General features: G+C 71.3%; 53 protein-coding genes (1 of these 53 cut by a window edge). 26 read left to right on the forward strand and 27 right to left on the reverse strand.

The window, feature by feature from the left end; all coding sequences use genetic code 11:
- Both AB0E98_RS16635 and AB0E98_RS16640 read left to right on the forward strand, forming a co-directional pair.
- The coding region (locus tag AB0E98_RS16635; RefSeq protein ID WP_361702817.1) for a biotin/lipoyl-containing protein at nucleotides 1-512 on the forward strand (512 nt) is incomplete at its 5' end.
- 253 nt (nucleotides 513-765) lie between these two features.
- Nucleotides 766-1353, forward strand: coding sequence for a helix-turn-helix domain-containing protein (locus tag AB0E98_RS16640; RefSeq protein ID WP_361702819.1), 588 nt, complete (start codon nucleotides 766-768; stop codon nucleotides 1351-1353).
- 64 nt (nucleotides 1354-1417) lie between these two features.
- Here AB0E98_RS16640 and AB0E98_RS16645 read toward each other — a convergent pair whose 3' ends face one another.
- Together AB0E98_RS16645 and AB0E98_RS16650 are read right to left on the reverse strand one after the other, a co-directional pair.
- The gene (locus AB0E98_RS16645; RefSeq protein WP_361702821.1) at nucleotides 1418-2461 is read right to left on the reverse strand and encodes a DeoR/GlpR family DNA-binding transcription regulator; all 1044 of its coding nucleotides are present in this window, start codon (nucleotides 2459-2461) and stop codon (nucleotides 1418-1420) included.
- Between the two features lie 100 nt (nucleotides 2462-2561).
- On the reverse strand, nucleotides 2562-4010 hold the full coding sequence (locus AB0E98_RS16650; RefSeq protein ID WP_361702822.1) for an NAD(P)H-quinone dehydrogenase: 1449 nt from the start codon (nucleotides 4008-4010) through the stop codon (nucleotides 2562-2564).
- A gap of 165 nt (nucleotides 4011-4175) precedes the next feature.
- Between AB0E98_RS16650 and AB0E98_RS16655 the strand changes: the two genes are divergently transcribed.
- From AB0E98_RS16655 to AB0E98_RS16665, 3 genes are all read left to right on the forward strand, one after another.
- A complete protein-coding gene (locus AB0E98_RS16655) occupies nucleotides 4176-4613 on the forward strand; it encodes a gamma-glutamylcyclotransferase (protein WP_126915713.1) in 438 nt (145 codons plus the stop codon).
- Between the two features lie 122 nt (nucleotides 4614-4735).
- Complete coding sequence (locus tag AB0E98_RS16660) at nucleotides 4736-5557, forward strand: purine-nucleoside phosphorylase (RefSeq protein ID WP_361702824.1); 822 nt, start codon at nucleotides 4736-4738, stop codon at nucleotides 5555-5557.
- 343 nt (nucleotides 5558-5900) lie between these two features.
- The gene (locus AB0E98_RS16665) at nucleotides 5901-7586 is read left to right on the forward strand and encodes a phospho-sugar mutase (RefSeq protein ID WP_361702826.1); all 1686 of its coding nucleotides are present in this window, start codon (nucleotides 5901-5903) and stop codon (nucleotides 7584-7586) included.
- A 306-nt stretch (nucleotides 7587-7892) separates the two neighbouring features.
- Here AB0E98_RS16665 and AB0E98_RS16670 read toward each other — a convergent pair whose 3' ends face one another.
- The 3 genes from AB0E98_RS16670 to AB0E98_RS16680 form a co-directional block, all read right to left on the reverse strand.
- On the reverse strand, nucleotides 7893-8528 hold the full coding sequence (locus AB0E98_RS16670; protein ID WP_361702828.1) for a PH domain-containing protein: 636 nt from the start codon (nucleotides 8526-8528) through the stop codon (nucleotides 7893-7895).
- A gap of 28 nt (nucleotides 8529-8556) precedes the next feature.
- Nucleotides 8557-9204, reverse strand: coding sequence for a class F sortase (locus AB0E98_RS16675; protein WP_361702829.1), 648 nt, complete (start codon nucleotides 9202-9204; stop codon nucleotides 8557-8559).
- A gap of 86 nt (nucleotides 9205-9290) precedes the next feature.
- Complete coding sequence (locus tag AB0E98_RS16680) at nucleotides 9291-10628, reverse strand: hypothetical protein (protein ID WP_361702830.1); 1338 nt, start codon at nucleotides 10626-10628, stop codon at nucleotides 9291-9293.
- A 337-nt stretch (nucleotides 10629-10965) separates the two neighbouring features.
- Between AB0E98_RS16680 and deoC the strand changes: the two genes are divergently transcribed.
- From deoC to AB0E98_RS16695, 3 genes are read left to right on the forward strand one after another with little or no spacing between them, the layout of a single operon-like run.
- Nucleotides 10966-11907, forward strand: a complete 942-nt coding sequence (gene deoC / locus AB0E98_RS16685) for a deoxyribose-phosphate aldolase (protein ID WP_361703598.1) — start codon at nucleotides 10966-10968, stop codon at nucleotides 11905-11907.
- Between the two features lie 2 nt (nucleotides 11908-11909).
- Nucleotides 11910-13340, forward strand: coding sequence for an aldehyde dehydrogenase family protein (locus AB0E98_RS16690; RefSeq protein WP_361702831.1), 1431 nt, complete (start codon nucleotides 11910-11912; stop codon nucleotides 13338-13340).
- The gene (locus AB0E98_RS16695; RefSeq protein WP_361702832.1) at nucleotides 13333-14217 is read left to right on the forward strand and encodes an aldehyde dehydrogenase family protein; all 885 of its coding nucleotides are present in this window, start codon (nucleotides 13333-13335) and stop codon (nucleotides 14215-14217) included. Before AB0E98_RS16690 ends, AB0E98_RS16695 begins: the two co-directional genes overlap by 8 nt.
- Nucleotides 14218-14317: 100 nt before the next feature.
- Here AB0E98_RS16695 and AB0E98_RS16700 read toward each other — a convergent pair whose 3' ends face one another.
- Complete coding sequence (locus tag AB0E98_RS16700) at nucleotides 14318-14686, reverse strand: hypothetical protein (protein WP_361702833.1); 369 nt, start codon at nucleotides 14684-14686, stop codon at nucleotides 14318-14320.
- A gap of 152 nt (nucleotides 14687-14838) precedes the next feature.
- On the opposite strand from AB0E98_RS16700, the gene AB0E98_RS16705 reads away from it, so the two are divergent.
- The gene (locus tag AB0E98_RS16705) at nucleotides 14839-15495 is read left to right on the forward strand and encodes an ATP-binding protein (RefSeq protein WP_361702835.1); all 657 of its coding nucleotides are present in this window, start codon (nucleotides 14839-14841) and stop codon (nucleotides 15493-15495) included.
- A gap of 155 nt (nucleotides 15496-15650) precedes the next feature.
- On the opposite strand, the gene AB0E98_RS16710 is transcribed toward AB0E98_RS16705, so the two are convergent.
- Complete coding sequence (locus AB0E98_RS16710) at nucleotides 15651-16406, reverse strand: SigE family RNA polymerase sigma factor (protein ID WP_311611474.1); 756 nt, start codon at nucleotides 16404-16406, stop codon at nucleotides 15651-15653.
- Nucleotides 16407-16625: 219 nt separating this feature from the next.
- Here AB0E98_RS16710 and afsQ1 point away from each other — a divergent pair, with 219 nt between their 5' ends.
- The 5 genes from afsQ1 to AB0E98_RS16735 all read left to right on the forward strand — a co-directional run bounded on the left by afsQ1 (nucleotide 16626) and on the right by AB0E98_RS16735 (nucleotide 20491).
- The gene (gene afsQ1 / locus AB0E98_RS16715) at nucleotides 16626-17303 is read left to right on the forward strand and encodes a two-component system response regulator AfsQ1 (RefSeq protein WP_189453544.1); all 678 of its coding nucleotides are present in this window, start codon (nucleotides 16626-16628) and stop codon (nucleotides 17301-17303) included.
- A 63-nt stretch (nucleotides 17304-17366) separates the two neighbouring features.
- On the forward strand, nucleotides 17367-18923 hold the full coding sequence (locus tag AB0E98_RS16720) for a HAMP domain-containing sensor histidine kinase (RefSeq protein WP_361702837.1): 1557 nt from the start codon (nucleotides 17367-17369) through the stop codon (nucleotides 18921-18923).
- Nucleotides 18920-19585, forward strand: coding sequence for a hypothetical protein (locus AB0E98_RS16725; RefSeq protein ID WP_361702839.1), 666 nt, complete (start codon nucleotides 18920-18922; stop codon nucleotides 19583-19585). Before AB0E98_RS16720 ends, AB0E98_RS16725 begins: the two co-directional genes overlap by 4 nt.
- A 54-nt stretch (nucleotides 19586-19639) precedes the next feature.
- Nucleotides 19640-20194 (forward strand): VanZ family protein, encoded by a 555-nt coding sequence (locus tag AB0E98_RS16730; protein ID WP_361702841.1) that lies wholly within the window; start codon nucleotides 19640-19642, stop codon nucleotides 20192-20194.
- Nucleotides 20195-20278: 84 nt separating this feature from the next.
- Complete coding sequence (locus tag AB0E98_RS16735) at nucleotides 20279-20491, forward strand: PspC domain-containing protein (protein ID WP_311611481.1); 213 nt, start codon at nucleotides 20279-20281, stop codon at nucleotides 20489-20491.
- A gap of 123 nt (nucleotides 20492-20614) precedes the next feature.
- Here AB0E98_RS16735 and AB0E98_RS16740 read toward each other — a convergent pair whose 3' ends face one another.
- Both AB0E98_RS16740 and AB0E98_RS16745 read right to left on the reverse strand, forming a co-directional pair.
- The gene (locus AB0E98_RS16740; RefSeq protein WP_361702843.1) at nucleotides 20615-21097 is read right to left on the reverse strand and encodes a hypothetical protein; all 483 of its coding nucleotides are present in this window, start codon (nucleotides 21095-21097) and stop codon (nucleotides 20615-20617) included.
- A gap of 215 nt (nucleotides 21098-21312) precedes the next feature.
- On the reverse strand, nucleotides 21313-22473 hold the full coding sequence (locus tag AB0E98_RS16745) for an adenosine deaminase (RefSeq protein ID WP_361702845.1): 1161 nt from the start codon (nucleotides 22471-22473) through the stop codon (nucleotides 21313-21315).
- Between the two features lie 236 nt (nucleotides 22474-22709).
- On the opposite strand from AB0E98_RS16745, the gene AB0E98_RS16750 reads away from it, so the two are divergent.
- The gene (locus tag AB0E98_RS16750) at nucleotides 22710-23390 is read left to right on the forward strand and encodes an alpha/beta hydrolase (RefSeq protein ID WP_361703601.1); all 681 of its coding nucleotides are present in this window, start codon (nucleotides 22710-22712) and stop codon (nucleotides 23388-23390) included.
- A gap of 27 nt (nucleotides 23391-23417) precedes the next feature.
- Here AB0E98_RS16750 and AB0E98_RS16755 read toward each other — a convergent pair whose 3' ends face one another.
- Nucleotides 23418-24422, reverse strand: coding sequence for a LysR substrate-binding domain-containing protein (locus tag AB0E98_RS16755; protein WP_361702847.1), 1005 nt, complete (start codon nucleotides 24420-24422; stop codon nucleotides 23418-23420).
- Between the two features lie 63 nt (nucleotides 24423-24485).
- On the opposite strand from AB0E98_RS16755, the gene AB0E98_RS16760 reads away from it, so the two are divergent.
- Nucleotides 24486-25805 carry an MFS transporter gene (locus AB0E98_RS16760; protein WP_361702848.1) on the forward strand — a complete coding sequence of 440 codons (1320 nt, stop codon included), beginning with the start codon at nucleotides 24486-24488 and terminating at the stop codon, nucleotides 25803-25805.
- 709 nt (nucleotides 25806-26514) lie between these two features.
- Here the strand turns inward: AB0E98_RS16760 and AB0E98_RS16765 are convergent.
- On the reverse strand, nucleotides 26515-27432 hold the full coding sequence (locus tag AB0E98_RS16765; RefSeq protein WP_361702850.1) for an MBL fold metallo-hydrolase: 918 nt from the start codon (nucleotides 27430-27432) through the stop codon (nucleotides 26515-26517).
- A 96-nt stretch (nucleotides 27433-27528) separates the two neighbouring features.
- Between AB0E98_RS16765 and AB0E98_RS16770 the strand changes: the two genes are divergently transcribed.
- Nucleotides 27529-28407, forward strand: coding sequence for an AraC family transcriptional regulator (locus AB0E98_RS16770; protein ID WP_361702852.1), 879 nt, complete (start codon nucleotides 27529-27531; stop codon nucleotides 28405-28407).
- On the opposite strand, the gene AB0E98_RS16775 is transcribed toward AB0E98_RS16770, so the two are convergent.
- Nucleotides 28397-28609 (reverse strand): DUF397 domain-containing protein, encoded by a 213-nt coding sequence (locus AB0E98_RS16775; RefSeq protein WP_361702854.1) that lies wholly within the window; start codon nucleotides 28607-28609, stop codon nucleotides 28397-28399. The genes AB0E98_RS16770 and AB0E98_RS16775 overlap by 11 nt on opposite strands.
- Nucleotides 28610-28616: 7 nt before the next feature.
- Nucleotides 28617-29495, reverse strand: coding sequence for a helix-turn-helix transcriptional regulator (locus AB0E98_RS16780; RefSeq protein ID WP_361702855.1), 879 nt, complete (start codon nucleotides 29493-29495; stop codon nucleotides 28617-28619).
- Nucleotides 29496-29738: 243 nt separating this feature from the next.
- On the opposite strand from AB0E98_RS16780, the gene AB0E98_RS16785 reads away from it, so the two are divergent.
- From AB0E98_RS16785 to AB0E98_RS16800, 4 genes are read left to right on the forward strand one after another with little or no spacing between them, the layout of a single operon-like run.
- Entirely contained in the window at nucleotides 29739-30329 is a 591-nt protein-coding gene (locus AB0E98_RS16785) for an ATP-binding protein (RefSeq protein ID WP_361702857.1), read from the forward strand.
- Nucleotides 30326-30613: a DUF6255 family natural product biosynthesis protein gene (locus AB0E98_RS16790; RefSeq protein WP_361703603.1), complete on the forward strand. Its 288-nt coding sequence runs from the start codon at nucleotides 30326-30328 to the stop codon at nucleotides 30611-30613. The genes AB0E98_RS16785 and AB0E98_RS16790 overlap by 4 nt, the downstream gene beginning before the upstream one ends.
- Nucleotides 30552-31367 carry a class I SAM-dependent methyltransferase gene (locus tag AB0E98_RS16795; RefSeq protein WP_361702858.1) on the forward strand — a complete coding sequence of 272 codons (816 nt, stop codon included), beginning with the start codon at nucleotides 30552-30554 and terminating at the stop codon, nucleotides 31365-31367. Before AB0E98_RS16790 ends, AB0E98_RS16795 begins: the two co-directional genes overlap by 62 nt.
- A 46-nt stretch (nucleotides 31368-31413) precedes the next feature.
- Nucleotides 31414-31830, forward strand: a complete 417-nt coding sequence (locus tag AB0E98_RS16800) for a hypothetical protein (protein ID WP_361702859.1) — start codon at nucleotides 31414-31416, stop codon at nucleotides 31828-31830.
- Nucleotides 31831-31896: 66 nt separating this feature from the next.
- Here AB0E98_RS16800 and AB0E98_RS16805 read toward each other — a convergent pair whose 3' ends face one another.
- Nucleotides 31897-33012, reverse strand: a complete 1116-nt coding sequence (locus tag AB0E98_RS16805; protein WP_361702860.1) for a TerD family protein — start codon at nucleotides 33010-33012, stop codon at nucleotides 31897-31899.
- 144 nt (nucleotides 33013-33156) lie between these two features.
- Between AB0E98_RS16805 and AB0E98_RS16810 the strand changes: the two genes are divergently transcribed.
- Entirely contained in the window at nucleotides 33157-33516 is a 360-nt protein-coding gene (locus AB0E98_RS16810; RefSeq protein WP_361702861.1) for a zinc ribbon domain-containing protein YjdM, read from the forward strand.
- A 63-nt stretch (nucleotides 33517-33579) separates the two neighbouring features.
- Here AB0E98_RS16810 and AB0E98_RS16815 read toward each other — a convergent pair whose 3' ends face one another.
- The 11 genes from AB0E98_RS16815 to AB0E98_RS16865 form a co-directional block, all read right to left on the reverse strand.
- The gene (locus tag AB0E98_RS16815; protein ID WP_311611505.1) at nucleotides 33580-34863 is read right to left on the reverse strand and encodes a thymidine phosphorylase; all 1284 of its coding nucleotides are present in this window, start codon (nucleotides 34861-34863) and stop codon (nucleotides 33580-33582) included.
- A gap of 96 nt (nucleotides 34864-34959) precedes the next feature.
- Nucleotides 34960-35355, reverse strand: a complete 396-nt coding sequence (locus AB0E98_RS16820; protein ID WP_361702863.1) for a cytidine deaminase — start codon at nucleotides 35353-35355, stop codon at nucleotides 34960-34962.
- Nucleotides 35352-36620, reverse strand: a complete 1269-nt coding sequence (locus AB0E98_RS16825; protein WP_361703606.1) for an ABC transporter permease — start codon at nucleotides 36618-36620, stop codon at nucleotides 35352-35354. Before AB0E98_RS16825 ends, AB0E98_RS16820 begins: the two co-directional genes overlap by 4 nt.
- A gap of 20 nt (nucleotides 36621-36640) precedes the next feature.
- Entirely contained in the window at nucleotides 36641-37747 is a 1107-nt protein-coding gene (locus tag AB0E98_RS16830) for an ABC transporter permease (protein ID WP_361702865.1), read from the reverse strand.
- A complete protein-coding gene (locus AB0E98_RS16835; RefSeq protein WP_361703608.1) occupies nucleotides 37744-39516 on the reverse strand; it encodes an ATP-binding cassette domain-containing protein in 1773 nt (590 codons plus the stop codon). Before AB0E98_RS16835 ends, AB0E98_RS16830 begins: the two co-directional genes overlap by 4 nt.
- Before the next feature lie 296 nt (nucleotides 39517-39812).
- Nucleotides 39813-40841: a BMP family ABC transporter substrate-binding protein gene (locus AB0E98_RS16840; protein WP_361702866.1), complete on the reverse strand. Its 1029-nt coding sequence runs from the start codon at nucleotides 40839-40841 to the stop codon at nucleotides 39813-39815.
- 132 nt (nucleotides 40842-40973) lie between these two features.
- Nucleotides 40974-42212, reverse strand: a complete 1239-nt coding sequence (locus AB0E98_RS16845; protein WP_361703610.1) for an amidohydrolase — start codon at nucleotides 42210-42212, stop codon at nucleotides 40974-40976.
- A gap of 106 nt (nucleotides 42213-42318) precedes the next feature.
- Nucleotides 42319-43434, reverse strand: a complete 1116-nt coding sequence (locus AB0E98_RS16850; RefSeq protein ID WP_361703612.1) for a hypothetical protein — start codon at nucleotides 43432-43434, stop codon at nucleotides 42319-42321.
- Nucleotides 43435-43544: 110 nt separating this feature from the next.
- On the reverse strand, nucleotides 43545-44483 hold the full coding sequence (locus AB0E98_RS16855; protein ID WP_361702868.1) for an N-acetylneuraminate synthase family protein: 939 nt from the start codon (nucleotides 44481-44483) through the stop codon (nucleotides 43545-43547).
- A gap of 48 nt (nucleotides 44484-44531) precedes the next feature.
- Complete coding sequence (locus AB0E98_RS16860; protein ID WP_361703615.1) at nucleotides 44532-45929, reverse strand: acylneuraminate cytidylyltransferase; 1398 nt, start codon at nucleotides 45927-45929, stop codon at nucleotides 44532-44534.
- Between the two features lie 32 nt (nucleotides 45930-45961).
- Nucleotides 45962-47320 (reverse strand): DUF6716 putative glycosyltransferase, encoded by a 1359-nt coding sequence (locus AB0E98_RS16865; protein WP_361702870.1) that lies wholly within the window; start codon nucleotides 47318-47320, stop codon nucleotides 45962-45964.
- A gap of 187 nt (nucleotides 47321-47507) precedes the next feature.
- Here AB0E98_RS16865 and AB0E98_RS16870 point away from each other — a divergent pair, with 187 nt between their 5' ends.
- The 3 genes from AB0E98_RS16870 to AB0E98_RS16880 are packed head-to-tail and all read left to right on the forward strand — an operon-like array spanning nucleotide 47508 to nucleotide 50997.
- Complete coding sequence (locus tag AB0E98_RS16870; RefSeq protein WP_361702871.1) at nucleotides 47508-48500, forward strand: glycosyltransferase family 2 protein; 993 nt, start codon at nucleotides 47508-47510, stop codon at nucleotides 48498-48500.
- On the forward strand, nucleotides 48500-49867 hold the full coding sequence (locus AB0E98_RS16875) for a polysialyltransferase family glycosyltransferase (protein ID WP_361702872.1): 1368 nt from the start codon (nucleotides 48500-48502) through the stop codon (nucleotides 49865-49867). The genes AB0E98_RS16870 and AB0E98_RS16875 overlap by 1 nt, the downstream gene beginning before the upstream one ends.
- Entirely contained in the window at nucleotides 49864-50997 is a 1134-nt protein-coding gene (locus tag AB0E98_RS16880) for an acyltransferase (RefSeq protein ID WP_361702873.1), read from the forward strand. The genes AB0E98_RS16875 and AB0E98_RS16880 overlap by 4 nt, the downstream gene beginning before the upstream one ends.
- Here AB0E98_RS16880 and AB0E98_RS16885 read toward each other — a convergent pair.
- Entirely contained in the window at nucleotides 50983-51594 is a 612-nt protein-coding gene (locus tag AB0E98_RS16885; RefSeq protein WP_361702875.1) for a TetR/AcrR family transcriptional regulator C-terminal domain-containing protein, read from the reverse strand. The genes AB0E98_RS16880 and AB0E98_RS16885 overlap by 15 nt on opposite strands.
- A gap of 111 nt (nucleotides 51595-51705) precedes the next feature.
- Between AB0E98_RS16885 and AB0E98_RS16890 the strand changes: the two genes are divergently transcribed.
- Nucleotides 51706-53199, forward strand: a complete 1494-nt coding sequence (locus tag AB0E98_RS16890; protein WP_361702877.1) for an FAD-dependent monooxygenase — start codon at nucleotides 51706-51708, stop codon at nucleotides 53197-53199.
- 81 nt (nucleotides 53200-53280) lie between these two features.
- On the opposite strand, the gene AB0E98_RS16895 is transcribed toward AB0E98_RS16890, so the two are convergent.
- A protein-coding gene (locus AB0E98_RS16895; RefSeq protein ID WP_361702878.1) for an alpha/beta hydrolase crosses the window boundary here: on the reverse strand, nucleotides 53281-54700 show its 3' portion. The gene runs 68 nt beyond the window's last position; 1420 of the gene's 1488 nt are visible here — the last part of the coding sequence; its start codon lies off the right edge, out of view — the gene reads right to left on this strand; it ends in the stop codon at nucleotides 53281-53283.

Here is a 54700-nt window from a genome sequence, read left to right on the forward strand (position 1 = left end):
CCATCCCCTTCCACCGCGCGGTCGTCACCGACCCGGCCTTCACCAGCGACCCGTTCCACATCCACACCCGCTGGATCGAAACCGAATTCACCAACACCATCCCGCCCTTCTCCGGCACCGCCGCCGAGGAGGACGAGGAGGCCGAGGGCCGTGAGACGGTCGTCGTCGAGGTCGGCGGCAAGCGCCTTGAGGTCTCCCTGCCGTCCTCGCTCGGGATGACCCTGGCCCGTACCGCCGCCGCGGGCGGTGCCAAGCCCAAGCGCCGCGCGGCCAAGAAGTCCGGCTCCGCCGCCTCCGGCGACAGCCTGGCCTCCCCGATGCAGGGCACGATCGTCAAGGTCGCGGTCGAGGAGGGCCAGCAGGTCGACGAGGGCGACCTCGTCGTGGTCCTGGAGGCCATGAAGATGGAGCAGCCCATCAACGCCCACCGCTCCGGCACCATCAAGGGGATCACCGCCGAGGTCGGCGCGTCCGTCTCCTCCGGCGCCGTGATCTGCGAGATCAAGGACTGAACCAAGGACTGATCCGGGGCGTTCCCCGCTTCGTCGCCCACGGGCCCCGCCGCCTTCCCGGCCGGGGCCCGTGGGCATTCGTCGTCCGGGGCCCCCGGCGGCCTGGCATCCTTGACTGACGGGGGAACGAGGGACTGACGGGGACCGTGGCACCGGGCCGGAGCCCTGACCGGCACCACAACCCGGAACCGGCACCACCCCGGGCTCCGGCAGCCGGCACCGGCACGGCCATCGAATCGGGAGGACGGACGGAATGGCGACCGACGCGGCGCAGACGTCACCACGACCCATGCGCGCGGACGCACGGCGCAACTACGAGCGGCTGCTCACGGAGGCCCGTACGGCGTTCACCGAGCACGGCACGGACGCCTCGCTGGAGGACATCGCCCGGCGGGCCGGGGTGGGCATCGGCACGCTCTACCGGCACTTCCCCAATCGCACGGCGTTGATGAGCGCGGTCTTCCAGGGCGAGGTCGACGGCATCCTCGCCCGCTCCCGCGAGCTGCTGGCGGCCCCCGAGCCCTGCCGGGCGCTGGTCGCCTGGCTGCGGGCCATCGTGGCGCACGCCAGCACCTATCGCGGTCTCTCCCGGGCGCTGATGGCCGCGCAGACGGACGAGGGCTCCGCCATGTCGCGGTGCAGCCTGCCGCTGCGCGACGCGGGCCGAGCGCTGCTCGCCCGCGCCCAGCAGGCCGGCGCCATCAGCCCCGACGTGGACATCGTGGACCTGATGCAGCTGACGAACGCCATCGCGCTGGCGGTCGAACAGTGCCCGGACGACCCGGAATTGGCCGACCGCCTGCTCACGCTCACCCTGACCGGGCTAAAAGCCCGGCCGTAGCCTTCGCCGGGGACAGCTCGCGGATCCCCGGTGCTCCGGCGGCCATGGGGTTCATCGGACCTGCCTACCGTCGGCGGGGTGCCAGGTCCGCCACCCGGGCCGTGGCCTGCTCGCCCAGGGAGACCGCACTGCGCAGCTGGGCGCCCGGTGGTCCGCCCTGGACCGGTCCGGGCGGCTGGCCGTGGCCCAGCGGCAGGCTTCTGCGCTGGCCGGGCAGCGGGGGCACGTCCCGGCGGCGCGGGGAGGCCGTGGGGACGGCGTCCCCGTGGACGACGCCCGCGGCGGGGCCACTGCCCGCGCCCGGACCGGCCACCGAGATGTGGACGCCCTGGTCGGCCAGGGCCTGGAGCTCGGTGGCGGCCCGCTCGTCATGAGGGGGCGGCTCGTCGGTGACCAGCCGGGTGATCACATCGGTGGGCACGGTCTGGAACATGGTGTCCGTGCCCAGTTTGGTGTGGTCGGCGAGGACGACGACCTCCGCCGCCGCCTGCACCAGCGCCCGGTCCACGCTCGCGGAGAGCATGTTGGACGTGGACAGCCCGCGCTCGGCCGTCAGGCCGCTCCCGGACAGGAAGGCCCTGCTCACCCGGAGGCCCTGGAGGGACTGCTCCGCGCCGCTGCCGACCAGGGCGTAGTTGGAGCCTCTCAGGGTGCCGCCGGTCATGACGACCTCGACCCTGTTGGCGTGGGCCAGGGCCTGGGCGACGAGCAGGGAATTGGTGACCACGGTCAGACCCGGTACGCGGGCGAGCCGGCGGGCCAGCTCCTGGGTTGTCGTACCGGCGCCGACGACGACGGCCTCGCCTTCCTCGACGAAGCTCGCCGCGAGATCGGCGATGGCCGTCTTCTCGGCGGTCGCTAGATGGGATTTCTGCGGGAAGCCGGACTCCCTGGTGAAACCGCCCGGCAGCACCGCACCGCCGTGCCGGCGGTCGAGAAGTCCTTCGGCCTCCAGCGCCCGCACGTCCCGCCGTACGGTCACTTCTGAGGTCTGGACGACGCGGGCGAGCTCACGGAGCGAAACCGCCCCGTTGGCCCGCACCATTTCGAGGATCAATTGACGACGTTCTGCAGCGAACACGAAACCGACAGTAACGCCAACGTCCATCTGTTTTCAGCAGGTTGCAGCAATTAACGGAAGTTGTCCGTAGTGCGACCCAAGAGGTGGTATGGGGAACCGGAACAAACGACTCCCCCGCCACTCCTCCTTACGCCTCGCGCTGCGTCTTCCTCGTGTGCAACTGCCGTGCCACCTCGGCGACCGAGCCCGAGAGGGACGGGTAGACGGTGAACGCGTTGGCGATCTGCTCGACCGTCAGATTGTTGTCGACGGCGATCGCGATCGGATGAATGAGCTCACTGGCCCGCGGCGAGACGACCACACCACCGACGACGATGCCCGTGCCGGGACGGCAGAACATCTTCACGAAACCGTCGCGAATGCCCTGCATCTTCGCCCGCGGATTACGCAGCAGCGGAAGCTTGACGACCCGGGCGTCGATGAGACCGTTGTCGACATCGGCCTGGGTGTACCCGACCGTCGCAATCTCCGGATCCGTAAATACGTTCGCGGATACCGTCTTGAGATTGAGCGGCGCCACCGCGTCACCCAGGAAGTGGTACATCGCGATACGGCCCTGCATCGCCGCCACCGACGCCAGCGCGAACACACCGGTGCAGTCACCGGCCGCGTAGACGCCCGGCGCCGACGTCCGGGAGACCTTGTCCGTCCAGATGTGCCCGGACTCCTGGAGCCGGACCCCGGCCTCCTCCAGCCCGATCCCCGCCGTATTGGGAATCGAGCCCACGGCCATCAGGCAGTGGGTACCGGTGATCACGCGGCCGTCGGCCAGCGTCACCTCGACCCGGTCCCCCACCCGCTTGGCGGACTGGGCGCGCGAGCGCGCCATGACGTTCATGCCGCGGCGCCGGAAGACGTCCTCCAGCACGGCGGCCGCGTCCGGGTCCTCGCCCGGCAGCACCCGCTCGCGCGACGAGACCAGCGTCACCTTGGAGCCCAGCGCCTGGTAGGCGCCGGCGAACTCGGCACCGGTCACACCGGAGCCGACCACGATCAGCTCCTCGGGGAGCTCGTCGAGGTCGTAGACCTGCGTCCAGTTCAGGATGCGCTCGCCGTCGGGCAGCGCGTCCGGGATCTCACGGGGGTGGGCGCCGGTGGCGACCAGCACGGCGTCGGCGACCAGCGTCTCCTCGGCACCGTCGGCATCCGTCACGATCACCCGGCGCGACCCGTCCGGCGCCTGCTGCGGCTCCAGCCGCCCGCGCCCGCGCATCACACGGCCACCCGCGCGGGTCACCGAGGCGGTGATGTCATGCGACTGGGCCAGCGCGAGGCGCTTCACACGCCGGTTGACCTTGCCCAGGTCCACGCCCACCACACCGGCGGCCTTCTCCAGCGGCGGGGTGTCGTCCGCGACCATGATCCCCAGCTCCTCGTAGGAGGAGTCGAAGTTGGTCATCACTTCCGCTGTAGCGATAAGAGTCTTCGAGGGCACGCAGTCGGTCAGCACCGATGCCCCACCCAGACCGTCGCAGTCGACGACGGTCACCTCCGCGCCGAGCTGAGCGGCGACGAGCGCCGCCTCATAGCCGCCGGGTCCGCCACCGATGATCACGATCCGAGTCACGTACTCCATTGTCCCGCACCCATCAAAGCGACTCCTTCCGGGGCCTCCTTAGCGCGATCCCTACGCGAATCCTCTCCGAATCCCGAGCGAAACCCGCCAGAACGTTCCACATGAACCCCCTTCGAGATTGCCACCCCAAATGCCGTTCCGCCTCACTCCCGTACCCTCGGAACCATGTCGCTCTACGCCGCGTACGCCGGCAACCTCGACGCGCGGCTGATGTCACGCCGCGCCCCCCACTCACCGCTGCGCGGCACCGGCTGGCTCAACGGCTGGCGGCTGACCTTCGGCGGGGAGCAGATGGGCTGGGAGGGCGCGCTCGCCACGATCGTCGAAGCCCCCCGCTCCCAGGTCTTCGTCGCCCTCTACGACATCGCTCCGATGGACGAGGACTCGATGGACCGTTGGGAGGGTGTCGGGCTGGATGTCTACCGCCGGATGCGGGTCCGGGTGCACACTCTCGACGGAGAGGAGCCGGCCTGGGTCTACGTCCTCAACGGCTACGAGGGAGGGCTCCCCTCCGCCCGCTACCTCGGCGAGATCGCCGACGCCGCGGAATCCGCCGGCGCGCCCCATGACTACGTCATGGAACTGCGCAAGCGACCCTGCTGAGCCCTACCGGGCATGTGCGGAAAGTGACGATTCCGTCTCGTCGCAACGCACAAAGCAACAATCGGAACACCGTAACCAGCGACATCTACGCGCGTAGGCCAGGAACGGCTACCCTCGTCCGCGTGAACGCTTCTGTAACCCCCGACATCCAGGCCGACCCGTACGCCGCGGCCGACGCCGCCGCCGCCCGTCTCCGCGAGCTCACGGGCGCCGAGACCCACGACGTCGCCCTGGTCATGGGCTCCGGCTGGGTCCCCGCCACCGACGCCCTCGGCGCCCCCGAGGCCGAGTTCCCGGTGACCGAGCTCCCCGGCTTCTCCGCCGCGGCCGTCGCGGGCCACGCGGGCACGGTCCGCTCCTACAAGGTCAACGACAAGCGCGCGCTCGTCTTCCTCGGCCGTACGCACTACTACGAGGGCCGCGGTGTCGCCGCCGTCGTCCACGGCGTCCGCACGTCCGTGGCCGCCGGCTGCAAGACCGTCGTCCTCACCAACGGCTGCGGCGGTCTCCGCGACGGCATGCGCCCCGGCCAGCCGGTGCTGATCAGCGACCACATCAACATGACGGCGACCTCGCCGATCGTCGGCGCCAACTTCGTCGACCTCACCGACCTGTACTCCCCCCGTCTGCGCGCCCTGTGCAAGGAGGTGGACGCCACCCTGGAGGAGGGCGTCTACGTCCAGCTCCCCGGCCCGCACTACGAGACCCCCGCCGAGATCAAGATGGTCCGCACCCTCGGTGGCGACCTCGTCGGCATGTCCACCACCCTCGAGGCCATCGCGGCCCGCGAGGCGGGCGCGGAGGTCCTGGGCATCTCCCTGGTGACCAACCTCGCCGCCGGTATGACGGGCGAGCCCCTCAACCACGAAGAGGTCCTCGAGGCCGGCCGCGACGCCGCTTCGCGGATGGGCTCGCTGCTGGCCCAGGTCCTGCCCAAGCTCTGAGCTTGATCCCACCCGTGCCGGGGGCGCTCTCCAGCGCCTCCGGCACGGGTGTTTCCGCGCCTCCGGCGCGGTCCTCCCCCACCCGCCCGCCCGATTGCCCGGCATCGCCCGACGCCGACGCCGACGTCGGCCGGGGCGGCGGGTGGCGCCGTACGACGGGAGGGGCCGGGGTGGGACGGGCCCCGGCAGGGGCGTAAAGCGTTATTTGCGGCGACCTGCCGGGTTCGCTGTTCCGATGGCCCGAGGCCGTAAATAATGCAGCCCCAGAGGGGTCCGTTCCACCCCGGCCCCGGCCCACCCAGCACCGCAAGCGCACCCCCCGAACCCCTCCGGAGGAGAACCCGTGGAGCGAGACCTCATCGCACAGGCCCGGACCTGGCTCGCCGAGGACCCCGACCCCGAGACCCGCGACGAGCTCGCCAAGCTCATCGAGGCCGGCGACCTCGCCGAGCTGAGCACCCGCTTCGCCGGCACCCTGCAGTTCGGCACCGCCGGCCTCCGCGGTGAGCTCGGCGCCGGCCCCATGCGCATGAACCGCAACGTCGTCATCCGCGCCGCCGCCGGCCTCGCCGCGTACCTGAAGAAGCAGGGTCAGACCGGCGGTACCGTGGTCATCGGCTACGACGCCCGCCACAAGTCCGCCGACTTCGCGCTGGACACCGCCGCCGTCATGGTCGGCGCGGGCCTGAAGGCCGCGCTGCTGCCGCGGCCCCTGCCCACGCCCGTCCTCGCCTTCGCCATCCGCCACCTCGGCGCGGTCGCCGGCGTGGAGGTCACGGCCAGCCACAACCCGCCGCGCGACAACGGCTACAAGGTCTACCTGGGCGACGGCTCCCAGATCGTGCCGCCCGCCGACGCCGGCATCGCCGCCGAGATCGCCGCGATCGCCGGCCTGGACGAGGTCCCGCGCCCGTCCGAGGGCTGGGAGATCCTCCGCGAGGAGGACGTCGTCGGCGCCTACCTGGCGCGCACCGACGCCGTTCTCACCAACGGCTCCGCCCGTGACATCCGCGTCGTCTACACGCCGATGCACGGCGTGGGCCGCTCCGTGCTGACCGCCGCGTTCGAGCGCGCGGGCTTCCCGGAGCCGGTCGTCGTCGCCGAGCAGGCCGAGCCGGACCCGGACTTCCCGACGGTGGCCTTCCCCAACCCGGAGGAGCCGGGCGCGATGGACCTCGCCTTCGCGACGGCCCGCGCGGCCGCGGAGGCGGGCGGCGCGCCCGACATCATCATCGCCAACGACCCCGACGCGGACCGCTGCGCCGTGGCCGTGCCGGACCCCGACAACGTCGAGGGCTGGCGGATGCTGCGCGGCGACGAGGTGGGCGCGCTGCTGGCCGAGCACCTGGTGCACAAGAGCGCCCGTGGCGCGTTCGCGACGACGATCGTCTCGTCCTCCCTGCTGTCCCGCATCGCGGCGGGCGCGCCGGGCGCGTCGTACGAGGAGACGCTCACCGGCTTCAAGTGGCTCGCCCGCGTGGACGGCCTGCGCTACGCCTACGAGGAGGCGCTGGGCTACTGCGTCGACCCGGAGGGCGTGCGCGACAAGGACGGCATCACGGCGGCGCTGCTCGTCGCCGAGCTGGCGGCCGAGCTGAAGCAGTCGGACCGGACGCTGAGCGACCTCCTGGACGACCTGGCGGTCGAGCACGGGCTGCACGCCACGGACCAGCTGTCGGTGCGGGTGGAGGACCTGTCGCTGATCGCGTCGGCGATGCGCCGGCTGCGCGAGCAGCCGCCGGTGATCCTGGCGGGGCTGCACGTGACGTCGGCCGAGGACCTGTCGAAGGGCACCGAGTCGCTGCCGCCGACGGACGGCCTGCGGTACGCCCTGGCGGGCGACGAGGCGGGGACGGTGTCGGGGGCGCGGGTCATCGTGCGGCCGAGCGGTACGGAGCCGAAGCTGAAGTGCTACCTGGAGGTCGTGGTGCCGGTGGCGTCGGCGGCGGCGCTGACCGACGCGCGCCGGCACGCGGACGAGGTCCTGGCGGGCATCAAGACGGACCTGTCGCGGGCGGCGGGCATCTGACGCCTGCCGTCTGTGGGTCGGGGGCGGGGTGGGGTGGACGGACCCTTACGGGGCTGACCTCTTCGCGGTGCCTGGTACTGCGTAGCTGGTTACCCGGAATCTGGCACTAGCGGCGAAGAGCTCTTTACGCCCCTACCAGGGCCCATCCACCCCACCCCGCCCCCTTCCGCTACTACCCGGTGATGCCCCTCAACGCGCGCCCCCTACCTGGGCAATCCGTGCCGGGCAATCGGGCGGGCGGGTGGGCGAAACCCCGCGCCGCCAGGCGCGGGCAACCCCCACCGGCGGTGAGCCGAAACGCGGCGCTCAGCCAGCCACCGCAAGCCCCGCGAAGAGTGCGAGCCCCACAACGGAGGGCACGACCACCTCGTACGCCCACCGCACGGACGGCGAACCCTGCGCCCCCTCCCGCGAAGCGCCCCGCTCCGCGAGCTCGCGCAGGTCCTCGATCGCCTGGTCGGACGGGGCCCGCAAGGCCCCGGCGGCGGGCCGGGCGGCGGCCGTCACGGAGACGCGCCCCGTCACATCCTCCGCCGCATCCCGCGCCTGCCGCCGCGCCGCCCGCTTGCGCTGCTTGAGCGACACGGGGATCGCCCAGAGCTGGTACTTCTTCCCGCCCGCGAAGACCTCGCTGGAGTAGCCCGCCCGGACGCCCTCGACCGAGGCCCACGGCAGGGTGATCGTGCGGAAGGGGTTCCGTACGAGCAGCCGGTCCTCCCCGGCCCACACCGCGGGCCGGATCGTGAACGCGACGATCAGCGGCACCGCGAAGAGCAGCCCCGCCAGCGCGAGCCACGGCGCGTTGCCCGTGCCGCGCAGCATCGCGTCGCCGCCCAGCCACGCGGACAGGGCGAGCAGCAGTACGCCGCCGCCGATGCCGGCGGAGGAGCGGAAGCACCGCTCGGCGTATTCCTGGCCGGAGGCGTCAGGGGATCTCGTCATGGCGCCGATTCTGCACGACCGGGCGCGGCTACGGACGACCGGTGGCGGGAGTGCTCGACGTGAGGTCGGCGTAGACGACGATGTTGTCGGGGCGGTGGCCGTCGCGGAGGTCGCCGCCGCAGGTGATGAGGCGGAGCTCCGGGCGGTCGGTGTTCCCGTAGACCCGCTGGGTGGGGAAGTTCTTCTTGTCGGCCTGTTGCAGTTCGCGAACGGTGAAGGTCGCGGTGGAGCCGTCGGCGCGGGTGACGGTGACGCGGTCGCCGACGCGGACCTTGGCGATGTCCTTGAGGACGGCCGGGCCCTCGGCGGTGTCGTAGTGGCCGATGAGGACGGCGGGGCCGGTCTCACCGGGGGTGACGCCCTTGTCGTACCAGCCGATGCGGTCGGCCTGGGCGACGGAGGGCACCTCGACGGTGCCGTCGTCGGCGAGCCCGAGTTCGAGGACGGGTCCGGTGTCGACCGAGGCCGCCGGGATGCTGACGCGTACGGGCTTGGAGGCGGGCAGCGCGGGAGCGGCGGAGGGGCGTGGTGCCGAGGTCGCCGACACGTGGGCGCCGGCCTTGGCGGTGTGCGGGCCGGTGCCGCAGGCGAGCAGTCCGCCGCCGAGGGCGACGGCGAGCAGCGCGGCCGCCGCGGCCCGGCGGGCGCGGGCGGGGTCGCCGGAGGAGGGGGTCATGCGGAGCTCCTGGACGGGCGCTACGGCGCGAGGGCGGGCCGCCGGTGAGGTGGCGGCCCGCCCTCGCGAGCGGGTGGGGTCGTGGCTCAGGCGGCGGAGCCGACGACGCGGCGACGCAGCACGGCGAAGGCGATGCCCGCGGCGCTGACGGAGGCGAGGGCGCCACCGGCTGCGAGAAGGAGAGTGTCGTTGCCGTCGTCCACGCCCTCGGCACCGGCGGCCACGCCGCCCTCCGGGATCGCCTTGGTCTGGGCGAACTGGGCGGAGGCGTTGACGGCCTTGGCCTGGGTGGCGGCGGCGGTGACACCGGAACCGGTGGACGCGCCGCTCTTGCCGGCCGGCTGTCCCTTGGGGAGGGCGAAGGTCTTGGTGCCGCCGTCACCGCTCACCTCGAGCACGGGGGCGGAGCCGTCGGCGTCGACCAGGCGGAGCTGGAGGCCCTTGATCGTCGCGGACGTGTTGTCGCGGTCGAGCTTGCCGACGACCTTGACCATGTAGTTGTCGCCGGGCTTCCACTGCTCGCCGACGTGGCGGATCCACGCCTCGGGGCCGCCGGCCCCGGGGTCGTTGCGGAGCACGGCCACCATGCCGTTGCCGATGTAGATGGCGTTGCCCGCGTAGCGGACGGGGGTGACGTGGCCCTGGCCGGCGCCGCCCTTGTCGTTGAGGATCTCGCCGGTCAGGGCGGTGAGGGTGAGCGTCATGCCGTGGTACTCGAACGTCACGTTCCGGCCGTCGGCCTTGACGGACTTGACGACCTCACCGCCCGAGATGATGTCCACGCGGTGGGTCTCCGGGCCCGACTCGTAGACCTTCGCCAGGCTGCCGTCCGCGAGGGTCACCTTGTGGTCCAGCCACCAGCTGCCGAAGACCTTCTGGCCGCCGAGGACCTCACCGGTCAGGGCGGTGAGCGTGAGCTCCATGCCGTTGTACTCGAAGGTCTTGTCCCGGCCGTCGACCTTGACCGACTTGACGACCTCGCCGCCGGAGACGATGTCCACGCGGTGGGTCTCGGGGCCCGACTCGTAGACCTTCGCCACGCTGCCGTCGGAGAGGGTGAGGGTGCGGTGCAGCCACCAGGTGCCGACGACCTTCTCCTCGCCGCCCTTGCCGGTCTCGGCCTTCGCGCCCGTCTCGCTCTTGGTGCCCGTCCCGGCCTTGGTGCCCGCCTCGGCCTTGGTGCCGGCGTCCTGCTTGGTGCCGGTGGCGGTCTCGGTCTTCTTCTCCTCCGCCTTGGTGGTGGCGGGGGTGCCCGTGGTCGGCTCGGCCGTCTTGGCGGCGGGAGCCACGGGGGCGGCAGGAGCCGCGGGAGCCGTCGGCTCGGCCGCGAACGCGGCGGTGGCCGGGGCCAGAACGGCACCCGCGAGGGCGGCGGTGGTGATCGCGGCACGCAGTGCGGAGCGGCGCGGGGACAGAGCAGACATGCAGGGCTCCTAGTGGAGTCAGAGGTAGGGGATTCGCATGCCGCTTTCCTCGGTTCGGTTGAGGCCGGAGAGGGCGGGCGGTGTTGCTGAGAAGAATCTATGGATCTTGTGTGATCACGCCTTCGCGCATTTGTCACCAAACATCGACAGCAACCGGAAGATGGCCCATCGCTTGCCATTGAATCTGGATGAGTCACGACATATCCCCCGCCCCGGAAGAAGAGCCTCCGGAGGGGGTGACACGCGCTACGCGCGTAGATATGCTCATCCGGTGACCATGACCCCCTCCCCGAGGTTCTCCTCATCCGGCAACGAGGCCGCTGAGCGACTCGCTTCGATGGCGGACGTCACCGCCTCCGACGCCTCGCTGCGCCGCTTCCTGCACGGCCTCCCGGGCGTCGACCCGGTCGGGCTGGAGGCCCGCGCCGCGGCGCTGGGCACCCGATCGATCAAGACGACGGCGAAGGCGTACGCCATCGACCTGGCGATCTCCATGATCGACCTGACGACCCTGGAGGGCGCGGACACCCCGGGCAAGGTCCGGGCGCTGTGCGCCAAGGCCCTCAACCCGGACCCGACGGACCGCGGTACGCCGCGCACCGCCGCGATCTGCGTCTATCCCGACATGGTGGCGACCGCCGCCGAGGCCCTCGCGGGCTCGGAGGTCAAGGTCGCCTCCGTCGCGACGGCCTTCCCGGCCGGTCGCGCCGCCCTCCCCGTCAAGCTGGCCGACACGGCCGACGCCGTCGCCGCGGGCGCGGACGAGATCGACATGGTCATCGACCGCGGTGCCTTCCTGTCCGGCCGTTACCTCTCCGTCTTCGAGGAGATCAAGGCCGTCAAGGACGCCTGCCGCCGCCCCGACGGCAGCGCCGCCCGGCTGAAGGTCATCTTCGAGACCGGCGAGCTGTCGACGTACGACAACATCCGCCGCGCCTCCTGGCTGGGCATGCTCGCGGGCGCCGACTTCATCAAGACGTCCACCGGCAAGGTCGCCGTGAACGCCACCCCGGCGAACACGCTCCTGATGCTGGAGGCCGTGCGCGACTTCCACGCCGCGACCGGGGTACAGGTCGGAGTGAAGCCGGCCGGCGGCATCCGGACGACCAAGGACGCCATGAAGTTCCTGGTGCTGGTCAATGAGACCGTGGGCGAGGAGTGGCTGACCAACGAGTGGTTCCGCTTCGGCGCCTCCAGCCTGCTCAACGACCTGCTGATGCAGCGCCAGAAGCTCAGCACCGGGCGCTACTCCGGTCCCGACTATGTGACGGTGGACTGACCATGGCTTTTGAATACGCTCCGGCGCCCGAGTCGCGCTCGGTCGTCGACATCGCCCCGTCGTACGGGCTGTTCATCGACGGCGAGTTCCGCGAGGCGTCCGACGGGAAGGTCTTCAAGACCGTCTCGCCGTCGACGGAGGAAGTGCTGTCCGAGGTCGCGCAGGCCTCGGCCGAGGACGTCGACGCGGCGGTGAAGGCCGCCCGCAAGGCGTTCGAGAAGTGGTCCGCGCTGCCGGGTTCCGAGCGCGCGAAGTACCTCTTCCGCATCGCCCGGATCATCCAGGAGCGCTCGCGCGAGCTGGCCGTCCTGGAGACCCTGGACAACGGCAAGCCGATCAAGGAGACGCGCGACGCGGACCTTCCGCTGGTCGCCGCGCACTTCTTCTACTACGCGGGCTGGGCCGACAAGCTGGGCCACGCCGGTTTCGGGCCGGACCCGAAGCCGCTGGGTGTCGCCGGGCAGGTCATTCCCTGGAACTTCCCGCTGCTGATGCTGGCGTGGAAGATCGCCCCGGCGCTGGCCGCGGGCAACACCGTCGTGCTGAAGCCGGCCGAGACCACGCCGCTGTCGGCGCTGTTCTTCGCCGACATCTGCCGCCAGGCGGGCCTGCCGAAGGGTGTCGTCAACATCCTCACCGGTGACGGCACGACCGGCGCCGCGCTCGTCGCGCACGACGGGATCGACAAGGTCGCCTTCACCGGCTCCACCGGCGTCGGCAAGGCGATCGCCCGGACCGTCGCCGGTACGGACAAGAAGCTCACCCTGGAGCTGGGCGGCAAGGGCGCCAACATCGTCTTCGACGACGCGCCGATCGACCAGGCGGTCGAGGGGATCATCAACGGGATCTTCTTCAACCAGGGCCAGGTCTGCTGCGCCGGTTCGCGCCTGCTGGTGCAGGAGTCGATCCAGGACGAGCTGCTGGACGCCCTGAAGCGCCGGATGTCCACGCTCCGCGTGGGCGACCCGCTGGACAAGAACACCGACGTCGGCGCGATCAACTCCGCCGAGCAGCTGGCCCGTATCCGGGCGCTGGCCGACAGCGGCGAGGCCGAGGGCGCCGAGCGCTGGGCCCCGGCCTGCGAGCTGCCGGAGAACGGCTACTGGTTCGCCCCGACGCTGTTCACGGGCGTCTCACAGGCGCACCGGATCGCCCGCGAGGAGATCTTCGGCCCGGTGCTCTCCGTGCTGACCTTCCGCACCCCCGCCGAGGCCGTGGCCAAGGCCAACAACTCGGAGTACGGCCTGTCGGCCGGCATCTGGACCGAGAAGGGCTCGCGGATGCTGGCCGTGGCGAGCAAGCTGCGCGCCGGTGTGGTGTGGGCCAACACGTTCAACAAGTTCGATCCCACGTCGCCCTTCGGTGGTTACAAGGAGTCCGGTTTCGGGCGCGAGGGCGGTCGTCACGGTCTGGAGGCCTACCTCGATGTCTGATCGGCTCAGTGTCTTCAAGACCTACAAGCTGTTCGTCGGGGGCAAGTTCCCCCGGTCCGAGAGCGGGCGGGTGTACGAGGTGACCGACACAAAGGGCAAGTGGCTCGCCAACGCGCCGCTGTCGTCCCGCAAGGACGGCCGTGACGCCGTAGTCGCGGCCCGCAAGGCCTTCGGCACGTGGTCGGGCGCCACCGCGTACAACCGCGGTCAGGTGCTCTACCGCGTCGCCGAGATGCTGGAGGGCCGCCGGGACCAGTTCGTCGCCGAGGTGGCCGATGCCGAGGGGCTCTCGAAGTCCAAGGCCGCCGCCCAGGTGGATGCCGCGATCGACCGCTGGGTCTGGTACGCGGGCTGGACCGACAAGATCGCCCAGATCGCCGGGGGCACCAACCCGGTGGCGGGGCCGTTCTTCAACGTCTCCTCCCCCGAGCCGACCGGTGTCGTGGCCGTCGTGGCCCCGCAGGAGTCGTCGCTGCTGGGCCTGGTCTCCGTGATCGCCCCGGTGATCGCCGGCGGCAGCACGGTGGTCGTCGTCGCGTCCGAGAAGGCGCCGCTGCCCGCGCTGTCGCTGGGCGAGGTGCTGGCCACCTCCGACGTGCCCGGTGGCGTGGTCAACATCCTGTCCGGCAAGGCCGCGGAGATCTTCCCGGCCCTCGCCGCCCACCAGGACGTCAACGCCCTGGACCTCGCGGGTGCCGACGCCGAGCTGGCGAAGGCCCTGGAGACGGCCGCGGCCGACAACCTCAAGCGCGTCGTCCGTCCACAGGCTGTGGACTGGTCCGCCGACCCGGGCACCAAGCGCCTGATGGCGTACCTGGAGACGAAGACCGTCTGGCACCCGACGGGTTCGCTGGGCGCGGGCGGCTCGTCCTACTGACGGACCCCCGGTCGTGACATGACGACGGTGACATGACGACGGCGGCGGTTTCCCTCGCGGGAAGCCGCCGCCGCCGTCGTCGTGCCCGGACGCCGTCGGTTCAGCCGCCGTTGCCCGGCAGCACGTTCAGCGCCTGGCCCACCAGGGGCAGGTCGCCGACCTGGCCCCGGTTGGTGACCGGGGAGGTCACCACGTCGGTGCCGACCGGCTTGAAGTCCGCGACCTGGGTGCGGGCGCCGTTGTTCAGCGGGTCCACCGGGGTGGCCGCGAGCGGGTGGTACTTAAAGGACTTCAGCACCGGCGAGAGGCCCTCGACGGACTTCTCCAGGGCGATACCGGTGCCCACGAACGCCGCCCCGACGTCCGTGCGGCCCAGCTGGGCGCGTGGCGCCTGCGGTTCGGCGTGGGCCGTGGCCGCGCCGCCCGCGGCGAGCGCCGCGCCCGCGGATACGGTCAGCCCGACGCGCATCAGCGTGCGCCGGCGCGGAGGAGGAGGGGACGCGTGACGTGCGTGACGTGCGTGGGAGGCCATGACCACCTGCCGTGAGAAGGTAAGGAACGACAACGCAACGTAGTGGATCGACTACTTTGCGCGCACGTCGCGACCCAGGGGGATCCCCCATGCGGCCCAATGCCTCACACTGGTGTCCCGTGACCTCCCACTCGCCCGCCGCGCGCGTCATCCTGCTCACCGGCCCCTCCGGCTCCGGAAAGTCCTCCCTCGCCGCCCGTACCGGGCTGCCGGTGCTCAACCTCGACGACTTCTACAAGGAGGGCGACGACCCGACGCTGCCGCCCCTCCCGGACGACGGCGGCACGGACTGGGACTCCCCGCTGTCGTGGGACGCGGAGGCCGCCGTGGCCGCGATCGACGAGCTGTGCCGCACGTCCCGGACGAACGTGCCGGTGTATGACATCTCCACCAGCTCGCGGACCGGTGAGAGCCGTCTGGACATCGGGCGGACCCCGCTGTTCATCGCCGAGGGGATCTTCGCCGCCGACGTCATCGGCCGCTGCCGGGACCTCGGGCACCTCGCGGACGCCCTGTGCCTGCGCGGCCGGCCCTCCGCCACGTTCCGCCAGCGGCTGCTGCGCGACATCCGCGAGGCCCGCAAGCCCGTTCCGTACCTGGTCCGGCGCGGCCTGCGGCTGATGCGCGCCGAGCGCGGCATCGTGGCTCGCCAGACGGCGCTGGGCGCCTTCGCCTGCGGCCGGGACGCCGCCATGGGCCGGATCGCCGCGGCGGCCGCCGGCCACCGCGAGACCGTCCGCGTCTGAAGAACGCGTCCGGAGAAACGACGAGAGCGGGCCCGGCGGTCCCCCCGACCGCCGGCCCGCTCTCTTCCCCCCGTTTTCCCCCGTTGGTCCTGCTGTTCCCCCGTTGTCCCCCGTCGGCTTTCCTCGTCGACCCGGTCCGTTACGACCCGGGTCCGTTACGCCACGAGCTCCCCGAAGGACTCGCGGACGCCCCGCTCGGAGCCGATCGTCTCGTCCTCGCGCAGCCGCCGCAGCGACCGCCAGATGCTGCTCTTGACCGTGCCGACGCTGATGTCCAGGATCTCCGCGATCTCCGGGTCCGTACGGCCCTCGTAGTAGCGCAGGACCAGCATGGTGCGCTGGAGCTCGGGCAGCCGGGCGAGGGCCTGCCAGAGCACGGCGCGCAGCTCGGTGCCGCGCATCGCGTCCGAATCGGCGGCCGTCTCCGGCAGCTCCTCGGTCGGGTACTCATTCAGCTTCCGGCGCCGCCAGGCGCTGATGTGGAGATTGGTCATGGTGCGGCGCAGATAGCCGCCGACCGCCGCCTTGTCGGAGATCCGGTCCCAGGCGCGGTACGTGGAGAACAGCGCGCTCTGGAGCAGGTCCTCCGCCTCGTGGCGGTCACCGGTCAGGTGGTACGCGGTCGCGTACAGGGAGGCCCGGCGCTCCTGGACGTAGGCGGTGAACTCCGCCTCCGTCCGCGACACACCGGTGTCGCTCCCCCCGTCGGCCGTGGCGGCGCCCCCCGCGCCCACCGTGGCCTCCCCGTACGCGATCGCGTCGATGGCCACCATGTACGGCGGCCTTGCCGTGCGTCCGGTGCCGCGAGCGCACCCCCGCCCGCCCACGGCACCGGACTTCTCGGTGCCCCGCCCGGCGTCGTGCAGGCGCGTGCGAACTGCGCTGGTCGCAGTGGCATGCAGTGCGTTCATTTCGCGCCCCCCGTCGGTGGAGCCAGTTGGGTCCGGCAGTGTTTCCCGGACCTCTGTCCTGCCCGGTGCATCACAGCCTGCCGGGCCAGTTTCATGGCGTTGTCCGCCGACTGTCACAGCACTGCAACAGGCCTCGCCGCGCCCGTTGCGGGACCGGCCGGGGTCGCTGCGGCGTCCTTCTGTCGAACTACCGGCCACTCTTAGGCCAGAATGACCACTGTGCCTTTCCTGTTGCTGATCGAGGACGACGACGCCATCCGCACGGCTCTGGAGTTCTCCTTGTCCCGCCAGGGTCACCGTGTGGTGACCGCCGCGTCGGGCGAGGAGGGCCTGAAGATGCTGCGGGAGCAGCGTCCGGACCTGATCGTGCTGGACGTGATGCTGCCCGGCATCGACGGCTTCGAGGTGTGCCGGCGGATCCGGCGGACGGACCAGTTGCCGATCATTCTGCTGACCGCGCGCAACGACGACATCGACGTGGTGGTCGGGCTGGAGTCCGGCGCCGACGACTATGTGGTCAAGCCGGTGCAGGGCCGGGTGCTGGACGCCCGGATCAGGGCGGTGCTGCGCCGGGGCGAGCGGGAGTCCAGCGACTCGGCGTCGTTCGGTTCCCTGGTCATCGACCGGTCGGCGATGACGGTCACCAAGAACGGCCAGGACCTCCAGCTGACCCCGACCGAGCTGCGGCTGCTGCTGGAGCTCAGCCGCCGGCCGGGCCAGGCGCTCTCCCGGCAGCAGCTGCTGCGGCTGGTGTGGGAGCACGACTACCTGGGCGACTCCCGGCTGGTGGACGCCTGTGTCCAGCGGCTGCGCGCCAAGGTCGAGGACGTGCCGTCCTCCCCGACGCTGATCCGTACGGTTCGCGGGGTGGGGTACCGGCTGGACGCCCCGCAGTGATCCCCTGCCAGTACTGGTGGTTCCGGGGGCGGTAGTGACGATGACGAGGACTGAGAGCGGACAGTGACTGAAGAGCCCGGTCGGGTGCGGGGCTGGGCGGCGGCCAGGAACGTGCTGAGACCGGGGATGCGGTGGATCAGCCTGCGGCTGCGCCTGATGCTGGTCTTCGCGCTGGTGGCCCTCGCCGCCGCCGTGTCGGCGTCGGCCATCGCGTACTGGCTGAACCGTGACGCGGTCCTCACCCGGACGCAGAACGCCGCCCTGGACGACTTCCGCAAGTCGTTGCAGGACAACACCGGTTCGCTGCCGCTCGTGCCCACGTGCGCGGATCTCCAGGAGGCGGCCGACCGGATGGCGGCCACCTCGCAGAAGTACGAGGTGCTGCTGATCGGCGCCGTCAAGGGCGGCACCACCTGCGCCGCGCCCTCCGACCGCGATCTGTTCACCCTGTCCGTCGTGCCGAAGACGCTGGTCACCGCCGTCAACCGGGAGCGGAAGGTCGACGAGTCCAACCCCTACCCGTACCACCTGTACTGGCAGCGGATCACCCTCGGCGGCAAGCCGTATCTGGTCGGCGGCGCGAAGGTGATCGGCGGCGGGCCGACGGGCTATCTGCTGAAGTCCCTGGAGAACGAGCGGGCCGACCTGAACTCCCTGGCCTGGTCGCTGGGGATCGCCACCGGCCTGGCGCTGATCGGCTCGGCGCTGCTGGCGCAGGCCGCGGCCTCCACGGTGCTGCGGCCCGTGCAGCGGCTCGGCGACGCGGCGCGCAGACTGGGCGAGGGGAAGCTGGACACCCGGCTGCGGGTCTCGGGCACGGACGAGCTGGCGGATCTGTCGCGGACGTTCAACAAGACGGCCGAGGCGTTGCAGAAGCGGGTGGAGGACCTCAGCTCCCGGGAGGCCTCCAGCCGCCGGTTCGTCGCCGACATGTCGCACGAGCTGCGCACCCCGCTGACGGCGATCACCGCCGTGACGGAGGTGCTGGAGGACGAGGCGGACTCCCTCGATCCGATGATCGCGCCGGCGGTGCAGCTCGTGGTGAGCGAGACCCGCAGGCTGAACGACCTGGTGGAGAACCTGATGGAGGTCACCCGCTTCGACGCGGGCACGGCCCGGCTGGTCCTGGACCACGTGGACATCGCCGACCAGATCACGGCGTGCATCGACGCGCGGGCCTGGCTGGACGCCGTCGAGCTGGACGCCGAGCGCGGCATCATGGCCCGGCTCGACCCGCGCCGGCTCGATGTGATCCTGGCCAACCTCATCGGCAACGCCCTCAAGCACGGCGGCTCGCCGGTGCGGGTCTCGGTGCGGCAGACGGAGGACGCGTTGGTGATCGCGGTGCGCGACCACGGGCCGGGCATCCCCGAGGACGTCCTCCCGCATGTCTTCGACCGTTTCTACAAGGCGAGCGCGTCGCGGCCGCGTTCGGAGGGCAGCGGTCTGGGCCTGTCCATCGCGCTGGAGAACGCCCATATCCACGGCGGCGAGATCACCGCCGAGAACTCCGCCGAGGGCGGTGCCGTCTTCACCCTGACGCTGCCGCGCGACTCGGAGCCGGACGGCGGCGCCGGCGCGGCGCCCGAGCGGGGCCCGGCCGAGGGGGAGAGCCGATGAGCCGCCGGTCCGGTCCGTCCCGTCGATCCGTCCGTTCTGTTCGTTCCGCCCGTTCGGTCGTCATCCGCACGGCCGCCCTGGCGGCCGGGGTGGCCGCGCTCGCCGCCGGGCTGTCCGGCTGCGGCATCCGGGGCACGGCCGTGCCCGTGGACGCCGGAAGCGCGCCCTCGCGGGCCACGTGCGTGGTGCACGGTCCGCAGTCGTCGGCGACCGCTGGCAGCGCCACCACGTCCGTCCAGCTGCTGTGCACCTCGCTGCTACTCCCCGTGACGCGGCAGGTGTCCGTGCCGGAGGGCGGCGACCCGGCGGCGCTCGCCCGGGCACTGCTGGACGAGCTCAAGCGGCCGCCCTCGCCCGCCGAGGACGACGCCGGTTTCTCCACGGCTGTCCCCCAGCAGCTGACCGTCGGCGGTCCGGCGAAGGGCGATCCGGCGGGGACGCTCCGGCTGAACATGCCGCCCGACGACCTGGCCCCGCTCGCGCTCGCGCAGGTCGTGTGCACGTTCGCGGGGACGCCGGCGGCCGACGCGCGGCCCACGGTGATCCTGGGCGGGCCGTCGGGCGCCCGCCCCAGGAGTTACGTCTGCACCGACGAGACCCGTACGCATCCGGAGACGGTGCAGAGCAACGGCAGCCCCCTGCCACCGGCCGACGGGCGCTGACTCTCTGTACCCGGACGCGGAACCGCGCGCCCCGCGTGCGGCGTCATGGGGGGCGTGCAGCGTCATGGCTACGGCGGTACGCCCGCCCTCCGACACCGCTACCGCGTGGCGGGCTGTTTCCTCCTGGCCGCCCATCTCCTCGTGGTCGGCTGGCTCGCCCTGCGGCCGTTGACCGCGCCCTGGGTGAGCCCCGCGCATATGGAGCCGCTGGCCACGATCCGTGCCGATCTGGCGCTGAGCCCCTGGGCTGCCGCGCGCTCGCTGGGGGCGGCGGTGCTGCCGTTCGCGCCGCTGGGGGTGCTGCTGCCCTGGGCGGCGGGCCGGATCACGGCGTCGACGCTGGGTTCGCTGGCCCGGACGGTCTTCACCAGCGCGATGCTCTCGCTGGCCCTCCAGGTGGTGGGGAGCGGGGTGGCGGGCCAGGTGCTGGACGTGGACGCGCTGCTGCTCAACATCACCGGGGTGACGGCCGCCCACCTCGCGGTCGTCCCGGCGGTACGGGCCCGGCTACGCCGCAGGGCCGAGGCGGGACCTACCCGGGCCCCCCGCCGGGAGGAGGCGGAGTGCGCCCTGACCCCGACGATCCCCAGGGTCGGGATCGCCCCGTAGAGTGACGCTTTGCCCGGTACGGCGACCGTAGCGTGGAGTCATCGTCAAGCGACGACATGAACCCGATGCGAAGGAGTCGCCGCCATGTCCGCTCCGCTGGTCCGCCCCCGTAACCACAGGATGATCGCCGGAGTCTGCGCGGGTCTGGCCGAGCGCTTCGGAACGTCCCGGACGACGATGCGGGTGCTGTTCCTGCTGTCGTGCCTGCTGCCCGGCCCGCAGTTCGTCCTCTACATCGCGCTGTGGATCCTGATGCCCTCCGAGGGCAGCCCCCGGGCGGCCGCCAAGGCCTGGTGACCCGCCGGGTCTCCGTAGGAACCTCCGCTGCAGGAACCTCCGCTGTACGACGCGCGGGCCGCGTACCCCTGCCGGGGGTGCGCGGCCCGTTCGCCTCGTCCGATTCGTCCGACTCCGCGTGTGTCACTTCATGTTGGGGGTGCCCAGACCCGGCAGCGAGAGGCCGTTGGGGGCGATGGCCTTGGTGGGCAGACCGCCGAGGAGACCGGCGTTGCCCTTGTTGTCGGCGGGGGCGGCGGCCGGCTTCCCGGCGGGCTTCCCTGCGGATTTCCCCGTGGGGGTGGTGGCCTCGGCCGTCGCCTTCTGCGGGTGCCCGGTGAGCTTGTCCAGCTTCTCGGTGGGCAGGTGCGGGGCCAGCGCCGTGTCGGCGGCCCTCGCCGACTGCTCCAGGACGCCGGAGCGGATCAGCCGGTCCGAGGCGACGAGCGCCGGGCCGCCCATCGGGGCCGCCGGGGCGACCTGCTCCAGCGGAAGTCCCTTGGCCGCGCCGGTGGCCGTGGTGGTGACCGACTCCAGCGTGCCGGCGGCGGCGGTGCCCGCAGCGCCGACGGCGATGGCGGCACCGACGACGGCGGCGCCAAGGGCCTTGAGAGATGCCTGCTTCATCTGTTCTGTCCTCGACTCGTGACGTGGTGACGGGGATGCCAAAGAGGCCTGGAGTTGCCTGGTGATGCCGTAAGGATTGTGGAGCGGCATTGCAAGCTAGTCACGAGTCCACCGCGCCCGCAATCAATGACACGGCCGGGGCCTCACCGGGCCCCGGCCGTATTCACGGTATTGCGCGCCGGCCGGGATTGCCGGGCCCGGCGGGGAATTGCTGGTCAGGCGGTTTCCGTCGCCGTCTGGCGGAACAGCCACTCGGACTTCAGCTCCGCGTAACCCGGCTTGATCACGTCGTTGATCATGGCCAGACGTTCATCGAATGGGATGAAGGCCGACTTCATGGCGTTGACGGTGAACCACTGCATGTCGTCCAGCGTGTAGCCGAAGGCCTTGACCAGGTGCTCGAATTCCAGGCTCATGCTGGTACCGCTCATCAGACGATTATCCGTATTCACGGTCGCCCGGAAATGCAGTTTTCGCAGAAGTCCGATCGGGTGCTCTTCATATGAAGTGGCCGCGGCCGTCTGGAGGTTGGAGGTCGGGCACATCTCCAGCGGAATGCGCTTGTCCCGCACATAGGAAGCGAGCCGGCCGAGCTTGACCGTGCCGTCCTCCGCGATCTCGATGTCGTCGATGATCCGCACACCGTGGCCGAGCCGGTCCGCGCCGCACCACTGGAGGGCCTGCCAGATCGACGGCAGGCCGAACGCCTCGCCCGCGTGGATCGTGAAGTGGTTGTTCTCGCGCTTGAGGAACTCGAAGGCGTCCAGGTGGCGGGTGGGAGGGAAGCCCGCCTCGGCGCCCGCGATGTCGAAGCCGACGACACCCGAGTCACGGAAGTTGTTGGTCAGTTCGGCGATCTCCAGCGCCCGCGCGGCGTGCCGCATGGCGGTCAGCATCGCCCCGACCCGGATCCGGTGACCGTTGGCGCGCGCCCGGCGCTCGCCCTCGCGGAAGCCCTCGTTGACCGCCTCGACGACCTCCTCCAGGGTGAGGCCCGCCTCCAGGTGCTGCTCGGGGGCGTAGCGCACCTCGGCGTAGACGACTCCGTCCGCGGCGAGGTCCTCGGCGCACTCGGCCGCCACCCGGACCAGCGCCTCACGGGTCTGCATGACGGCACAGGTGTGGGCGAAGGTCTCCAGATAGCGCTCCAGCGACCCGGAGTCGGCCGCCTCGCGGAACCAGACGCCCAGCTTGTCGGGGTCCGTCTCGGGGAGCTTGTCGTAGCCGACGGCGGCCGCGAGATCGACGACCGTACCGGGGCGCAGACCACCGTCGAGGTGGTCGTGGAGCAGCACCTTGGGAGCGCGGCGGATCTGCTCGGAAGAGGGCCGGGACGGCTGTCCCGGGATCGTGTGGGAGAGGGTCTCGCTCGTCATTTCCGCACTCTAGCCCCTACGCGCGTAGATATCGGCGAACGATACGGAACGGTGACCCATCGGCGGGGTGGACTCCACCCGTCCTTCTGCCATCGTTGTCTGCCATGGTCCAGCAAGCGTTGCCGCAGCGAGACCCCAGCGACCCGGACGGCCCCGCGGGCCCCGTCCTTCCGGCCCCCCGCCTCGGCAAACCCCTCGGCGCCGACGGCCGTCCCCCCGGCCCGACCGTGCAGGCGGTGACCCTGCTGCTGCCCGGCGGACCGGCCGCGGGCGCGCGCCGCCCCTCGTACCGCGCGCTGACCGCCCAGCGCCCCCTGGCCCGCCGGCTGACCCGGGCGGGCGGCGAGGAGGGCCTGGCCGTCCACGTCCTGCGCTACCGCCACCGCGGCTGGAACGGTCCGGCCGCCGACCCGGTACGGGACGCGCACTGGGCCACCGACGAGGCGGTGCGGCGCTACGGCGACGTACCGGTGTGCCTCGCCGGTACGGGCATGGGTGCCCGTGCCGCCCTGCTCGCCGCCGGGCACCCGGCCGTGGCGTCGGTGCTGGCGATCGCCCCCTGGCTGCCCGAGCCCGACGCGGTCCTCGCCCCCGACCCGGTACGCCAGCTGGTGGGCCGCCGGGTGCTGATCGTCCACGGCACCAACGACGAGCGCACGGACCCGGACCTCTCCTACCGCCTCGCCGAACGCGCCAAGAAGCTCAACCGCGACATCTGCCGCTTCGAGGTCCACTCCGACAGCCACACCCTGCAACAGCACCGCCCCGAAGTCCTCGCCCTCGCCGCCGATTTCGTCCGCGGCTCGTTGCTGGGCCACCCGTACGCCCGCCCGGTGGCAGACGCCTTCGCGGCCCCGCCGCCGCTGGGGCTGCGGATGCCGCTGGCATCGGGGTTCGGGGAGTCGCTGCGGCACTGACGCCTCACGCGCCTCACCTCAGCGGTGTCAGCGGTGCAGCAGGAGTTGTCCCCGCCGCGACAGCAGGAACCGTTTGAACGCCGCGACGGGCGGGGTGTCGGGATGCCCGTCCAGCCAAGCCACCCCGATCTCGCGCACCGCACGCGGCGCCGTCACCGTCAGCTCGACGACACCCGGTCGCGGCACGGCCGGCGGCGGCAGCAGCCCGACCCCCAGCCCGGCGGCGACCAGGCCGCGCAGGGTCTCGGGGTCCTCCCCCTCGAACGCGATCTTCGGCGTGAAGCCCGCCTCCGCGCACGACCGGTCCGTGATCTTCCGCAGCCCGTACCCGGGTTCGAGGGTGACGAAGAGTTCGTTCGCCGCCTCCGCCAGCCGGATCCGCTTGCGCGCCGCCAGCGGATGGTCGTCCGGCACGACCAGCCGCAGCTTCTGCTCGTCCAGCCGGCGCGCCACCAGATCCGGCTCGTCCGGCACCGGCGAGGTCAGGCACAGATCGAGCGCCCCGTCGCGCAGCCGCTCGATCATCGCCTCGCCGTAGTTCTGCACCAGCTGGAACCGGACGCGTGGATGATCGGTTCGAAAAGCCCTGATGAGCTCGGGTACGGTCTCGGAACCCATCGTGTGGAGGAACCCGAACGCGACCTTGCCCGTCTCCGGGTCGGCGTCCGCCCGCACGGACTCGGCGGCCCGCTCGACCTCCCACAGCGCGCGCTCGACGGTCGTCAGGAAATCCCGCCCGGCGGCGGTGAGGGAGACCTGACGGCCGTGGCGGGCGAACAGCGCGACGCCCAGGTCCTCCTCCAGCCGCGCCATCGAGCGGCTGAGCGTGGACTGCGGCATGCCGAGCCGGCGCGCGGCCCGGGTCACGTGCTCGTGCCGCGCGACGGCCGTGAACTGCGCCAGACGCGGCGTCAGGGTCGCCGCCCAGGACCCGGCGGCCAGCTCGGCCGTAGGCGTTCCATCAAAGTCTTGGGTAACACTCCTGTTGCCAGTTGGTGACAGAGACGCCTTTGACCTGCGGTCATGCTCCATGGGATCGATTATCGCCATTCCGTGCATTGGACGCATCAGATGCACCGTGCATACGTTTGATACATGCCTCCCGCTGATACCGGGGCATCCGTCGTCATCGCGCGTTCGGATGCCTCTACCGCGTCGTCTCTTCAGCCCTCTCGCACCTCCGCCGCCGACTCCGCCGACACCCGGCTGGTCCCCGGCGGGCCCGGCTACCGCCGGATGAGCTTCGCGCTCTTCGCGGCCGGTGTCGCCACCTTCGCGCTCCTCTACTCCACCCAGGCCCTGCTCCCCGCGATCTCCGGCGGCCTCGGTGTGACGGCTGATCAGGCCAGCTGGACCGTCTCCGCCGCGACCGGCGGCCTCGCCCTCGCGGTCGTCCCGCTCAGCGCCCTCTCCGAGCGCTACGGACGCCGGGCCACGATGACCGTCGCCCTCTGCGTCGCCGCGCTGATCGGCCTCCTGGTGCCCTTCGCCCCCGACCTGGGCTCGCTGATCGCGCTGCGCACGGTCCAGGGCGCGGCACTGGCCGGAGTACCGGCCTCCGCGATGGCGTACCTGGCGGAGGAGGTCCGCCCCAAGGCGCTGGTCGGCGCGATCGGGCTGTTCGTGGCGGGCAACGCCATCGGCGGGATGACCGGCCGGATCCTGGCCGGCTGGGTGGCCCAGGCATGGGGCTGGCGCGCGGGCCTGTGCGCGGTGGGCGCGCTGGCCGTGGTGTGCGCGCTGACCTTCCGGCTCATGATCCCCAAGGCCCGGCACTTCACCCCGTCCACGGTCTCGGCCCGCTCACTGGCCCGCACCGTCGGCGCCCACCTGTCGGACCCGCTGCTGTGCCGTCTGTACGCGATCGGCGCGCTCTTCATGACCGTCTTCGGCGCGGTCTACACCGTCATCGGCTACCGGCTGGCGGAGGCGCCCTTCTCCCTGCCGCAGGGCGTCGTCGGCTCCATCTTCCTGATCTACCTGGTCGGCACGGCCTCCTCCGCCACGGCTGGCACGCTCGTCGCCCGCCTCGGCCGGCGCGGCGCGCTGTACCTCGCGGTGGGCACGACGGCGGCGGGCCTGCTGCTCACCCTCACCTCCTCGCTGACCGCGATCCTGGTCGGCCTGGTCCTGATCACCGCCGGCTTCTTCGCCGGCCACGCGGTGGCCTCGTCCTCGGTCAGCCGCACCGCGACGACGGGCCGCGCCCAGGCCTCGGCCCTCTACCAGTTCGCGTACTACGCGGGCAGCTCGGTCGGCGGCACCCTCGGCGCGCTCGCCTTCCGCGCGGCGGGCTGGGACGGCACGGTCGTCCTGGGCCTGCTGGCCATGGTCGCGGCCGCGTCGATCACCCTCTACGCGACGCACCGGGCGGCGGTCCAGCGCCGCCTCCTGATCGCGGCGGCGCGCCGCTGACGCTTGCGCGACGCGCGTTCCCGAAGCCCGGAGGGGCCGTACCCGCTCTTGACAGGCGGTGGGTGCGGCCCCTTCGTCACGTTCGCCATGTTCGTCATGGGGGGGCGCCCTGTCGTTCACCCGTTGGGGCGTGTGGGGGGCTGAAGTTGGGTGGCGGATTCGGTACGGTGGGGGTGCGATCCATAGCTCGCACTGCAAAAGAAAGGCCCGCGCCCGGACCGGTATCCAGACGGGGGCCCATCACCGCACGGACGGTTACTTGACCGCCGGTCCCCAGCTTTGGTGGGGATCGTCGGTCACCGCACAAAGAGGCCCCCGCCCGGACCGAGACTCCAGACGAGGGCCAGAACACCGCATGGGCGTTCAGTTGGCCGACGGTCCCCAGTTTCCCGGGGGATCGTCGGTCACCGCCCGATCAGCCACCTCCCGAACTCACGGACTACAAAGTAGATCCGCTCGATCAGCGTCGGCTTACGGTGACGGCCCATAAGCTCGCCCTCCTCCACAAAGGCGGCCAAATATCCCGGTCGACCGCGCCTGTTGGATTCGGGCCGGGCCCCGAGGACGTGGGGCCCGGTCCTTCCTTGGAGGAGGGCGTGCCATTGGCACGCACAGCGACCCTATCGACCCTCTGAGTCCCCAAATGGCCCATAGGTCAGGGCGCTTGAGTCACACAAGGGGCGCGCGGCGCGGGCGCGCACTTCCCCGATCAGATCGATGCGAACGGCGCCCAGCGCGACAAGGCGAACTTGTCACCGTCCCGCCGCACCTCCGCCGCCCCGTGCCCCGGCAGATGCGCCGGGAAAATCAACGAACGGGTGTCAGCGGCCTCTTCCAGAATCCTCCGCCGGGAACGCGTCGCCTCCACCTGGTCTTCGCTCAGGCACGTGTCGCAGTCAGGTTCGACGAACTGCAACGGGCTGTGCACGAGGTCGCCCACGAACACCGCCCGATCCGTTCCGGACGCCAGCCGGAGAACCGACGAGCCGGGAGTGTGCCCAGGAGCGGGCACGAGGGCGAGGCTGCCGTCAATGCGGTACTCGCCGTTACTCCCTTCGCTCCCATCCTTCCCGTCCCACAGCACGGCCTGCCCGGCACGGTGGACCGGCAGCACACTGTCCGCGAACGCGGCGCCCGCAGGCCCGGCGGCCACTTCCGGCCGCCCCCAGTGGTCGAAATCCGCCCTGGGGATGAGGTAGGCGGCGTTGGGGAAGGTGGGCACCCACTCCCCCGCCACCAACCGGGTGTTCCAGCCGACGTGATCGGCGTGCAGGTGGGTGTTGACCACGACGTCCACATCCTCCGGCCGTACCCCGACTGCGGCCAGCCGCTCCAGGAAGTCCCCGCGCAACCGGGACCAGACCGGCCGGTCCGGGCGCTCCTTGTCGTTGCCGAGTCCGGTGTCGACGAGGATCGTCCGCCCCTCGCTGCGCAGCAGCCACGTCTGTACGGCGACGCCGAGCCTGTCGGTACTCGGGTCCCAGAAGTCGGGGGCCAGCCACGACTCGTTCTCCCGCCACATCCGAGGCGTGCTGCCGGGAAAGATCTCGGTGATGGACGCCGCTGCCGGAGCATGCCATTCCACGATGCGGGTGATCTCCACCGCGCCCAAAGTGATCGTTTGCATGGGTACGAAGCTAGGGAGCGTCCGGAAGACGTCCAATACGTCACCGTCCACGATGTATACGTGATCGTCTCGCCCCTGCTCACGCATACTCACGGCATGGACGTTCTCAGCGGCACCCTCTCCGCCCTGCGCACCGGGCGGCCGTACTCGACTCTGACACGGCGGCAGGGTCAGTGGGAGGCGGACGTTCCGCCCTTCGGCGGGGCGGGCTTCCATGTGGTGCTGGACGGCTCCTGCCGGCTGGTACCCCGGGCCCCAGGGGACGTCGTGACGCTCGTCAAGGGCGACGCCGTCTTCCTGCCGCACGGCACGCCGCACACTTTGACGGCCTCCGCCGACCGCCCGCCCACCGTGCTGCTCACCGGCGGCTACCGCATGGACCAGGCCCGGGCCCACCCCCTGTTGGCCGACTTCCCGGAGTTCGTCCCCCTGTCCGCACGCGCCACCCTGCACCCGTCGCTGCACACGGTCATCCGCCTGCTCGGCGACGAGCTGGAGTCTCCGGGGCAAGGCGCGGACGCCGCCCTGCCCTCCCTGCTGGAGCTGCTGCTCATCCACCTGATGCGCGCGGTCTACGAGGTACGTTCCACCGTGGCCACCACCGGCTGGTGCCGCGCCCTGGGCGACCCCACGACGGGCGCCGCCCTCCGCGCCCTTCACGCGGAACCGGCCCGTCCATGGACGGTCGCCTCGCTCGCGGCGACGGCGGACCTCTCTCGGGCAGCGTTTTCCCGTCGTTTCACCACGCTGGTAGGGAGGCCACCGCTGACATACGTGACATGGTGGCGCCTGACCCTGGCCGCCGGACTCCTCCGGAACTCGGACGCGACCCTGTCGACCATCGCCGAACGCGTCGGCTACACGTCACAGTTCGCCTTCGCCAACGCGTTCAGGCGTGCGTACGGGACCTCGCCGGGGCGGTACCGTCTGCTGGCTGCCGTGGACGACGGCGGCTCGGGCTTCCTCACACGGTGATCAGCGCTGTCGGAGCGACCCACGGCCTCGCCTTGACGCTCACGAGGAACGCGGACCATGTGGCGGGGGTGGTGGTGATGACGCGGGTGGGGTCGTCGCTCTCGCGGAGGCGTATGAGGCCGCCGGGGGCGGGGGCGATCTCGACGCAGTCGTTGTTCGCCCCCGTGCTGAAGGACGACTTGCGCCATACAAGCTGGTACATCTGCCACCTATCGCAGTTCATACAGAACGTGCTGAATCAGACTCATTGAGTCCTGGACCTCCTGCGTCTCAGGAGCGGCGGCCGGGTTGATGGGCGCCAGCGCCAGAGATGCCAGCCGCTCAAACATTTTTGCGCACTGGGCAATACGGTGGCTATCCCCACTGAATTCCGCGCTGGCCGGATGCTCGCAATACAAGGTGTCCAGCCCTGGGGTGGCACCACCGAAGAGGATGAAGGAACGGCTGTGGGATGAGTAAGGACCCATCTCGAACGGGAAGACCTGCACTGTCACATGAGGTAAACGGGCGACTTCGATAAGCCTCAAGAGCTGCTGACGCATGACCTTCGCATCGCCGACCCACGTCCGCAGGGCCGACTCATGGATGACCGCATGAAACCTCTGGAAGCCGCTGAGGACTCGCTGCCGCTCAAGCCTGAAGCTCACCCACCGATCAAGATGTTCGAGATCACTCTCGACGCTTGAGATCACTGCACGCGCATACCCCTCAGTCTGCAACAGCCCAGGGATCACGGACGGCTCATGGGTGCGAACGCTGACCACCCGCGATTCCAACTCCGCCAAGTCCAAGGCTCTACGCCCCAAGACATCCTTGTACTGGTCCCACCACCCTTTGCCTCGGTCGTTGGCCATCGCCATCAGGGCCTCGAACGTCGGGCCCTCTTCGCATCCATATGCGCGTAGCAACTTGTACAGGCCGTTCCGTGGCACGTCGACACGGCCAGCCTCGATATGACTGACGCGTGACCGATCGGCGTCGATCAGCGCAGCGACCTCGTCTCCGGACATGCGAGCGCGGGTCCGAAGTTTTCGCAGCTCCGCTCCTAGCCGTCTTTGGCGTTCAGTCGGGGCGGTTCTGGGCGGCATGGCTTCCTCCGTATGGGTGTGCGCGCAGTTTTGCGCTCACTCCGGACACGAGTCCACCAACTCGTTCGCACTTCACCCGTGCGGGGGGTCTTCACTGGACACGGTTGGACCTGTCTCACAGGTGGCCATACGGTCGAAGCCCTCATCCAACACGCAGCGCGACGCGGAAGTGCACCCGGCTACAAGGATGTTGGGCGGGCAACGCCACCACGCGCACAGCCGCAGAAAACCCCAGGAGCCCCGATGGCAACCACCCTCCACCCCGACTGCACCCTCGCCTTCCCACCCCACCCCGCATGGGTCCGGGCAGCCCGCGAAGCGGTACGCACGCTGCTCACAGCCACACGGCGGCCCGATCTCGCCGATGCGGCGGTGTCGCTGACCTCGGAGGCGGTCACGAACGCGATCAACGCGTGCCAGGCGAAGGCCTGCCGCGCACCCATCACGCTCAGCGCGGAGTGGGCCGATCCGCAACACCTTCGGGTGTTCGTGCACGACGGCGCGGCGGGCCTGCCCGTGCGCCGCCGCCTCACCTCCCTGGAGGACGAGTCCGGACGCGGGCTGATGCTGATCGAGCACGAAGCGGACGCCTGGGGCGTGTGCACGCATGGGCCCGGACCGGGCAAGGCGACGTGGTTCGTGCTGGGCGGCCGGGACCGGGACCGCAGCAAGTGGCCGGCGAAGTCGCCGGCCGGATGCCTTGAGTGCAAGGAGCTCATCGCCGCGCGGCGCGCGGCCGACGCCGGCGGGGACCAGGAAAGGGTCACCGACGCCATCGTCGCCATCCGCAGTCACTTCCGTGACGCCCACATCCTCCCGGCGTGGACCCAATGACAACGTCCCGCCACTCCGCCTGCCGAAATCACCCGGGCTGGGCCCACTCCGGTGGTGAATCCCGCTGCCACACCTGTGGCGTTCGCCGCTTCACGACGTACGGCGCGCTGCGCCCACCCGGCCTGCCCGCCGCCATGGCCCCGCGCCACCGGGACCGGCGCGAGGCGGACCGGGCGGCGGCATTCCATGTCATGCGGGGCCCGGCGGCGGCACCATGGGGACATGACCGAGAACCCCATCAGCCACTACCGCGAGCGACGCGGCGCCTTCGGCGACGCGGCTGAGCAGTACGACGCTGCACGGCCCGGCTATCCGGACGAACTCGTCACCGATGTCCTGGAGTTCGCGGGACCGCAGGGCGTGGACGCGCTGGAGGTCGGCGCGGGCACGGGCAAGGCGACGCTCGCGTTCGCCGCTCGCGGCGCCACGCTGACCTGCCTCGAACCGGATGCCCGGATGGCCGCCGTGCTGGCCCGGCACTGTGCCGGGATGCCTCATGTGACCGTCGAGACCACCGATTTCGAAAGCCGGCGGCCTTCGGGCCGCCGCTTCGGTCTCCTTCTCTCCGGCCAGGCCTGGCACTGGGTCGACCCGGAGGTGCGCTGGCGGCGCGCACAGGAGTTACTGCTCCCGGGCGGGGCGATCGCCCTGTTCTGGAACGACTGGCTGGTGGCCGACGAGGCCCTTCGGCACGAACTGAGGGCCGTGCACCACCGCCACCTCCACGGGCTGCCGCCGCACTCGATAGTCGATGTACAGCCGCGCGAGTCGGTCATGGTCCCGAACTCCTGGGTATGGGAGGAGTTGCAGGCTCAGGAGGGCTTCACCGACCCGGAACACCGCCTGTACCTCTCGCGACACACCCGTACCACGGCCGGGATCATCGACCTGCTGTCGTCGCTCTCCTCGTACCTCATCCTGACGGAGGAGACGCGTCGGGCACTGTTCTCCGATGTCTCACGGACGATCGACGCCCACGGCGGCGGCCTCGAACTGGACACCCGGACGGGCCTCTTCCTGGCCCGCACCACGGCGTAAGCGTACGTCGAGGCCGAATGTCAGACCCTGCTGGGACCCTCGTCTCGTGACCACACACCACGTGACACTCGTTCACGACAACTGGCCCAAGAAGAATCCCGGTTACTTCGCCTCGCTCGCCGCCGACCCGCCCTCGGGGTTCGAGTTCTCTCACAAGACCTGGGACTACTACCCAGGCATCACCGGTAGCCGTGAGGCGCCGAGCCTGTTCCACGCCATCGCGGACGTCGTGGCCGAGGTCGCCGAGAAGCACGGCGTGTTGCTCAACGACGCGGGCATCGAGAAACCCCAGGAGTGGATGGGCCGCGAACACAACCAGCAGACCGTCGCGCATCTGCTGCTGATGGCCGTCCACCGGGCCGCGTACTGCGGCCTCACCGTGGACGACCTGACGGGATTCCTCCGCTCGACGGTGTCGGCACACGCCGACGCGGGCAAAGGAAGCGACGCACCCGTCGAGTAGTTCGTGCGGATGGGAGGAGCCCCAGGTATCAGGGGCTCCTCCGTCAGCTCCGGGTGCCGACCGGGGTCACTCGTCCTCGTAGTAGTTGTTGACGATCACGTCCGGCTCGTCGTCGCTCATCGCCTCGTTGAGGAGCGCGCCGCCGACGAGACCCGCCGCGCCCGCGCCGATGAGGGCGCCGGTGCCGAAGCGGCGGCCCTGCTGCTGGCCGCCCTGCTGCTGCGGGTAGCCGGCGGGGGGCTGCTGCTGGGGGTAGCCCTGCTGCGGGTAGCCCTGTTGGGGGTAGCCCTGCTGGACCGGCTGGGGGTAGCCCGCCTGGGGCTGCTGCGGCGTGTAGTACGGCGGCGGGGTGGTCTGGACGCGCTGGGCGCAACCGCCACAGGTCTGGATCTGGCGGGGGACGCCCCACTGCGGGGACCACATGGCCGTCGTCATGCCGGGGCCATGGCTCGGGTCGAAGAAACACGTCACGGTGGAGCTCCCTGCGGATGCGGATGTTGATTGAGTTGATACGGCTGCCGGTGCTGCGGGCTGCGTCGCCATCGGTACGGGAGGGGCCGGAGGCGCAGGCGGAACCGGCGCAGTCGCCGGCTGCGCCGCCGCCTCGCGCAGCACGTCCACGCCGTAGTCCGTCGCGATGCCCGCGAGCCCCGCCGCGTACCCCTGCCCGATCGCGCGGAACTTCCATTCCGCGCCGTGGCGGTAGAGCTCGCCGAAGACCATCGCGGTCTCCGTCGAACCGTCGCCCTTCAGGTCGTAGCGGGCCAGCTCCCTGCCATCCGCTCGGTCGACGACGCGGATGTGGGCACTGTCGAGCTGGCCGAACGTCTGCCGGCGCTGTTCGGCCTCGTAGAGGGAGACGGGGAAGACGATCTTCGTCACCGTCTCCGGGACTCTTCCGAGGTCGACCTGGATCTGCTCGCGGTCCTCTCCCCCGGACGGGCTCACGTCCCCGGAATGGGTGACCGAACCATCAGGGCTCCGAAGATTGTTGAAGAAGACGAAGTGCCGGTCGGAGAGCACCTTCCCGGCCCGGTCGCACAGCAGGGCGCTGGCGTCCAGGTCGTAGTCGGCGCCCGCGGCGGGGCCGACCCGCCAGCCCAGCCCGACCGTCACCGCAGTCAGGCCCGGGGCCTGCTTGGTCAGCGACACATTGCCGCCCTTGGTCAGGGGCAAACCCATGTACTTCCTCCACAAACCACTGTCCCGGTCCCCGTCGCATGATCAACGGGGCACGCGCGCCCACAGTTCCTGGCTTGCGCAATATACAAAACGTGGGCGGCGGCACCGCACGCGCGGGCCCTTGCCCTGAAATATCCTTTCTCCGTGAACGAGACCCTTCCCCCGTGCCCCGAGTGCTCCAGCACCTACACCTATGAGATGGGCGCCCTTCTCGTCTGCCCCGAGTGTGGGCACGAGTGGACCCCCGCGGCCGGTTCCGCAGCCGCGGACGACGACAGCGACAGCGGGGTGATCCGCGACGCCGTCGGGAACGTCCTCTCCGACGGCGACACCGTCACGGTGGTGAAGACCCTGAAGGTCAAGGGCCACCCGACCGGCATCAAGGCGGGCACCAAGGTCCGCAACATCCGCCTGGTGAGCGGCGTGGCCGGGCACGACATCGACTGCAAGATCGAGGGCTTCGGCGCCATGCAGCTCAAGTCCAGCGTGGTCAAGAAGGCCTGATCCCCCGCGAGCAAAGCGAAAGCCCCCGCCTTGGCGGGGGCTTTCAGTGCGTCAGCGGCGTGCTTACGCGATGCGGTCCAGCACGATCGGGTTCGGCGTGAACTCCGTGCCCGCCGCGGAGATCTCGACGCCGCCCTCAAGAGCCTTGAGCGCGTACTCGAACTTCTCCGGCGTGTCGGTGTTGAGCGTCATCAGCGGCTGGCCCGCCTTGACCGTGTCGCCCGGCTTGGCGTGCATCTCGATGCCCGCGCCGGCCTGCACCGGGTCCTCCTTGCGCGCGCGGCCCGCGCCCAGGCGCCAGGCGGAGACGCCGACGGCGTAGGCGTCCAGCTTGGTGAGGACGCCGGACTCGGCGGCCGTCACCACGTGCTGCTCGCGGGCGACCGGCAGGGTGGCGTCCGGGTCGCCGCCCTGGGCGATGATCATGCGACGCCAGACGTCCATCGCGGAGCCGTCGGCCAGCGCCTTGGCCGGGTCGGCGTCCTTGATGCCGGCCGCGTCGAGCATCTCGCGGGCCAGGGCGATGGTGAGCTCGACGACGTCCGCCGGGCCGCCGCCCGCGAGGACCTCGACGGACTCGCGGACCTCAAGGGCGTTGCCCGCGGTGAGGCCGAGCGGGGTCGACATGTCGGTGAGCAGGGCGACGGTCTTGACGCCGTGGTCGGTGCCGAGGCCGACCATCGTGGAGGCGAGCTCACGGGCGTCCGCGAGGTTCTTCATAAAGGCGCCGGAGCCGACCTTCACGTCGAGGACGAGCGAGCCCGTGCCCTCGGCGATCTTCTTCGACATGATGGACGAGGCGATCAGCGGGATGGCCTCGACCGTGCCCGTGACGTCGCGCAGGGCGTAGAGCTTCTTGTCGGCCGGGGCCAGGCCGTCGCCGGCGGCGCAGATGACCGAGCCCACGTTGCGCAGGACGTCCAGCATCTCGTCGTTGGAGAGCAGCGCCCGCCAGCCGGGGATGGACTCCAGCTTGTCGAGGGTGCCACCGGTGTGGCCGAGGCCGCGGCCGGAGAGCTGCGGGACGGCCGCGCCGCAGGCGGCGACGAGGGGAGCCAGCGGGAGGGTGATCTTGTCGCCGACGCCACCGGTGGAGTGCTTGTCCGCGGTGGGCACGGGCAGGGAGGAGAAGTCCATGCGCTCACCGGACTTGATCATCGCGGCGGTCCAGCGGGCGATCTCCGCGCGGTCCATGCCGTTGAGCAGGATGGCCATCGCGAGCGAGGACATCTGCTCGTCGGCGACCTCGCCGCGCGTGTACGCGTCGATCATCCAGTCGATCTGCTCGTCGCTCAGACGGCCGCGGTCGCGCTTGGTGCGGATTACGGAAATGGCGTCCATCAGCACATTTTCCTTAAGTTCGTGCGTCCTCAGGGCTTCCCGGGGCCGGAAAGTGACCCGGACGGGCTGAAGCATCAGCCCGTCCGGCGCTTAGGAACATCTTTAACGATTCAGGTCGGCGGGCCCAAACGCGTCGGGCAGCAGCTCCGCCAGTGGGCGGATGCCCTTCGTCGTGTCCACTTCCAGCTCGGGGCCGCCGTGCTCCCAGAGGAGCTGACGGCAGCGGCCGCACGGCATCAGGATGTTGCCGTGGCGGTCGCAGCAGGTGAAGTGGGTCAGGCGGCCGCCGCCGGTGGCGATCAGCTCGGAGACCATGCCGCACTCGGCGCAGAGGGCGACGCCGTAGGCGGCGTTCTCCACGTTGCAGCCCGTGACGACGCGGCCGTCGTCCACCAGGGCCGCCGAGCCGACCGGGAAGTTGGAGTACGGGGCGTAGGCCCGGGACATGGCGTCCCGGGCCTGCGCGCGCAAGTCCTCCCAGTTGGGAGCGTCGGTCACTTGCCCTGACCCTTCCGGTACGGCTTGCCGTCGGCCTTGGGCATCCGCAGGCGTTGCGCGGACAGCGACAGGACCAGCAGGGTCGCGACGTACGGGGTGGCGTCGACGAACTCCAGCGGAACGGTCTTGGTCAGCGCGTACCAGAGGACCAGGGCCGCGGCGATGACACCGCTGATGATCGCGGGCTTCTTCTTGCCCTGCTTCAGGCGCCACAGGGCCAGGCCGGCCAGCAGCACCGCCACGAGCAGCAGCAGGGCGTGGACGGTCGGGCCGCCGGAGCGCAGCTGGAGGCTGTCCATGAAGCCGAACAGGCCGGCGCCCATGGCGACGCCGCCCGGCCGCCAGTTACCGAAGATCATCGTGGCGAGACCGATGTAGCCGCGGCCACCGGTCTGGCCGTCGGAGTACATGTGGGTGCCGATGGCGAGGAACGCGCCACCGAGGCCGGCCATGGCGCCGGAGACGACGACGGCCGCGTACTTGTACTTGTAGACGTTGACGCCGAGGGACTCGGCGGCCACCGGGCTCTCGCCGCAGGAGCGCAGGCGCAGACCGAAGGCCGTGCGCCACAGCACGAAGAACGTGCCGACGAACAGCAGCGCGGCGACGATCGTCAGCCAGGACACGTCGGAGACGAGGCCGTCGAGGACACCGGCGACGTCGGAGACGAGGAACCAGTGGTGCTTCTCGATCGAGTGCAGCCAGTCGGACAGGCCCGGGATGGAGAAGTTGGGCATGTTCTCCATGACCGGCGACTGCTTGTCGTTGCCGCCCGCCTTCTGCGCGGCGCTGCCCTCGGCGCCGAACCACATCTTGGCCAGGTACTGGGTGACGCCCAGGGCCAGGATGTTGATCGCCACACCGGAGATGATGTGGTCGACGTTGAAGGTGACGGTCGCGATGGCGTGGATCAGACCGCCCACGGCACCGCCGACGACACCGGCGAGGGCCGCCACCCACGGGCCGTGCTGCCAGCCCATCCAGCCGGCACAGAACGTGCCGAGCATCATCATGCCTTCGAGGCCGATGTTGACGACGCCGGCGCGCTCGGCCCACAGACCGCCGAGACCGGCGAGGCCGATGGGCACGGCGGCGGCGAGGGCGCCGGAGAACTGACCTGAGGAGGTCAGGTCGTTCGCGCCGGTGATCTCGCGGAGGGCGGCCAGCAGGATCATCGCGCCCGCGATGATCAGCAGGACGACGGGGGTGGAGAGCTTGCTCCGCTTGTTGTCCGGCCGGTTCCGGCCGGACAGCTTCTCCGCGATGGCGGAGGTGAAGGTGGTGCTCACGCGGAAACCTCCGCCTTGTCGCTCTTACGGGCCTGGGCGGCGAGTTCCTCGCCGACCTTGCGCTGCTGGGCCTTGAGGCCGTACCGGCGCACGATCTCGTAGGCGATGACGACGCACAGGACGATGACGCCCTGGATCACGCCGACGATCTCCTGGGCGTAGCCCTCGAACTCCAGCTGGGTGCCGGTGCGCTCCAGGAAGCCCCAGAGCAGGGCGGCGAGCGCCATACCGATGGGGTTGTTGCGGCCGAGCAGCGCGATGGCGATACCGGTGAAGCCGATACCGGCCGGGAAGTCGGTGCCGTAGTTGTACGACACGCCGAGCAGGGTCGGCATGCCGACGAGACCGGCGATGGCACCGGAGAGCAGCATGGAGGTGATCACCATGCGCTTGACGCTCACGCCGGAGGCGTGGGCCGCGGACTCGGACCGGCCGACGGTGCGGAGGTCGAAGCCGAAGCGGGTGCGGTTGAGGACGAACCAGTAGGCGGCGCCGGCGAGGGCGGCGACCACCACGAAGCCGTAGAGGGGCTTGGGCTGGGTCGGGATCTCGAAGAAGTGGGCCGAGTCGGGCAGGTAGGGCGTGTGGATCAGGTTGCCCTCCTTCTGCGCGAGGCGGCCGTCCTGGAGGAAGTAGCCGATCACCGAGGCGCCGATGGCGTTCAGCATGATCGTGCTGATGACCTCGTTGACGCCGCGGGTGACCTTCAGCAGACCGGCGATACCGGCCCAGAGGGCGCCGACCACCATCGCGACGACGATGATCAGCGGGATCTGGATGATGCCCGGCATCGTCAGCGCGCCGCCGACCACGGCGGCGAAGAACGCCGCGATGCGGTACTGGCCGTCGACGCCGATGTTGAACAGGTTCATCCGGAAGCCGATGGCCACGGCCAGCGCGGACAGGTAGTACGGCGTCGCCTTGTTGATGATCCAGACCTGGCTGTCGGCCTTGGAGCCGAAGTCCAGCATCACCTGGTAGGCGTGGAAGGGGTCCTTGCCGGTGGCCCCGATGATGATCGACGTGATCACCAGCGCGGTGACGATGGCCAGGGCCGGGGCGGCGAGGCCAAGGATCAGCTTGTTCTTGTCGAACTTCTTCACTTCGAGTCACCGCCTTCCCGGTTCTTGTCGTTCTTGTCGTTCTTCACGTTCTTCTTCTCCGAGGAGGGCTCCTCGGAGGACGCGTCGTCCTTGGCGGACTCGTCAGCGTCCTCCGCCGGGGTCTCCGGGGTCTCCGGGGCGTCCGGAATCTCCGGGGCGTCCGGAGTCTCCGGCGCCTTCTCGTCGCCCTCGCCGCCTTCGGCGGTTTCGTGCTCGAGGTGGCCCGATGCCGCGCCCGTCATGGCGGAGCCCAGCTCCTCCGGGGTGATCGTCGCGGGGTCCGCGTCGGCGACCAGACGGCCGCGGAACATCACCCGGAGCGTGTCGGAGAGGCCGATCAGCTCGTCCAGGTCGGCGGAGATCAGCAGCACCGCCAGGCCCTCGCGGCGCGCCTCGCGGATCTGGTCCCAGATCTGCGCCTGCGCGCCGACGTCCACGCCCCGGGTGGGGTGCGCGGCGATGAGGAGCTTGGGGTTGTGGCTCATCTCGCGGCCGACGATCAGCTTCTGCTGGTTGCCGCCGGAGAGGGAGGCCGCGGTGACCTCGATGCCGGGCGTACGGACGTCGTACTCGCGGACGATCCGTTCGGTGTCCTCACGGGCGGCCTTGGTGTCGAGGAGCCCGCCCTTGCTGTTGGGCTTCTCGGTGACGTGGCCGAGGATGCGGTTCTCCCACAGCGGGGCCTCCAGCAGCAGGCCGTGGCGGTGGCGGTCCTCGGGGATGTACCCCATGCCGCCCTCGCGCCGCTTGCGCGTGGGGGTCTTGGTGATGTCGGCGCCGTCGAGGGTGACGACACCGCCGTCCGGGGTCCGCATGCCCATGATGGCCTCGACGAGCTCCGCCTGACCGTTGCCCTCGACACCCGCGAGGCCGAGGACCTCGCCCTTGTGGATGGTGAAGGCGATGCCGTCGAGCACCGCGCGGACCACGCCGTCGGAGTCGGTGGCGGACAGGTGGAGACCGTCGACGGTGAGCATGGGCACGTCGGTGACCGTGGACTCACGGGTCTCCGGCGAGGGCAGCTCCTCGCCCACCATCAGCTCGGCGAGCTGCTTGGGGGTGGTCTCGCTGGGGATCGCGGTGCCGACGGTGGTGCCGCGCCGGATGACGGTGATGTCGTCGGCGACGGAGAGCACCTCGCCCAGCTTGTGCGAGATGAAGATGACCGTCAGGCCCTCGGCCTTGAGCTCGCGCAGGTTGTCGAAGAGCGCGTCGACCTCCTGGGGGACCAGGACGGCGGTGGGCTCGTCGAGGATCAGGGTGCGGGCACCCCGGTAGAGGACCTTGAGGATCTCCACGCGCTGGCGGTCGGCGACGCCGAGGTCCTCGACGAGGACGTCGGGGCGCACGCCCAGGCCGTAGGCGTCGGAGATCTCCTTGATCTTCTTACGGGCCTTGTTGCCGATGCCGTGGAGCTTCTCGGCGCCGAGGACGACGTTCTCCAGCACCGTGAGGTTGTCGGCCAGCATGAAGTGCTGGTGCACCATGCCGATGCCGCGCGAGATGGCGTCGGCGGGGCTGTGGAGGGAGACCTGCTCGCCGTCGAGGGTGATGGTGCCCTCGTCCGGCTTCTGCATGCCGTAGAGGATCTTCATCAGGGTCGACTTGCCGGCGCCGTTCTCGCCACAGAGGGCGTGGACGGTGCCGCGGCGGACCGTGAGGCGGATGTCGTGGTTGGCCACGACACCGGGGAACCGCTTGGTGATGCCCGCGAGCTCTACCGCCGGTGCGGCTGGCTCCTTGCTGGGCTCTTCGGTGGACGCTTTGATGGCGCACTCTCCTCGGGGAAGGGAGCGGGAGGAAAGCCGGACCAGCCGTGCGGGGGTCGGAGGGTTCGGCGGGGCGGGGGCGACGCTACACGCGTCAACGCCGTGCTACGCGCGTAGCGTTGGCTCGTATGTACGGGCCCGGGGGGGGGGGGGGGGCCCCCCCCCCCCCCCCCCGGGGGCGGGGGGGGGGGCGCCGGGGCGGGGCCCGCGCCGGAGCGGAACGGCGGGGGAGCTCCCCCGCCGCCGGGCCCGCTGTCATGACGTCATGACGGACCGGCCGGAACCGGTCACTCACGTCACGGGGCGGTGCGGACCTTGACCTGGCCGTCCACGATCTTCTTCTTCGCGGCCTCGATCTTGTCCTTGATGTCGTCGATCTGACCACCGGAGGTGGCCAGCGACACGCCGCCGTCCTTGAGCAGGTAGGCGTGCGGGCCCGTGAGCGGCTTGCCGTCCTTGACGCTCTTGATGAGGTCGAAGACCGCCACGTCCACGTTCTTCACCACGGAGGTGAGGATGGAGGTCTTGTACTTCTCCAGGCCGGGCTGCTGGTACTGGTCGGAGTCGACACCGATCGCCCAGGCGCCCTTCTGGCCGGCGATGGCCTCGATCGAACCGTTGCCGGAGAGACCGGCGGCGGTGTAGATCACGTCGATGCCCGAGTCGAGCATGCCCTTGGCCTTGTCCTTGGCGGCCGCCGGGTCGTTGAAGCCCTTGTCGTTGTTCGGGTACAGGTACTGCGAGGTGATCTGGACGCTGCTGTCCGTGTCCTTCGCGCCCTGCTCGAAACCGGCCTGGAACTTCTGGATGAGGGCGTTGTTCACGCCACCGATGAAGCCGACCTTGTGGTTCTTGGACTTCAGCGCGGCGGCGACGCCCGCGAGGTAGGAACCCTCGTGCTCACCGAAGGTGATGCTGTCGATGTTGTTGCCGGGGGCAACGGAGTCGACGATGCCGAAGGTGGTCTTCGGGAAGTCCTTGGCGACCTTCTCGATCGACTTGGAGTAGTTGAAGCCGACGCCGATGACGGGGTTGTAGCCCGACTCGGCGAGGGAGGTCAGCCGCTGCTCGCGGTCCGCCTCGGTCTCACCGTTCTTGGCGGTCATCAGCTTGCTCTGGACACCCAGCTCCTTCTGAGCCTTGTCCACGCCACGGGCGGCGGACTCGTTGAAGGAGTGGTCGTCACGGCCACCGACGTCGAACGCCAGACCGACGCCCTTTCCGCCGCTGCTGGACTCGGTCGAGGACTCACCACAGGCGGTGAGAGTGAATGCGAGAGCCGCGGTGCTGATGCCCGCGACGGCGATAGTGGATACCCGGCGCACGAGGGGCCCCTTCACTCGAAGCGCCTCCATTGGCGCTGTCTTTCGCGGGCATCGTAACGCGCGTAGATACAGATAAAAGGGGTGCTAGGAAGCCGTTATCGGATCGTCGTCAACCCTTCTTGACCCGAATGCCTACATTCGGTTGCCGTCCAGCAATGCTGCGGCGGTAAAAAGCTCCACCCCCACGGTGATCGCTTCCTCGTCAACATCGAAATCACCGCAATGCAGGTCACGGCGGGTCGTATCACCCACCGGACGTACCCCGAGCCGGGCCATCGCACCCGGTACGTGCTCCAGGTACCAGGAGAAGTCCTCGCCGCCCAGGCTCTGCTCGGTGTCCTCCAGGGAGTACCGCCCCCGGCGGGCGGCCATGGCGCGCCGGAGCAGCCCGGTGACCTCGGCGTCGTTGACCACGGGCGGGACGCCGCGGATGTAGTCGATCTCCGTCTTGGCCCGGTGGAGGGCGGCGACCTCGTCGACCGCGGCGTGCACCAGGTCGGCGGCCTCCCGCCAGGCGTGGAGGTCCAGGCAGCGGACCGTGCCGGAGAGCTCGGCGTGCTGCGGGATGACATTGGGGGCGTGCCCCGTCTCCAGCCGTCCCCAGGTGAGGGAGAGCCCCGAGCGGGCGTCGGCCCGCCGGGCGAGCACGGCCGGGACGTCGGTGGCGATCCGGGCGGCGGCCGTCACCAGATCGGTGGTGAGGTGGGGGCGGGCGGTGTGGCCGCCGGGGCCGGCGAGCCGGACCTCCAGCCGGTCGCAGGCGGAGGTGATGGGGCCGACCCTCAGGCCCAGCCTGCCGACCTCCACCTTGGGGTCGCAGTGCACGGCGATGATGCGGCCCACGCCGTCCAGCGCCCCGCACTCGATCGCGTCGAGCGCGCCGCCGGGCAGCACCTCCTCGGCGGGCTGGAAGATCAGCCGCACCGGATTGGGCAGCAGCCCCTGCTCGGCCAGGTCCGCCAGGACCAGGCCGGCGCCCAGGACGACGGTGGTGTGGACGTCGTGACCACAGGCGTGGGCCATCTTGGGGATGGTCGAGCGGTAGGCGACGGTCTTGGTGTCCGGGATGGGCAGCGCGTCGAGGTCGGCGCGCAGCGCGAGGACGGGCCGCCGGCCGCCGGTGGCGGCACGCGAGGCGCTGTCCCGCCCGATGTCGCAGATCAGCCCCGTGCCGCCCGCGAGCGTACGCGGTCTGAGCCCTGCCTTTTCCAGCCTCGCCCGGACCTGCGCGGTGGTACGGAACTCACGGTTTCCCAGCTCCGGGTGCATATGCAAGTCACGCCGGAACGCGATGAGTTCGCTGCGCAGCCCGGAGGGGAGCAGACCGGGAAGTTCGCCTTCGGTGGTTTCGGGATCGGCTTCGCAGGGCATCAGGTGATTCACCCTGTGAAGGGTAGAGCCCCGAATGGGGCAACTGTCCCTCGATCACGAAAAGTTCAGCCGCATGGATGGGTAGGCCGAGGGGTATGACCCGTATTTACGGCGTACCTTCGGCGACACGCCCCGACGGAACGGGCGCGTACGGTACGCGGCGTACGGCGCGCGCGCTGCCCGTGACTCCGGAGAGGAAACCTTCGGCCCGGGGCGAGGCGTGCTCGGTGAGCCAGGCGGGGTCGATGTCGCAGACGGCGACGGTCACCCCGGTGCCGGCGAGGGCCGGGGGCAAGGTGTGGACGACGGTGGAGGGGAAGCTCAGCACCGTGCGTCCGATGGGCCCGCGCCGGGCGACCAGCTCCAGCGGGAGCTCGGGGCGGACGACCTCCAGCCCCAGCTCAACGGCTATGCGGCGGAGCTTGTCGGTGCTCTCGCGGCGGTGGGCGAAATAGCGGGTGGCGCCGTGGGCGCGGGCGAGGGCGGCGACCGCTTCGAGATAGCGCTCGGGGTCCACGACCCCCGTCTCGACGAGCGAGGTGCCCACCAGATCGGTGCCCCGGGTGAGGGTGGGCGGGCCATGGGTGGCCCGGGTCCAGGCGAAGTCATTGGCCGTGACCGTCACTCCGGGTGGCGGTTCCACGGGCATCGAGGTGAAGATTTCCACCGAACGGTGGTCGTTCGGAGTGAGTTTCCGGCGCGCTGACGCCGACACTGGCGCGAAGATGATGTCGCGCGCCCCCGGGGTCGTGTTCCGCCGGTGCCAGCGTACGAAGCGTTCGCCCCGGGCGAGTTGGGAGACGAACTCCATGGTCGCCGTGCCGTCGTCCACCACGATCAGCTCCCGCGCCCGGGTGATGGTCAGCAGCAACTGGACGTAGCGCGAGAACGGGTCGCCGATGACGACGCGCCGCGCCCTGCGCAGCGGCCCGGCGAGCGTGCCGACGGTGGCGAGGGGCGCCCCCGGCCCGCCCCGGGCCTCCTCCCAGCGCACCCGGTGGCCCTGGTCCCGGGCCAGTTCGGCCATGCGCCGTAGTTGGCCGCGGGTCATGGGGTCGTGCGGGGCGAGGACGACGACGAGCAGATCGCCGCCGAGCGGGGTGATGTCCCGGGCGCCGGGCTGGCGCGGCACGCCCTCGCACAACGGCCGGGGGCCGTGGGTGACGCGGTACGCCCATTCGAGGACGTTCAGCAGCTGGACCGGGCTCTCGACGAAGGCCAGGGTGGGGGCGTCGGGCCGGCGGGGGCCCCGGAGGCGGCGGACGGGAGCCTCCGCCGCCTCCGGGACCGGTCCGTCGGCCGGCCCCTCGGGTGGGGTCACGGCCGGGCCCGTCAGACCGCGACGGGTTCGCGGTCGTCCGCCTCGGCGACGACGCCCGCGACCCGGCGCAGCTTGCGCATCGGCCCCAGCTCGCTGTCGTACACCCGCTTGACCCCGTCGCCCAGCGACTCCTCCACGACGCGGATGTCGCGCACGAGCCGGCTCAGTCCGCCGGGTTCGACGGACGCGGCCTGGTCGGAGCCCCACATGGCGCGGTCGAGGGTGATGTGGCGCTCGACGAACGCGGCGCCGAGGGCGACGGCGGCGAGGGTGGTCTGGAGGCCCGTCTCATGGCCGGAGTAGCCGATGGGGACGTTGGGGTACTCGGCCATCAGGGTGTTGATCACCCGGAGGTTGAGCTCGGCGGCCTTGGCCGGGTAGGTCGAGGTCGCGTGGCAGAGCAGGATGTTGTCGCTGCCCAGCACCTCGACGGCGTGCCGGATCTGCTTGGGCGTGGACATCCCGGTGGAGAGGACCACCGTGCGGCCGGTGGCGCGCAGGGCGCGCAGCAGCTCGTCGTCGGTGAGGGAGGCGGAGGCCACCTTGTGGGCCGGGACGTCGAACTTCTCCAGGAACGCGATGGACTCGGTGTCCCAGGGCGAGGCGAACCACGCGATGCCGCGCCCCTTGCAGTGCTCGTCGATGGCGCGGTACTCGTCCTCGCCGAATTCCACCCGGTGGCGGTAGTCGATGTACGTCATCCGGCCCCACGGCGTGTCGCGCTCCAGCTCCCACTGGTCGCGCGGGGTGCAGATCTCGGGGGTGCGCTTCTGGAACTTCACGGCGTCGCAGCCGGCGTCGACGGCGGCGTCGACGAGGGCGAGGGCGGTGTCGAGGTCGCCGTTGTGGTTGATGCCGATCTCGCCGGTGACGTAGACGGGGTGCCCGGGGCCGACGGGCCGGTCGCCGAGGAGCCGGGTGCGGTTTCCGCTGCGCGGTGCTGGGTTCATGACGGGGCGGTTCCTTTGGTGACGGGGGTGGGGCGGTCGGGTTCGGGGTCAGGAGTGGGTGCCGAGGTCCTCGCCGAGGAGCCAGGTGGCGATCTCGCGGACGGCGCCCCGGCCGCCCGGGGCGACGGTCACCGCGCGGGCGGCGGCACGTACGGCGCCGTGGGCGTCGGCCACGGCCACGGGCCAGCCGACGAGGCCCAGGCAGGGCAGGTCGTTGACGTCGTTGCCGGCGTAGAGCACCCGCTGGGGGTCGATGCCGTGCTCCTCGCACCACTGTTTGAGCGACACGTCCTTGCGCTCGCTGCCGTGGATCACGGGCACACCGAGCTTGCGGCCACGCGCGGCGACGACGGGGTTGGTCTCGGTGGACAGGATCAGCACCGCCAGCCCCGCCCGGCGCAGCGCGGCGACGCCGAGGCCGTCCCCGCGGTGGACAGCGACGAGCTCGCGCCCGTCGGCGTCGATGAGGACGCGGTCGTCGGTCTGGGTGCCGTCGAAGTCGAGGACGACGGCGTCGACGTCGCCCCTGGCGGGGAGGGCGAGCACGCCTTCGGCATCGAGCAGGGGTGCGAGGGCTCGGGCTCGGGCGAGGTCGTGGGGATCGTCGATCTCCAGGACGCGGGAGGGGGCGGTGCGGACGAGGTCGGTGCGGCCGAAGAAGCGGTGCCGGTTCCTGCGGAAGCCGGTGGCTTCCATGGCGTAGGCGGCGCCGGTTTCCAGGAGGTCCTGGGGGCGGTCCTGGCGGCGGGGGCGGCCTGTCTTGTCGTGGTTGACGCCGTGGCCTCCGGCGGTTTGTTCCCCGATCCCGCCCCTTCCCGCAACCGGGGGCGAGCCCCCGGCCCCCCGGACCGCGCTCCGCGCGGTGTCCTCAATCGCCGGACGGGCTGATTTCAGCCCGTCCGGCGATTGAGGAGCGGGGTCCGGGGCGGAGCCCTGGGAAACGGCGAAGGGGCGGGGCTGGGGAATCGCGCCGCAGGCAGCCTCAGCCTCCTCCTCCCGCCACACGAAGCCGTGGAACGGCGCGACCGTCAGCGCACTGTCCGCCCCGCCCTCCACGACAGCGGAAGCCACCCCGTCCACGTCCTCCGTCGTGAGGAACGGGCTGGTGCACTGCACCAGCAGCACCGTCCCGACCGGCCGGCCCCGCATCGCTTCATACGCGTCCATCGCATGCAGCACCGCCGCCTCGCTCGTCGCTGTGTCCCCCGCGATCGCCGGGGGCCGCTGGACGACCTCCGCGCCCGCGCTCCGCGCGGCCGCCGCGATGGCCGGGTCGTCCGTCGAGACGACGACGTCGGTGACCAGGCGGGCCGCCCGGCAGGCGCGGACCGCGCGGGCGACGAGCGGGACGCCGCCGACGGGGGCGAGGTTCTTGCCGGGCACCCCCTTGGAGCCGCCGCGGGCGGGGATGACGGCCAGGACGGCGGCCGGTGGAACGGACGACATGGTGTGCTCCTCGTACTCCTCGTGCTCCTCGGTCACAGCTCCCCCAGCCGGCGGATGACGGGCGCCACGCGCTGCACCCCGTGCCGGTACGCCCCGCGCGCGGCCTCCCGGAGGGCGCTGCGGGTGGCGCGGCGCAGCGCGCTCTCCTCGCGGCCGGGCGCGGCCGGCTCGCGCAGGGGGCGGCCTGCGGGGTCGAAGCCGTAGCGGGCGAGGATGCCGGGGAGGTAGCCGGGGGCGGTGGCCGCCGTGTAGTAGGGGGCGAGCGGCGGGGGTGCGGCGCGGCGGGCGAGTTCGGCGACGCGGGCGCGTGCCGTGTCGAACGCGCGCTCGTGGGGCCGGTCCGTGGCGACACCCTGGCGGGCCGTCCAGGCGGGGTCCGGCCGGGGCAGGTGGCCCGCGTCGAGGTGGTCCCAGGAGGCGAGGCAGCCGGAGCCGAGGAAGTGGTGGTTGCCGAGGGCCTCGCGGATGCCGAGGTCGGTGAGGACGGCGGTCGGCACGTTCCGGTGGAGGGCTTCGAGGGCGGCGGTGGAGCTGACCGTGACCAGGAGGTCGGTGCGGTCGAGGACGTCGCCCATGTGCCCGTAGACGAGGCGGCAGTTGGGCGGCAGGCCGCCGGGGTGGCGCTGGGCGAGCTTCTGGTACGGGAGTTCCTCGATGTGCGTGGTGTGCTCACCGGGCTTGCTGCGCAGCTTGATGAGAACATCCCGGTCCGGGTGCGAGCGGGCGTGTCGTACGGCGCGTTCGAGGAGGTACGCCCGGTCGGCGCGGCTGTCCGGTACGGAGGGCTGGGCGGCGAACACCACGGTGAACGGCCGGACTTCTCCGCTCTCCCCCGCCTTACTCCCCCCCGCCTCGTTCCGCCCGCGTTCTCCTCCCTCCAGGAAGGGCAGCGCGCACTCGATCACGCTGTCGGAAGGGGCGTCCACACCCTGGTAGACCGCGCGGAAACGCTCGGCGTCATCCTGGGAGTTGGCGAGGACGACGTCCGCGCCGTGCCGCAGCAGCAGGCCGTCGGCGAGCTTCTCGTAGACGACGCCGACGTAGCCGGTGACGACGACGGGGCGGGGGGCGGGTGCCGGGCCCCACGCGTGGGCCAGTCCGTGGAGCATCGCCTGCACGGCGCCGCCGACGCAGGCCAGGACGATCACGTCGTACCGTTCCCGGCCCGCCGCCCGGGTGAACTCCGCGCCGGTGACCTCGCGCAGGGCGTCCGCGCGGACCCCGACCTCGGCGAGCTGGCGGACCGTCGGGGTGGCGCGTCCTCTCAGCAGGAAGCCGTCGAGCGCGCCTCGCGGGGCGAACCGGTGTGCGGTGAGCGCTCCCCATTTCCACCGGGTGTCGGAGTCCGCGAGGACGGCCACCCGGGGTGGGGATTCATTGCGTGATGGCACATCGCCGACGATAGAAATGCATTCCGTTTGGCTGCCCAACGGGACTTCAACAGCCGGTAAACAGCACACCGACGATCGGCGAAGCGGTTGACGCGCAAGGGCGGTTCATCGATCCGCCGCGCTTCGTTCACCTCTCATTGTGCCCTTCGTCAGAACGAATGCCGGGGCACCACATAGCGTCACGCGGGTGGTCAAGCTCTCGGTCATCGTGCCGTTCTTCAACGTGCAGACATACGCTCCCGACACACTGCGAAGCCTGAGTGCGAACGCACGCGAGGACTTCGAATTCATTCTCGTCGACGATTGTTCGACGGACGGGACACCGGAGATCCTGGAGCGCGCCGAGCGCGAGGTGCCGGGGGCGGTGCTGGTGCGGCACGAGGAGAACGGCGGCCTCGCCACGGCCCGCAACACCGGGCTGGATCTGGCGCGCGGCGAGTACGTGACCTTCCTCGACGGCGACGACTGGCTGGCCCCCGGCTACTACGGGCAACTCCTCGCGGTGGCGGAGGAGCTGGGCGTCGACTTCGTCCGTACCGACCACGTCCAGTGCACGGGACGGGCGCGGACGGTCCACCGGGTGCCCGTCGGACGACGGGGGGTGGCGCTGTCGCCGCGCGGGGCCATACTGCCGGCCGACCGCTCCACGTCCGTCGACTACGCCTACGCCTGGGCGGGCGTCTACCACCGGCGGCTGCTGGACGAGGGGCTGCTGCACTTCACGCACGGACTGCGCACCGCCGAGGACCGGCCGTGGATCTGGCGGCTGCACCGCGAAGCGCGGTCCTTCGCGGTGGCGGGGCTGCTCGGGGTGTTCTACCGCCGGGGGGTCGCCACTTCGCTCACGCAGATCGGTGACGTACGCCAGCTCCATTTCCTGCGCGCATTCGATCAGGTAATCGAGGAAACGGCGACGGATCCGGAGGCGGAAAAGCTTCTCCCCAAGGCCGTTCGAACATACTGCGCGATTATGTCCCATCAGTTGGGGACCATCGAACGATTCGAACCCGAAGTCGCCCGGGCATTGCGTTCCCTGAGTGCGGACGCCTTGCGGCGCATGCCCCGGGAACTCGTCAAGGACGCGCTGAATTCCATGGACGAGGACCGGGCGGCCCGGCTGCGCCGATTGCGCCGCAGGCCCGCCCGGCCGGTTCCGGCCGGACTGGGGGCAGCGGCCTGATGACCTCCCGTCCACGCGTCCAGCTCCTGCTCGTCTCCACGCTCTACGGCGCCGCCACGCTCGCCGCCGCCCTCGACGCGGGACAACTGCCCGCCGCCGAGCGCCGCTACCTGGTCGTCGCCAACACCGCCGTCATCCCCGAGACCACCCCGGGCCCCGACCGGGCACCCGGTTTCGAGCGGCTGCTCGCCCGCTTCGACGGGGTGCTGTCCTGGAACGACGCGATCAGCCCCTTCCACCCCGCCGGCTGGTCCCCGCGCCCCGACGACGCCCCCCTGTGGGAGCGCTATCTGCGGCTGCTGTGGGGGCTCGGCACGGACGACGTGACGATCGTCCTGGAGTCCATCCAGGTCAACCCGGCCCTCGCCCTCGCCCAGGTCTTCCCCGACGCGCCCCTGGACGTCTACGCCGACGGGCTGATGAGCTACGGGCCCACCCGCAGCAAGCTCGATCCGCTGATCGGCACGCGCGTACGGCGACTGCTCCACCTGGACCTCGTGCCCGGGCTGAGACCGCTGCTGCTCACGGAGTTCGGGGTCGAGGCGGAGACCGTGCCCGGCGAGGCGTTCGCCAAGGTGCTGGCCGAACTCTCCGAGAGCTGCCCCGGCCTGCCGGAGTCCCCCGAGGGCGCGGCCCTGGTCCTCGGGCAGTACCTGTCGGCGCTGGACATCCTCTCCCCCGAGGAGGAGGAGCGACTGCATGTGCGGATGCTGCGCGGCGCGGTCCGGCGCGGCCACCGCGACGTGCTCTTCAAGCCGCATCCCTCGGCGCCGGCCCGCTGGTCGCGGATACTGGAGGAGGAGGCCGCCCGGCAGGGCGCCCGGCTGACGGTCCTGGACGTGCCCGTACTGGCCGAGGTGGTCTACCAGCGGCTGCGGCCCGCGCTGGTCGTCGCCTGCTTCTCGACCGCGCTGCTGACCGCCCGCACGTTCCACGGCCTGCCCGTCGCCCGCGCCGGCACGGACCTGCTGCTGGAACGCCTCACGCCGTACCAGAACAGCAACCGAGTGCCGGTGACGCTCGTGGACGCGCTGTTGCCGGACCTGGAGGACGACACCGCGCTGTTGGGCCCGTCCGCACCCGCACCCGCAGACCTCAGCGGCCTCCTCGCCGCAGTCGGCTACGCGATGCAGCCCCAGATCTACCCGGCCCTCCGCCCGGCGGCGGAACGCTACCTGTCCACCCAGCTAAACCCCCGCACCTGGCGCTACTTCAAACGCCGCCGCCTCACCGCCCTCGCCCTCCCCGGCGCGATCCCCTCCCAACTCGCCTTCCTCCCCCGCAATCCCGCCGTCCGGAGGGTGGCCCGCCGGGCGCGGGCCATGAAGCGGCGGCTGACGAGGCCGAAGAAAGCGACTCCCGCATGACGGTCACAAGCCCCACGTCCGCCCCCGCCGCCTCCCTGCCCACACCGCGTGCGGAGCAGGCCCGGTCGTCGGGGCGGCTGTACGCCCTGGACGGGCTGCGGCTCGTCGCCGCGCTGATGGTGGCGCTCTACCACTACGGCGGGCGGGACGGCGACGTCAGCCGGGCGTGGGGCGCCTCGCCCCGCCATGAGTTCCCGCACCTGTCCACGGCGTTCGCCTACGGCTGCCTCGGGGTGCAGATCTTCTTCGTCATCAGCGGGTTCGTGATCTGCATGAGCGGCTGGGGCCGGCCCCTGCGGTCCTTCGTCGCCTCGCGCGCGTCCCGGCTCTACCCCGCCTACTGGGCCGCGATCGTCCTGGTCACGCTGGCGTTCGCGCTGCCGTGGGTGACGTACAAGACGCTCTCCCCCAGCGACACGCTCGTCAACTTCACCATGCTCCAGATGCCCGTCGGCGCCGACCGGGTGCTGGGGGTGTGCTGGACGCTCTGGGCGGAGCTGCGCTTCTACGCGCTCTTCGCGCTGTTCGTCGTGCTCCCCGGGGCCTCGCGCCGGCGGGTGGTGCTGTTCTGCGCGGTGTGGACGCTGATGACGGTGATCACCTCCGCCTCCCACGTCGAGTTCCTGCGCGTGGTGTTCATGCCGGAGCACTCGGCGTTCTTCATCGGCGGCATCGGCCTCTACCTGGTGCACCGCTTCGGCAATGACGCCCTGGCCTGGGGCATCGTGGGCGTGAGCTTCCTGCTCGGCCAGCACTACGCGGTGGCGGGCCTCGTGCACCCGCCGAACCCCCACCACTTCTCCACCCGCTCCGCCTACGTCGTCATCGCCATTCTCGCCCTCGGCTACGCGGCCGTCGCGGCGGTGGCCCTGGGCCAGACAGGCTGGGCGACGTGGCGCTGGCTGCCGTTCGCGGGCGCGCTGACCTACCCGTTCTATCTGGTGCACGAGCACCTGGGGTGGGTGGTGATCGGCGGGCTCCACCGGGGGCTGGGCATCCCGTCGTATGCGACGTTCGGGCTGACGCTGCTGGTGATGCTGGTGCTGGCGTGGGCGCTGCACCGGTTCGTGGAGCGGCGGTTCACGCCCGTGCTGCGCAAGGCCCTGGAGGGTACGTCACTCAGCAGGTAGCAGTGTGGCCTCGATGCCGGCGATGACGGCGCGCAGACCGGCCTCGAAGCCGGTGTCGAGGTCGTTGAAGAACACCCGTCCCGCCTCGGCGGTGAGCGCATGGCCGTCCAGGCGACGTTCGCGCTCGGCCTGGGCGTAGAAGGGGTCGCGCTCGCCGCCGGGGAACGGGTACACGGACTGTTCCTCGATCACGTGCCCCATCGTGTAGCACTGGATGGTGAACCAGGCGCGTGCGGCGGCCGGGAGCGTGAACCCGGCGTCCACCAGCGTCTTCATCAACGTGTCCACGGGACCCGCGTAGTCCGGGCCCCTGAAGCGCGTGCCGCCGAAGACCTTGGCACCGTCGCGGTAGCCGAGCAGGGAGTCCCGTATGACGTGGGCCGCGCCGGTCATGACCGCCTGCCAGCCGGAGCTGTCGACGGCGCACAGGGCGGTGCCCATGCGGCGGAACATCTCCGTCGCCATCTCGTCGAGCAGTTCCTGCTTGTTCTTGAAGTGCCAGTAGAGCGCCGGGGCCTGGACGTCCAGCTCCTTGGCGATCCTGCGCAGGGTGAGGCCTTCGAGGCCCACCTCGTTCAGCAGGCGGAGTGCGGTCACAGCCACCTGGGTTCTGTCAATTCGAGTTGCCACCTTGACACCTTAACAACGTTAAGTGCACCCTGTGGAGGCGATCTGAACTTAACAACGTTAAGGAATAGGGGGGATCGCGTGAACACCATCGACGCGACCACGCACACGGACGTCCTGATCGCGGGCGCCGGGCCGACGGGCCTGGTCCTCGCCATCGACCTGGCCCGCCGCGGCATACGCCACCGCCTCGTCGACCTCGCCGACCGCGGCTTCCCGGGCTCGCGCGGCGCGGGTCTCCAGCCGCGCTCGCTGGAGGTCTTCGAGGACCTGGGCGTGCTCGGGGCCATGCGGGCCGCGGGCGGCCCGTGCCCGCCGCTGATGCTGTGGGAGGGCGACCGGCAGGTCCGCGAATGGGACATGTTCGTCCGCGCCGAGCCCACGCCGGCCGTGCCGTACGGCGAGATCCTGATGCTGCCCCAGTGGCGCACGGTGGAGATCCTCGCCGCGCGGCTCGAAGAGCTCGGCGGCCACGTGGACTTCGAGACCGAGCTGACCGGCTTCGATCAGGACGAGGACGGCGTCACGGCCACGCTCACCGGCCCGGACGGCACGACCGAGACCGTACGGGCCCGCTACCTGGTCGGCGCCGACGGCGGCCGCAGCAGCGTGCGCCGGGCCCTGGACGTCGGCTTCGCAGGGGAGCCCGTCGACGAGCGCGTCTCCCTCCTCGCCGACGTCGTCGTCGACGGGCTGGAGCGCACCCACTGGCACGTCTGGCCGGAGGCCCCCGGCGGCAGGCTCATGCTGCGCCCGCTGGAGGGCGTCGAGACCTTCCAGCTCGTCGCCCGCTACGAGGACCCCGACGCCCAGCCGGACCCCCAGCGGGACGGCACCACGGAGGCCCTCCAGCGGCTGATCGAGGAGCGGACGGGCCGGAGCGACCTCAAGGCGGGCGAGGTGCACTGGACGTCGGCGTTCCGGCCGCGCATGGCCATGGTGGAACGATTCCGCTCCGGGCGCGTCTTCCTCGCCGGGGACGCCGCCCACGTCCACTCCCCGGCCGGCGGCCAGGGCCTCAACACCAGCATCCAGGACGCCTACAACCTCGGCTGGAAGCTGGACGCGGTCCTGCGGCGCGGGGCGCCGGACTCCTTCCTCGACACCTACGGGTCCGAGCGGATGGGGGTCGCGGCCGACGTCCTGGGCCTGAGCACCCGCATCCACCACGAGGACGACGGCGGCCAGCCCAGGCGCGGCCCGGAGACCCTCCAGCTCCACGTGGGCTACCCGGAGAGCCCCCTCAGCCGCGAGCTGCGCCACGACCTCCCCGAGGGCGCCCTGCGCGCGGGCGACCGCGCCCCGGACGCACCGTGCGAGGACCCCGCCTCCGGGGCCCGGGTCCGGCTGTTCGACGTCTTCCAGGGCCCGCACGCCACGGTCCTGGCGCTGGGCGACGCGGAACCGGCGGCGGTACCGGAGTGGGTCCGGGTGTTCCGGCCGGTGGACGTGGACGGGCACGTCAAGGAGGCGTACGGGTCGGGGTACTTCGTGATCCGCCCGGACGGGTACGTGGGTCTGGCGACGGACGACGCGGAGGACGTGGGCGCGTACCTGGCGACGCTGACGGGGTGACGGGGTGACGGGCTGACGCGCGAGCCGCTCGGTCCCGGGCGGGACTCCTACAGGGGGGAGCCCCGCCCGGGACGGCGGCGTCTAGCGACACAGAACGTCGTTTTCCGGCCGCTCGCCCGTGGTGAGGAACGCGGTGACCGTCCGGTCGCCGCAGGCGTTCCCCCTGCGGAGGTACGCGCCGTGCCCGCCGGAGTCGACGCTGATCATCCTGGCCCGGTCGCCGAGGGACTCCCGCATCCTCAGCGCTCCCCGGTACGGCGTGGCGGGGTCGCGGAGGTTCTGCACCATGAGGATGTTCGAGGGGCCCTCGTCCGTGATCCGCACCGGCTTCTCCGCCGTGTCGTTCTTCCAGAACGCGCACGGCATGACGTTGGCGGGCATCCCGGCCGTCAGCGGGTACCGGAGCCGGTCGGCGGCGACGGCGCGCTCGTACGAGGCGGGCGACCGGGGCCAGCGCACGTCGTTGCAGAGGACACCGAGGAGGGTGGCGGCCTCCTCGGGCGACGCGTACGCCGGCTCCACGGCCGGTGGGGCGGCGTCGCCCGCCGCACGGGCCGAGACGATCAGTTCGGCGAGCCCGGGGAAGGCCTTGTCGTCGTAGAGGGCCATCTGGAGCCGGGCCCGCAGCCGGTTCCCGGTGAGCCACTGCGTGCCGTCGGGCCCCCGTTCCGGGAGCCGGTCCAGCCTCTCCGCGAGGGCGAGGACCGCCGGCCGGACGTCCTCGGGCCGTTCCGCGACGCGGTGCCGGGCGTCCCGGGCCGGGTCTGCGGCCCACCGGGCGAAGTCCGGGAACCTGTCCTCCGTGGCCGCCGCGATGTTCGCCGTCCAGCCCCGGCCCACGAGGGCGGGATCCGGGTCGACGTTGCTGTCGAGCACCAGCCGGTCGACGCGGTCCGGGTACTTCTGCGCGTAGACGGCGCCCACGTACGTCCCGTACGAGACGCCCCACGCCGAGAGCTTGCGCTCGCCGAGTGCCTGACGGAGCCGGTCGATGTCGCTGGCCTCGTTGACGGTCGAGAAGGAACGGATCAGCTCGCCGCCCGCGCGGGCACAACTCTCGGCGACGCGGCGGGCTGCCGCGATGCTCCCGCTGATGTCCCCGCCGGGCGCGGGCCAGGGGCGGATCCTGGTGATTTCGAGGTCGTCCCGGTCGAGTCCGCAGTCGGCCCGCGTGCTCCCGCCGACGCCGCGCGGGTCGAACGACACGATGTCGTAGCCGCCGCGCGTCTCCTCCCGCAGCTTCTCCCCCACCCGCCCCAGCCAGTCCCTTCCGGAGCCGCCGGGCCCGCCGGGGATGAGTAACAGGGTGCCGCGTCTGGCCTCCGGCCGGTCGCTGCGGAGCCGGGAGACGGCGATTCTGACCGAACGCCCCTTGGGCTCGCGGTAGTCGAGCGGTACGGGCAGGTCGGCGCACTGCTGGGTGGGCGCGTCGGCGCAGGGCGCCCAGGTGAGGGCGGGCGGCTTCGCCACGGCTGTGGGAGCCGCCGCCTGCGCCGGGGCC

The organism is Streptomyces sp. NPDC037389 (assembly GCF_040636475.1).
Taxonomy (GTDB): Bacteria; Actinomycetota; Actinomycetes; order Streptomycetales; family Streptomycetaceae; genus Streptomyces; species Streptomyces hesseae.

What these genes read in the sequence shown, in the direction of transcription:
- AB0E98_RS16725 (WP_361702839.1), top strand. Translation starts at nt 18,920, where the DNA reads ATGAGCCGCCGGTCCGGTCCGTCCCGTCGATCCGTCCGTTCTGTTCGT.
- AB0E98_RS16645 (WP_361702821.1), bottom strand. Translation starts at nt 2,461, where the DNA reads ATGGACGTTGGCGTTACTGTCGGTTTCGTGTTCGCTGCAGAACGTCGT.
- AB0E98_RS16880 (WP_361702873.1), top strand. Translation starts at nt 49,864, where the DNA reads ATGACGGTCACAAGCCCCACGTCCGCCCCCGCCGCCTCCCTGCCCACA.
- AB0E98_RS16690 (WP_361702831.1), top strand. Translation starts at nt 11,910, where the DNA reads ATGGCTTTTGAATACGCTCCGGCGCCCGAGTCGCGCTCGGTCGTCGAC.
- AB0E98_RS16805 (WP_361702860.1), bottom strand. Translation starts at nt 33,012, where the DNA reads ATGGGTTTGCCCCTGACCAAGGGCGGCAATGTGTCGCTGACCAAGCAG.
- AB0E98_RS16755 (WP_361702847.1), bottom strand. Translation starts at nt 24,422, where the DNA reads ATGGAGCATGACCGCAGGTCAAAGGCGTCTCTGTCACCAACTGGCAAC.
- AB0E98_RS16705 (WP_361702835.1), top strand. Translation starts at nt 14,839, where the DNA reads ATGCGGCCCAATGCCTCACACTGGTGTCCCGTGACCTCCCACTCGCCC.
- AB0E98_RS16735 (WP_311611481.1), top strand. Translation starts at nt 20,279, where the DNA reads ATGTCCGCTCCGCTGGTCCGCCCCCGTAACCACAGGATGATCGCCGGA.
- deoC (WP_361703598.1), top strand. Translation starts at nt 10,966, where the DNA reads ATGGCGGACGTCACCGCCTCCGACGCCTCGCTGCGCCGCTTCCTGCAC.
- AB0E98_RS16770 (WP_361702852.1), top strand. Translation starts at nt 27,529, where the DNA reads ATGGACGTTCTCAGCGGCACCCTCTCCGCCCTGCGCACCGGGCGGCCG.
- AB0E98_RS16765 (WP_361702850.1), bottom strand. Translation starts at nt 27,432, where the DNA reads ATGCAAACGATCACTTTGGGCGCGGTGGAGATCACCCGCATCGTGGAA.
- AB0E98_RS16780 (WP_361702855.1), bottom strand. Translation starts at nt 29,495, where the DNA reads ATGCCGCCCAGAACCGCCCCGACTGAACGCCAAAGACGGCTAGGAGCG.
- AB0E98_RS16695 (WP_361702832.1), top strand. Translation starts at nt 13,333, where the DNA reads ATGTCTGATCGGCTCAGTGTCTTCAAGACCTACAAGCTGTTCGTCGGG.
- AB0E98_RS16875 (WP_361702872.1), top strand. Translation starts at nt 48,500, where the DNA reads ATGACCTCCCGTCCACGCGTCCAGCTCCTGCTCGTCTCCACGCTCTAC.
- AB0E98_RS16785 (WP_361702857.1), top strand. Translation starts at nt 29,739, where the DNA reads ATGGCAACCACCCTCCACCCCGACTGCACCCTCGCCTTCCCACCCCAC.
- AB0E98_RS16790 (WP_361703603.1), top strand. Translation starts at nt 30,326, where the DNA reads ATGACAACGTCCCGCCACTCCGCCTGCCGAAATCACCCGGGCTGGGCC.
- AB0E98_RS16650 (WP_361702822.1), bottom strand. Translation starts at nt 4,010, where the DNA reads ATGGAGTACGTGACTCGGATCGTGATCATCGGTGGCGGACCCGGCGGC.
- AB0E98_RS16655 (WP_126915713.1), top strand. Translation starts at nt 4,176, where the DNA reads ATGTCGCTCTACGCCGCGTACGCCGGCAACCTCGACGCGCGGCTGATG.
- AB0E98_RS16640 (WP_361702819.1), top strand. Translation starts at nt 766, where the DNA reads ATGGCGACCGACGCGGCGCAGACGTCACCACGACCCATGCGCGCGGAC.
- AB0E98_RS16710 (WP_311611474.1), bottom strand. Translation starts at nt 16,406, where the DNA reads ATGAACGCACTGCATGCCACTGCGACCAGCGCAGTTCGCACGCGCCTG.
- AB0E98_RS16775 (WP_361702854.1), bottom strand. Translation starts at nt 28,609, where the DNA reads ATGTACCAGCTTGTATGGCGCAAGTCGTCCTTCAGCACGGGGGCGAAC.
- AB0E98_RS16760 (WP_361702848.1), top strand. Translation starts at nt 24,486, where the DNA reads ATGCCTCCCGCTGATACCGGGGCATCCGTCGTCATCGCGCGTTCGGAT.
- AB0E98_RS16745 (WP_361702845.1), bottom strand. Translation starts at nt 22,473, where the DNA reads ATGACGAGCGAGACCCTCTCCCACACGATCCCGGGACAGCCGTCCCGG.
- AB0E98_RS16795 (WP_361702858.1), top strand. Translation starts at nt 30,552, where the DNA reads ATGACCGAGAACCCCATCAGCCACTACCGCGAGCGACGCGGCGCCTTC.
- AB0E98_RS16670 (WP_361702828.1), bottom strand. Translation starts at nt 8,528, where the DNA reads ATGACGAGATCCCCTGACGCCTCCGGCCAGGAATACGCCGAGCGGTGC.
- AB0E98_RS16860 (WP_361703615.1), bottom strand. Translation starts at nt 45,929, where the DNA reads ATGTCGTCCGTTCCACCGGCCGCCGTCCTGGCCGTCATCCCCGCCCGC.
- AB0E98_RS16855 (WP_361702868.1), bottom strand. Translation starts at nt 44,483, where the DNA reads ATGAACCCAGCACCGCGCAGCGGAAACCGCACCCGGCTCCTCGGCGAC.
- AB0E98_RS16740 (WP_361702843.1), bottom strand. Translation starts at nt 21,097, where the DNA reads ATGAAGCAGGCATCTCTCAAGGCCCTTGGCGCCGCCGTCGTCGGTGCC.
- AB0E98_RS16680 (WP_361702830.1), bottom strand. Translation starts at nt 10,628, where the DNA reads ATGTCTGCTCTGTCCCCGCGCCGCTCCGCACTGCGTGCCGCGATCACC.
- AB0E98_RS16845 (WP_361703610.1), bottom strand. Translation starts at nt 42,212, where the DNA reads ATGCCCTGCGAAGCCGATCCCGAAACCACCGAAGGCGAACTTCCCGGT.
- AB0E98_RS16700 (WP_361702833.1), bottom strand. Translation starts at nt 14,686, where the DNA reads ATGCGCGTCGGGCTGACCGTATCCGCGGGCGCGGCGCTCGCCGCGGGC.
- AB0E98_RS16675 (WP_361702829.1), bottom strand. Translation starts at nt 9,204, where the DNA reads ATGACCCCCTCCTCCGGCGACCCCGCCCGCGCCCGCCGGGCCGCGGCG.